The organism is Caulobacter sp. GW821-FHT11E10 (assembly GCF_058808375.1).
On sequence record NZ_JBXARP010000003.1, the window covers coordinates 518,511 to 573,851 of the forward strand.

Sequence of the window (55,341 nt, forward strand, 5' to 3'; positions counted from 1 at the left end):
GTCGGCGTGCCGCTGTACGTGGTCTATCCCAAGGGCGGCGGCGCGCCGGTGATCCTGCCTCAGCTGCTGACCGAGGGCCTGGTGATCGAGGCGATCGAAAAGGCTGGGGCCTAGGCCCTATTTCTTCTTGTCGAGACCGAACGGCAGCTTGGCCTTCACCTGGTCCAACGGGGTCTTGGTGACGACCACGGGCGGAGGCGCCACGATGGGGGCGGTCTTGAGCGGATAGGCGCGCCAGCCGGTCTGGATCAAGGCGCTGAAGCCCTGGCATTTGGGCAGGTAGCGGACCATGCCGGTGCGCGGCTTGGCGAACGGCGCGACCTGGTTGAACTCCTGGCGCTTGGGGTCGATGAATCGCCAGTCGGTCGGCAGGCCATAGCCCTTCTCACCGCCCAGCCGCACGGCCTGATAGGCGATGTTGGCCTGGAACGAGGGCACGCCGTACCTGACCATGGCCCGCAGGAAGATGGCGTCGGCCTCCTCGCGCTTGCCCGGCTCGCCGATCGTGTAGAGCCAGTCGTGGACGATGGCGGCCCGCGCGGTCGGACCCTGCGGGTCGACGAAGCCCTGGCCGTACCAGGGCACGCTGGCGAAGTCGGTGACGTACCAGCGCGGCACCACGATCAGCTTTCCGGTCTCGACGTCGCAATAGGGGAACTCGGCGTCCAGGGTGAACAGCTTGCGGCCGTCCTTGGTCTGGTTGAACAGCATGATCGGCTGCGGCGTCAGCGAGCTGGGCTGTACGGGCGCGACGACCGGCACGAACACGGTGGTGTTCGTCTCGGTGGCGCAGGCGGCGAGGATCAGGCCGAGACCGGCGAAAGCGGCGAGGTTCTTGAAGCGGGACATCGAGCCGAAGAGCGGGGGAGGGTGCGGCCGCTCTTCTGAGCGCCGAAGCGCAGTGGATCAAGCAAGAATGGCGAAGTTTCGGCGGATCGCGACGATCGGTCCTGCGACCGTTTCGCAAATCCGCGATCCGTGAGAAGGTCGTCGTCGGGGAGTTCGTAGCTGGAGAACCGACATGTCGATCACACGCCGTCTCGTGACCGCCGCTCTGCCGCTGACTATTCTCGTCCCGACCGCCGCCTCGGCCAAGCCCGCGCCCGACTTCACCGCCGTCGACATCGACGGCAAGACCCGCTCGCTGTCGGAGTTCCGGGGCAAGACCGTGGTTCTGGAGTGGGTCAACGAAGGCTGCCCCTATGTCCGCAAGCACTATTCGGGGAACATGCAGGGCCTGCAGCAGGCCGCCCGCGCCGATGGCGTGGTGTGGCTGACCATCGCCTCCTCGGCGCCGGGAAAGCAGGGCTATTTCCCGGACGGCGCGGCCGCCAAGAGCTGGATGGACGCCAAGGGCGCCAAGCCGACGACTCTGCTGCTCGACTCCGACAACAAGGTCGCCACGCTCTACAAGGCCAAGACCACGCCGCACATGTTCGTCATCGATAAGACGGGAGCGGTGGTTTACGAGGGCGCCATCGACGACAAGCCGACCAGCAAGGTCGAGGACCTCCAGACCGCCAAGAACCTTGTCGCCGCCGCCCTGGCCGACGTGAAGGCCGGTCGCAAGGTCGCGACGCCGTTCGCCACGCCTTACGGCTGCTCGGTGAAGTACAAAGACGCCTGAAGCGCAGTGCGTCCTTCGAGGCCCGCTCTGCGGGCGCCTCAGGATAAGGTGATCAGAAAACGGTCTTCATCCTGAGGTGTGAGCCGAAGGCGAGCCTCGAAGGACGCAGAGCCTTTAAGCCGCCGGTTGGGGCGGGGCGGTGATGACCTCGACGTTGTCGTTCAGCAGATAGACCATGTCGCGCAGGGCCATGTCCTGGGCCTTGATGGTCGTGGCCGCGCCGACGGCGGTCAGTTTCTCGGGCAGGTCCTGGCTGATGCCGCGCAGGATGCACTTGAGGTCGTCGACCGCGCCGCGTTCCTTCAGGGTGACGTGACCCTTCATGTCGAGGGCCGAGAGGTCGCCGATCTTGCTCGAGAAGACGTCGAAGCCTTTCAGCGTTGTCGCGGCGCCGGCCGGATCGGCCTTGGCCAGCTGGGCGCGGTAGGCCTCGGTCTGGCCCTTCAGTTGCCTGGCGCGCTTGACGATGTCGATGAACAGCGGCTCGCCGGCGACGGATCGCGGCACGGCGGGCGCCTGCATGACCAGCGGCGCCGGCTTGGCCTCGGCGGCTTGGCCAGGGCTGAACGAAGCCATCCAGAGCATGGCGGAAAAGGCGACGACGTCACACGACATGGGGCACTCCCGCAAAAAACGTCATTGGTCTGCCATGACGTGGCGGCCCGGCTTTGATAAGCCCGGCCGGGTAAACGCCGATTTACCACGTTCGAAATGAAGGACCGCCGCATGGCCGATCTCGACGCCGCCTGGACCCGCCTGGAAGACGCCGCCAAGGCCGCCGGCGAAAAGCGCATCGTCGAGTTCTTCGACAGCGAACCTGGAAGGCTCGAAGCGCTGACCCTGGATGTCGCCGGCCTGCACCTGGATCTGTCCAAGCAGGCCTGGGACGAGGCCGGCCTGGAAGCCGCGCTCGACCTGGCCCACGCCGCGGATGTCGAAGGCGCTCGGGCCCGGATGTTCGGCGGCGAGGCGATCAATTCGTCCGAGGGCAGGGCGGTGCTGCACACGGCCCTGCGCGCTCCGGCTGACGCCGACTTCAAGGCCGGTGGCCAGCCGGTCATGGCCGAGGTCGAGGGCGTCCGCGTCCGGATGAAGACCTTCGCCGAAGCCGTCCGTTCCGGAGAGATCAAGGGCGCGACCGGCAAGCCGTTCAAGGCCATCCTGCACATCGGCATCGGCGGCAGCGACCTGGGTCCCCGCCTGCTGTGGGACGCTCTGCGGCCGGTGAAACCGTCGATCGACCTGCGCTTCATCGCCAATGTCGACGGCGCCGAGTTCGCCCTGACCACGGCCGACATGGATCCGGAAGAGACCCTCGTCATCGTCGTCTCCAAGACCTTCACGACGCAGGAGACCCTGGCCAATGCCGGCGCCGCCCGCGCCTGGCTGGTCGCGGCCCTGGGCGAGAGCGGGGCGAACCAGCACCTGGCCGCCATCTCGACCGCGCTCGACAAGACCGCCGCCTTCGGGGTGCCGGATGAGCGGGTGTTCGGCTTCTGGGACTGGGTCGGCGGCCGTTATTCGCTGTGGTCGTCGGTCAGCCTGTCGGTGGCCATCGCGGCCGGCTGGGACGCCTTCCAGGGCTTCCTGGATGGCGGCGCGGCGATGGACGCGCACTTCCGCGCCGCCTCGCTGGAGAAGAACGCCCCGGTGCTGGTCGCCCTGGCCCAGATCTTCAACCGCAACGGCCTGGATCGCCGGGCCCGCTCGGTCGTGCCCTATTCGCACCGCCTGCGCCGCCTCGCCTCGTTCCTCCAGCAGCTGGAGATGGAGAGCAACGGCAAGTCGGTCGGTCCCGACGGCCAGCCCGTCAAGCGCGGCACGGCCACGGTGGTGTTCGGCGACGAGGGGACCAACGTCCAGCACGCCTATTTCCAATGCATGCACCAGGGGACCGACATCACGCCGATGGAGCTGATCGGCATCGCCACGTCGGACGAAGGCCCGGCCGGCATGCACGAGAAGCTGCTGTCGAACCTGCTGGCCCAGGCCGAGGCCTTCATGGTCGGCCGCTCGACCGAGGACGTGGTCGCCGAGCTGAAGGCCAAGGGCGTTTCGGACGCGGAGATCGCGACCCTGGCCCCGCAGCGCACCTTCGCCGGCAACCGGCCCTCGACCCTGGTGGTGCTGGACCGCCTGACGCCCCAGACCTTCGGCGCCCTGATCGCGCTCTATGAGCACAAGACCTTCGTCGAGGGCGTGATCTGGGGGATCAACAGCTTCGACCAGTGGGGCGTTGAGCTGGGCAAGGTGATGGCGGGTCGCATCCTGCCCGAACTCGAAAGCGGCGCGACGGGCCAGCATGACCCGTCGACCACGGCGCTGATCCAGCGGCTGCGCACGTAGCCGCTGGACCCGCCGCCTAGAACGTCTTCCGCACCCGCAGCGACACGAAGGTCCGGGGGTTGATCTCGCGGTCCTCGACGAAGCTGATCGCGCGGTTCGTGCGGTTGGCGAAGACGGTGCGGCGGATGGTGAAGTCGTCCCAGACGTTCAGCTGCGTGCGGATCGCCAGGGTCGGGGTCGGCTTGTACTCGACGAAGGCCTCGTAATAGTTCGAGCCGCGCCAGACGTTGGTCTGGTCGACGTCGTAGGTGCCCTGGCCCAGCAGCGGCAGCCAGTTGAAGCCCCACTGGGTCTTGTACTTCACGAGATCCTGCTGGAAGCCGATATTGGCCTGGGTCGGACGCACGCCCGAGATCGGACGGTCCTTGCCCGAGGTCGGGTCCTTCACGTGGGTCTCGTTCCAGTCGTTGCGGAACGTGAAGCGGCCGCCCTTGATGCCCAGCTTGTCGGTCGGCACGACGATGTTGACCGACAGGCGGTCCAGGGTCGCATCGCCGATATTGCCCGTGGCCGACAGGTTGTTCGGCAGCGGCAAGCGGTCGATGACGCCGATGATCTCGTCGTGGCGATAGCCGATCGAGACGATGCCCTCGCCCCAGAAGCGGCGCTCGTAGCTCAATTCCGAGATCCAGCGCTGCTCGGGCTTCAGATCGACATTGCCGCCGTAGACGGTGTTGTCGTCCAGGTCCGAGGAGGCCGCGAAGTCCTCGAAGTCCAGCTGGCCCAGCTCGCGCTCGAAGCGGAAGCGGACCTGATTGTTGGCCACCGGCGTCCAGGTCGCCAGGAAGCGGGGCTTGGCGTAGAAGAAGCTCTTCTCGTTGTCGGCGTCGCCCGACTGCTTGATCGTCGACTTCTCGACGCGCAGGCCGCCTTCCAGGGTCAGCTTCGGGTTCACGCGCCAGGTCGCCTTGGTGAAGGCCTCGCCGCGCAGCTCCTCGACCTTGACCGAAGCCGAGGGCAGGGGCACGGCCACGCCGCCGACCGAATAGGCCTGGTGGACGTCCAGCATGTTGTAGGCCACCTCGGCGCCGGCCTCGATGGTCAGGGCCTTGGAGTAGTCGTGGCGCACCAGGCCGCGGGCGATCGACTCCGAGCTGTCGCCGTCGGCCGCGAACCGCTGCTGGGCGCTCTTGACGCCGCTCAGGGTCTCGTCGCTGGTCGCGGCGTTGTCGAACTCCTCGAAGCTGTGGATGGCGCGGGCCTCGAGGCTCCATTTCGGGGCCAGCGGGCGGGTATAGGTCAGGCCGGCCTCGCCCGAGTGGCTCTCCTCGGCATAGTCGCTGCGGCGCAGGTCGCTGGTCGAGGTCAGGGTCTGCCACTGCTTCCAGTCATTGACGCCGAAGCGGGCGGTGCCTTCCAGCTTGCCGCCCTGGAACGGGGTGGAGAAGTTGCCCCGGATCGAGCGGCCGCCGCCCCAGCTGTCGTTCAGGAACTTCTCGTCGCGGATCAGCTTGCCCGTCCCGTCGTGGCGGACGTTCGTGCCCGGGCCGTTGCTGTCGCTGGACGAGGTGCCGTCGCTCAGCGTCACGCCCCAGCTCTTGTCGCCGTTGGTGGCGGTGAACTGGTAGCTGCCGCCGTAGATGTCGTGGCCGCCGTCGAAGAGCTGGGCGTTCCAGGTCGCGATCGACTGGCGGCTGGCGCCCTTCTTCAGGATCACGTTCACGATCACCGCGTAGCCCTGCATGTCGACGCCGGGAGCGCCGCCGCGGATCAGCTCGATGCGCTCGACGCGGTTGGCCGGGGTGCGCGACAGCACGTTCGAGCCGGTGTCGTTCTTGGAGGCCGGGCGGTCGCCGTTGATCAGCACATTGCCGACCGCGCCCTCGAAGCCGCGGCTGCCGGAGCCGTCGTTGATCGAGAAGCCCGGCACCCGGTTGACCATGTCCTGCGCGGTGTTGGGGCGCTGGGCGGCGAAGAATTCGGGCTGGAACACCAGCACGCCGCGCTGGGCCGTGTCGATCAGCGGGGCCTCGGTGGTCGGGCCGGTCGGGGCCGGCGCCTGGGCCGCTTCCTGGCCGGGGGCCGGAGCGGGCTTGTCGGCTTCGCCGGCGTGAGCCGCGCTGGCGATGGCGAAGACGGCCGCGGTGGCCAGAAGAATGGTCTTGGTCATACGGGTTCCCCTCAGTGAGGAGAGGTCTGACCGCCGAGCCCGTTCATCTCAAGTTACAAGGCCGAAATGTGGATTACATCTCGGTCAGCATTACACGCCGTTCATGTTCCTATACCGGCCGGTCTGTGGATAAATTCAAGCCCAGCCCCGGCCAAGACTTAACGAAATGTGTATAGCGGCCCCGATCCTTGTCGCTTCTCGCGGGTGGAAGGGTTCAAGCTCAGGCTTCGCTCGCGGGCTCGTCCGGGCCGTCGGGTGCGGGCGGGAGCTCGGCGAGCCGGCGCCGCAGCACCAGCAGATCCTCGTAAGCCTGCCGCCGCATGATTTCCGAACGGATCGCGATCTTGGCGGTCAGGATGGCCACGTGCGAGCTGTCGGCCGTGACGGGCCGCGCGATCGGGTTCTGGCCGGCCGTTTTCTGGTTTGGGGTCCGGTGCTTGGACATCGAAAGCTCCTTGCGGGGTTTGGCGCCGACGCGCGGCGGCGGTCTTCCGCCGGGAAGCCGGCGGGCTGGGGAGGCGGCGGAGCGTCCGGGCCGCGCCCGGAGGTGTGTGGGAGAGTACCGTTTCGACGTGACACGGGCGCTCCGCGCGGTCGTCGGTGCGAAAGCCCTCGGGGCGCGGGGTTTTAACCCGCTCCCGATGAGAGGCCTCCGGCGGGCGGAGGGAAAGCGACCCCTCCGGACCGCGCGGGCGATTTCAGCCCGCGCCTGTGGCGCTCGTCATGGCGTCGCGAGCATGGCTCCCGGCCCGACCACGCGGAGAGGAGCCGCCCCGTCCGGAGCTGTCGCCCTCCCGCGCGGCCCGCCGGGCCCCGCGACGCCGATCGGGACGCCGCCCGCTCGACCGCCCGCACCGCCCGTCAGGTCGCCAGCTGGACGGCCTCCCCAGCGGTGGGGCGAGAAGAAGTATGCGGGCGGTGTTGGGCGCGGATGATTGGCGAGGGCGTAAAAGTTGGAAGGGCTTGATTTTGCTGGGGTCTGGATCGCGAACTCCGAGGATAGAGCGCGGCCAACGCTCATAAATCCTCCCCCTGGCGGGGGAGGTGTCGGCTCGAAGAGACGACGGAGGGGGAAGAGGCGGGGCCGGCAAGCACTTCCCCCTCCGGCGCTTCGCGCCACCTCCCCCGCTAGGGGGAGGATCTAAGATCCCATGCCCCGCCACGCCCCGAACGCCCCCGAACCAACGTGCATCCCCACCTTAAGCGACCGTGGATTGTATGGTATCGTCCGCCCCTGGGTTGGGGGAAACGCCCATGCGACTCCGGTTCGTTCTGACCGCGCCCTTGATGGCTTCGAGCCTGCTCGTGCTGGCCGCCTGTGGGGCCGGGGCGCCGGCCGACAGCGGCGCGCAGCCCGGCGAGACCGCGCAGGTCGCCGCCGAGGACATGGTCTTCTGCCAGGAGGTCGGCGAGCGGCTGTCGCGCTGGGACTGCGACGACGCCCGCGCGGTGGCCTCGCGGGTCAAGGCCGGGGTCGGGGCGTTCAACGCGCCCGAGACCATGATGCGCGGCAAGCCGGTGACCATCGAGCTGGCCATCGGCGAGAAGGCCGAACCGCCGCCGCCGGCCCAGCCCGCGGAGGCGGCCACCGCCTCCCCCGATCCGACAGACGGCGCCAAACCCGACCCGGATCCTCCGGCCCAGCCCGATCCCACGCCGCATCCCGCGCCCACCCCGCCCGACCCGGCCGAGGCCGTGGCCGGCAACGAGGGCGTGGTCGTCCAGTACGCCCCGGTGATCGGCCGGCGCATGGCCGCCGACCTGGTCGGCGAGGGCTTCGAGATCAAGCCGATGTCCGACCGCATCCAGAACGTCTCGCCCTACGGCCTGACCACCTGGCAGTGGTCGGTGACCGCCAAGGAGGGCGGCCGCCACACCCTGACGATCAAGAGCGCGGTGGTGGTCAAGACCTCGCTGGGCCGCGAGCTCTCCCTGGTCTCGACCACCCGCACCAAGTCCGTCGACGTGAAGATCAGCCCCCTGGCCTATGCCTGGGACATGGTCCTCCAAGCCCCGACCTGGCTGAAGGCCATCGCCGCCGTGCTGGCCGGCCTGGGCGGAGTGTTCGCCGCCTGGCGCGGCATGATCGCGGCGGCGAAGGGCAAGAAGGATGACGGGGAGGGTTAGGTTTCCTTCTCCCCTTGCGGGAGAAGGTGTCGGCGCAGCCGACGGATGAGGGGTCGATAGTCCTGTCCGCCCGCGCAACCCCTCACCCGACCGCCTCCGGCGGCCACCCTCTCCCGCAAGGGGAGAGGGATTGCCCTGCCCAGTTGTTCCCGTTATGTTCCGCTTATGGTTGATCGCGCCCGTCAACTCGCCTTCGCGCGCCGTCTGCGTCGCGAACCGCCGGCCACCGAGCGCCTTCTCTGGGCCCTCCTCCGCGACCGTCGCTTGGACGGCCTGAAGTTCCGCCGCCAGCTCCCGCTGGGCCGCTACGTCGCCGACTTCGTCTGTTTGCGCCATCGCCTGGTCATCGAGGCCGACGGCCCACACCATCAGGACCGCGCCGCCGACGCGATCCGCGACGCCTGGCTGCGCGGCCAAGGCTTCCGTGTGCTGAGGTTTCTCAACGCCGAGATCCAGGGCCATCCCGACCGTGTCCTGGGCCTGATCCTAGAAGCCTGCGCCGCGCCCCCTTCTCTCCTTGCGGGAGAAGGTGTCGGCGAAGCCGACGGATGAGGGGTCGATAGTTCTGTCGGCTCGGTGAAACCCCTCGCCCGACCCGCTTCGCGGGCCACCCTCTCCCACAAGGGGAGAGGGGATCGGTTTCGCGCCGTTCGACCTCCCCAGGTCGGGCCAGGCCTTACATCTCACGGCGAGACGATCGCAGGGCGGATCAGGTCACTCCGCCGACATCGCCTCCGGCGACCGCGCGCGGCGGCCCGGAGGGCCGTCCTTGACTGACCTGATCCGCCCTGCACGCTGCAGCCTCCAAGAGATTTAAGGATCGCCCCGACCCGGGAGGTCGGGTGGCGAGGTGGGGGGCATCTCTCCTCCCCATCCGGGGGGAGGGGGACCGGCGAACGCCGGTGGAGGGGGCAACCGCCCACACAGCCCCGCCACCCACCGTCATTCCCGCCCTCGTGGCGGGAACCCCTGGTTCAGCTGACACGTGAGACGCCAGCGAACCGCCGGCGGTTCGCCCCTCCTGCACCGGCGGCGGACAGAGGGGTTCCCGCCACAAGGGCGGGAATGACGGAAAGTATTGTGGTGGTGGATGGTGGATGGCGAACCCGACCTGCCCAGCGGTCGCCTCGCCGTGAGACGTGGGGCGGTGGTCCAGCTTGGGCTTGTAAAGGGCGGCGGCGAATTTTCCTCAGTCTTCGTTAATCATAAGCGTTAAGGATTGGGTTGTCGGCTTTCTTGGGTGTCGTCTGAGTTGGACGATGAAACTATGTTCGTGCTATGTTCTTGTTCTGTGTGGCGCGGAAATCGAATCGCGAGAAGCGGCTGGGCACAAAATGAGAAGGCAATGAGGGTCCGTTCATGCCCCCACTGACCCAGGATCCTCAGTCGGTCGACGCGCGCGCCGTGGCGAATTTGCTTCTGGATAAAGCCGTGTCGCTGCAGATTCCGATAACGAACCTAGCACTTCAGAAACTTCTATACTTTGCTCACGGCCGCTTCCTTGTAAGTAAAGGTCGTCCGCTAGTTAATGGATTTTTTGAAGCCTGGAAATTCGGTCCTGTCCATCCGGTAGTTTATAGGTGTTTTAATGGAAATGGATACCGGCCTATATCTAACAGAGCAGTTCGAAAAGACCTTGTTTCTGGAATAAGTGTTCCGCTGGTCTCGCCGCGAGATCCAGAGATTCATGAAGTTATAGAGAGAATTCTATCTACAATGGGGCGTCTATCAGCGCCCCAACTGGTTGCGATTTCACACGCGCCAGATGGGCCTTGGGATGTGATTGCGAACGGACCGGGAACAAATCTTGGGCTCGGGCTGAGGATATGCGATAAGGTGACCGTGGATCGGTTTCGATTCCAGAAAGTCTCCGTAAGCGTTCCCCTCGACCTTGGAGATACCCTTGAAGAAGCACCGCCTTCCTGACACGGAACTGGCTCGTATTGCTCCCCTGTCGCCGGATGCCAGGCGCAAGGCGCTGTTGAAGTTCAAAAGCGGGTTCCCAGAATTTTCCTACGAACCTACGCGTCGACGACTTCCTGAAATAACAAATGCGCAGCCCTCGCTTCTATCACTTGGTGATACGGAGTGGACCAAGATCGAGGCATGCTTCAAGAAGTTGAAGAACGAAAAAGAGGCCGACTCCAATATAGAGGTCGGAAAACTATTATACGACTTCATTCGCGAGGAAAAATATCTCGCTGTAGTGGAGTCGTTTGGGAAGTTGCCGCTTGGTGCTGGGGTCTCGATATCCTACTGGGCGGATGCGATATTTTGGGGGCCGGATGGGCCAACGATCTTTGGTTTTGATTTCCGACGAGCTGGTGGTTTCAACGAAGCTGCCCGCCGCTTCGCCTTCTCCGCGCAGCACGAGCACATTCGGCAGCGGGGCGATGACTATGCAACCGCAAAACTAGGCCTCCTGCAATTTCCGCCATTGCGGAATGGAACGCGAAAAGTACGACCAGAATTTGCTAATGAGATGGAGCTCATCCCCTACGAAGCGCTCATTCAAATGGCTCGCGAAACTTACAGCGTTTGGTTCGAGATACTGGAAGAGCGGGAAGACGAGGCGCGTAGAACTGGCACTGGCGGCTCTTGGTGGGACGGTGACGAGTAATTGAAGAGCGCCCATTTTCTGGCTCAATGAGAGTGGCGGGGTCGCGCCTGGTTTCTCCCACTCTCTCCTGTGGGCCCCGGGACGCGTTCCCACCCCCTTCCCCTCTCCCCCCTCATCCGCTACACCCCCGCCCGATGACCCGCGCGCCGCACCATCACGGCCACCACCACCATCCGACCTCGCCTCGCGGGATCGGCCGGGTCCGCTCGCTCTAGAGCAACCCTGCCTGAGCCCCGCCTAGCGGATGGGGCTTACGCGCAAGCGCCATCCGTCGACGCCTTGAAGACTAAGGACCGACGATGACGACCCCCGACACCGACACGCCCGACACGACCCCCGAAGAGACCTTCCGTCCGGAAGCCCGCGCCCCGCGCGGCTTCGCCGACAAGCGCGCCCGTGACCTGCGGGCCGAGCGGGCGATCCTGGAGGCGGTGTCGGCGGTCTATGAGCGCTACGGCTTCGAGGCCCTGGACACCGGGGCGTTCGAATATGCCGACGCCCTGGGCAAGTTCCTGCCCGACAGCGACCGGCCCAACGAGGGCGTGTTCGCGCTGCAGGACGATGACGACCAGTGGATGGCGCTGCGCTACGACCTGACCGCGCCGCTGGCGCGGTTCGCGGCGCAGAACTGGGAGACCCTGCCCAAGCCGTTCCGCCGCTACGCCTTCGGGCCGGTGTGGCGCAACGAGAAGCCGGGGCCGGGGCGCTTCCGCCAGTTCATCCAGTGCGACGCCGACACCGTGGGCTCGGCCCGTCCGGAGGCCGACGCCGAGATCATCGCCATGGCGGTCGAGGGGTTGGAAGCCGCCGGCCTGCCGCGCGGGGCGGCGGTGCTGAAGATCAACAATCGCAAGCTGCTCAATGGGCTGCTGACCTCGGCCGGGGCCGAGAACGCCGGCCAGAAGCTGGCCGTGCTGCGCGCGGTCGACAAGCTGGACCGCCTGGGCGTCGAGGGCGTGCGCCTGCTGCTGGGCGAGGGGCGCCTGGACGAGAGCGGCGACTTCACCAAGGGCGCGGGCCTGAAGGGCAAGGCGATCGACTCGGTGCTGGACTTCGTGTCGGCCGGCGCCGGCGGGCGTTCGGCGACCCTGGACAACATCGCCAAGGTCATCGGCGGCTCGGCCGAGGGCGACGAGGGCCTGTTGGAGCTGTCGCGGATCGACGCGGCCCTGACCAGCCTGGGGATCGCCGACGACCAGGCCTTCATCGATCCGTCGATCGTTCGGGGTCTGGAATACTACACCGGCGCGGTGTTCGAGGCCGAGCTGCTGCTGCAGACCACGGACGAGAAGGGGAACAAGGTCTCGTTCGGCTCGATCGGCGGCGGCGGGCGCTATGACGACCTTGTGGCGCGGTTCACCGGCACGGCGACGCCGGCCACCGGCTTCTCGTTCGGCGTCACCCGCCTGGCGGCGGCGCTGCGGGCGGCCGGACGCGAGCCGGGCGGCGCGGCGCGCGGGCCGGTGGTGGTGATCACCTTCGACCAGGCCCACATGGGCGAGTACTTCTCCGTGGTCGGACAGCTGCGCGCGGCGGGCATCCCGGCCGAGGTGTATCTCGGGACCTCGGGCATGAAGCCGCAGATGAAATACGCCGACCGCCGCAATGCGCCGGCCGTGGTCATGCTGGGCGGGGACGAGATCGCCGCCGGCACGGTGACCATCAAGGATCTCGACGCCGGCCGCATGGCCGCCCAGGGCCTGGCCGACAACGCCGCCTGGAAGGCCGAGCGGCCCGGCCAGCAGACCATTCCGCGCGGCGATCTGGTCGCCGCCGTCCAGAAGATCATCGGGGGCTGATCGCGTGAGGCTCGAGCGTTCCATTCCGGCGGAGGCGCTCGACGCCATCCGCGCTCCCCTGCTGGCGGCCGGCGCCGCGCCGACCGACGCGCCGGTGCTGCAGCCCCTGGGCCTGCTGCTGGACCTGACCGGCGAGGCCATGCGCTCGCGGCTGTTCGTCGTCTCCGGCGACGGCGGCGAGGAGGCCTGCCTGCGTCCCGACTTCACCGTCGCGGTCGCGCGCGAGCACTTCGCGGCCCAAAGCAAGAATGGGGGCGCTGAAGCCGGCCGCTACCGCTACGAGGGCAAGGCCTTCCGCGTCGCCCCGCGCGGCTCGGACCGGGCCGAGGAGTTCCTGCAGCTGGGCGTCGAGGCTTTCGAGGCCGGCGACCCCGTGGCCGCCGACGCCGAGATCGCCGCCTTGGCCTGGGCGTCTTCCGCCGCCGGCGGACGATCGGACCTGTCGCTGGTGCTGGGCGACGTGTCGCTGTTCGCCGCCTTCATCGACAGCCTGGACCTGGCCGCGCCCCTGGCCGCCCGCCTCAAGCGCGCCTTCGCCAAGCCGCGCCAGCTGAAGGCCGAGCTGGACGGCGACGCGGCGGCGCCGACCGCCGAGGAGAGCCGCATCGCGTCGCTGCTGGCCGGTCTGCCCGAGGCCGAAGCCTCCGCCGTGCTGCAGGAGCTGTGGTCCCTGGCCGGCATCGAGCCCGTCGGCGGCCGCCGCCCGGCCGAGATCGCCCATCGCCTGGTCGAACGGGCCGAGGCCGCCAAGGCCGGTCGCCTCGATGCGGCTCAAGCCGACAAGGTCCGCGCCTTCCTGGCCGTCTCGGATCGTCCGGACGCGGCGCTCGCGGCGATCGCGGCCCTGGCGGGTCCGAACGACGGGGCGCTGAAAGCCGCCATCGCCGGCTGGGAGGCCCGCCTGTCCGGCATGGCCGCGCGCGGCGTCCCGCTGGAGCGCGCCACCCTGGCCGCCGCCTTCGGCCGGGCCTTCGGCTATTACGACGGCTTCCTGTTCGAGGTGCGCTCGGCCGCGCTCGGCGACGAGCGGCCCGTGGCCGCCGGCGGTCGCTACGACGGCCTGCCCGCCAGGCTGGGCGTCTCCACCCACACCGGCGCGGTGGGCTGCATGGTCCGTCCCGCGCGCGCCTATGCGGGAGGCGGCGAATGAGCCCCCGAGAAAACAAAGACCCGATGATCTTCGCGATCCCCTCGAAGGGCCGCCTGAAGGACCAGGTCGAGGCCTGGCTGGCCGACTGCGGCTTCAAGCTGGAAATGACGGGCGGCGCGCGCGGCTACTCCGCGGAGCTCGCGGGCCTGCCCGGCGTCTCGGTGCGCCTGCTGTCGGCGGGCGACATCGCCGCCGGCCTCGACAGCGGCGACCTGCACCTGGGCGTCACGGGCGAGGACCTGCTGCGCGAGCGCGGCGACGACATGGACAGTCGGGTCATGCTGCTGCGGGCCCTGGGCTTCGGCCGCGCCGACCTGGTGGTGACCGCGCCCAAGAGCTGGCTGGACGTCGACACCATGGCCGATGTCGACGAGGTCGGACACGCCCATCTCGCCAAGACCGGCCGCCGCCTGCGGGTGGCGACCAAGTACGTCACCCAGACCCGCGCCTTCTTCGCCCGCCACGGCGTCGCCGACTACCGGATCGTCGAGAGCAGCGGCGCGACCGAGGGGGCTCCGGCCGCCGGCGCCGCCGAGTTGGTCGTCGACATCACCACCACGGGCGCGACCCTGGCGGCCAACGGCCTGAAGATCCTGTCGGACGGCGTGATCCTGAAGAGCCAGGCCCAGCTGACCGCCTCGCTGATCGCCGACTGGTCGGCCGAGCAGCTGGAAAGCCTGAAGCGCCTGCTGTCGGTGGTCGAGGCCAAGGGCCGGGCCGGCAAGCTGGCCACCCTGGTCTGGCCGGCCGAGCAGGACGCGGCGGGGCAGGCGGCCGTGGCGGCCTTTGTCGCCCAGGGCGGCTCGCGCCGCGCCAACGGGGCCCTGCTGGCCACGGGCGACCTGTTCGACGCGGCCGCCGCCCTGGCCGCCGCCGGGGTCGAGCCGGTCACCGTCTCGCGTCCGGACTATGTGTTCGAGTCGCGTTCGGCCGTGCTGGACCGCTTCGCCCAGACCCTGGGGACGGCCCTGCAAAAGTAAGTTTTGACATTCGAGTCAAAAATGGACGTGGAATCCGGCGTATCTTCGACTTCCACGTCCAAACTACGGCCGCCGCGTCAAAAATTCGGCCAACCCTTTGCGAAAAAGGCGTTTGGCGCGTTGACACCGTCACGAATTTGACGTTTCTACAGCTTGCAAGGACGAAACGAGCCCAACAGAGAGCTCCCGTTCTTCGGCGTTTCGGGGAGGAAACGCCCGCCTAGATCGAATGATCGAGAAAATAGCCAGCCCGTCGCGATTATCCCCCGCGGCGGGTTTGGTGTATCTGGGCTACGGCTAAGCTTTTTGACGCTTCAGTCAAAAGCGGGATTTGCTCTTCAGCTTCATCATACTCGCGCCAGAACCCGCTCTCTAAGAGAGGATTTGGACATCGGCGATGGGTGGATTGCAGATGGTCGCTGCGCCCTTCGAGGCTCGCCTTCTGTTCACGCCTCAGGATGAGGATCTCATTGCACTGACCACCTCATCCTGAGGTGCGCGCTCCGGAGCGCGCCTCGAAGGACGCAGTGAGCAACGCCCGCCAAGGATCGCTAGCGGTCGTAGCAGAATGGCGGGCCGAGCCGCTCGGCCGAGATCGTTCTGTCCACCGTCACCTTCGAACGCCACAGTCCCAGGTGGCCCGCGCCGCTAAATGGCCGGTGCGTCCTGCGACCGACAAAGGTGACCAGGATCGGCTGCACCGTATGGCAGTTTCCGTTTACCCGGCCCTCTTCCATGAGGGCTTCCAAACGCGGCTGACCGGTCCACTCCAGCCAGTCCGACTCTTCGGGGGCCGGGCGCCTTTTCGGTATCTCGGTTGCGCCTTCGATGAAGGTCGACGCTTCGAACGCATAGAGCCAGACGCCGGAAAACTGTCGGGTGTGGCCGTTGAAGTACCCGTCCGAGCACGACGAAAGCGCGAGGCCAAGTGCGACTAGGATGATCCATCTGAAAATCATGGCTAAGCTAACCACTTTTCCGGATGTCCGCTGAGGGTGGGAGTCGGATGTTCAGTGCGTCCTTCGAGGCTCGCCTGCGGCTCACGCCTCAGGATGAGGATCTCCTTGCACTGACCACCTCATCCTGAGGTGCGCGCTCCTGAGCGCGCCTCGAAGGACGCAGTGAGCCAATGCCCGACTAGGGTCGTTTGCGGACATTGAGTTTGGCCGTCTGGCGCACCGAGATCCCTCTCACTTTGAGGGAACGGGCCTAGTTCAACGCCCTTCCAGCGCCGCGAGTACGGGCGGCTGGATCCGCGCCAGTTCCACCAGGCGCTCGACGAGGGCCTCGCGGCTGTCCAGGGCCAGGCCGTCGCGCAGGCGGGCCATGCGGTCGCGGACCTTGGCGAGGTCGCCGGTATTGGCCGCCGTCACCACGGCCGCCTGGTGTTTGCAGGCCCCGAACTTCTCGAAGCCGGGACAGGTGCACGAGCCCTCGCCGGCCGGGGCCCGCAGTTCCACGACATAGAGGTCGCCGACGCTGCCGGTGACGTGGGCGGTGACCTTCTCGTCCTCGATCGAAACCAGGTCGACGGCGCCGGCCTCGGCCATGGCCGCGCCGGTGTCGAACCAGCGCTCGTCCATGCGCTCGCGCCAGGAATCCGTGTCGAAAAGGCTCATTCCTCGTCCTCGATGCGGTGGATGTCGTCGTCCGACAGGCCGAAGTGGTGGCCGACCTCGTGGACCAGCACGTGGGTGATCAGGTCGCCGAGGCTGACGTCGCCCCGCTCGGCCCACTCATCGAGGATCGGACGACGGTAGAGAAAGACCCGAGACGGCTCGGTTCCGTAGTCCAGCACCGAGCGGCGGCCCAGGTCCACGCCCTGGTAGAGACCGGTCAGCTCGAAGGGGTCCTCGATGCCCAGGCTGTCCAGAACCTCCTCGGACGGGAAGTCGTCGACCCGGATCACCACCTCGCCGGAGAGCTTGCGGAAGTCGTCGGGCAGGCCGTCGAAGGCCTGCCGGGCCAGCGCGGCGAAGTCGTCGAGCGATGGGGCGAGGCGGTCGGACCAGGTCATGAGCTTCCAAATAGAGCGATTGCGGCGGGGCGCCATAGCCAACATCCGATCTTCCCAGCCTTCATCGCGTTCTGGTCACGGTCGGACTAATCTGGAATTCTGATTCGAGGACCCGCTGGGGTAAGCGACGCGCTTGATGACTTCGTACGATCTGATCCTCGCGGCCGCGGCCGGCGCGGTTTGCTTGGCCATTTGCGTCACCTTGTGGTCGCTGGGCCAGCGCCGTGGCTTCGAGGCCCGCATCGCGGCGCTGAAAACCCGCCTGGTCCAGCAGGACGGCGGCAGCATCGACGCGCCCGCCTGGGTCGACGCCTTCGACACCGCGATCGTCGCCATCGAGGGGCCGCGCACCAGCCTGGTCGCGGGCGGCGAGAGCCTGTCGGCGTGCGCCCAGACCCTGGGCGTCACGGCCGAGGTCGAGGCGGTGGTCGCCGCCCTGCGCGAGACCGATCCGGATCACGCCCAGAAGCTCACCGCCCTGATCGAACGCGGCGAGCCCTGTGTCTTCGAGGCGCGCGGCGCCAACGGATCGGTCTCGGTCGAGGGCCGCGCCGCCGGGGCGCTGGCCTGGCTGCGGCTCGCGGCGGTCAGCGGCGACGACTCGGGCCTGCCGTCGGCGGCGCGCTTCGCCGCCTTCGTCGACAGCGTGGTCGAGCCGTGCTGGGTCGCCGGGCCCGACGGCCAGTCGGTCTGGGGCAACACCGCCTTCATCCGCGCCGTGGGCGCGACCTCGAGCTCGGCTGGCGCCCTGGCCGGCAAGAGCTTCGACCGCGCCGCCGACGCCCTCGTCGTCGAGGCCGTCGAGACGGGCGAGCGCCGCGAGGCCCTGCGCTGGATCAATCTGGAAGGCCGCCGCCGCGCGTTCCGCCTGTCGGCCCAGCCGCTGGAAGGCGGCGGGGTGGGCGTGTTCTGCGCCGACGTCACCGAGATCGAGGACGTCCGCGACGCCTTCAAGAAGCACGTCGAGGCCCACGACGAGACCCTGAACCACATCGCCGAGGCCGTGGCGATCTTCAGCCAGACGCGGCGCCTGTCGTACCACAACACCGCCTTCGCCGAGCTGTGGGGCCTGGAACGGGCCTGGCTGGACGAGCGGCCGACCCATGGCGAGGTGCTGGACCGCCTGCGCCAGCGCCGCCGCCTGCCCGAGACCATCGACTATGCCGGCTGGAAGGCCGCCGAGCTGGCGCGCTACGAGGACCTGGGCCCCCAGGCCGACGACCTCTGGCACCTGCCCGACGCCCGGACCCTGAAGGTCGTGCGCCAGCCCCACCCGCTGGGCGGCATGCTGCTGATCTATTCCGACATCACCGGCGAGCTGCGGCTGAAGGCCCAGTACAACGCCCTGATCCAGGTGCAGCAGGCCACGCTGGACAAGCTGAACGACGCCGTCGCCGTGTTCGGCTCCGACGGTCGCCTGCGCCTGCACAACGAGGCCTTCGAGACCTTCTGGAACGTCACGCCCCATGCCCTGGAGGCGGCCGGCGACTTCGAGGGCGTGGTCGAGCTGTGCGTGCCGCGCCTGCACGACCTGGCCTTCTGGCGCGAGCTGAAGGGCCGGGTGGCCGATCCCGATCCGCAGATGCGCGCCCCGACCTCGGGCGAGGTCAAGACCTCCGACGACCGCATCGTCGTCTATCAGAGCCGGCCGCTGCCCGACGGCGCGACCCTGATCGCCTTCGCCGACGTCACCGACACCCGCGACCTGCAGAACGCGCTGAGCGATCGCTCCGCCGCCCTGGCCGAGGCCGAGCGGCTGAAGCGCGACTTCGTCGGCAACGTCTCCTACGAGCTGCGCACCCCGCTGACCACGATCATCGGCTATTCGGAGCTGCTGGAGCGCGCCGACGGCATTTCCGAGCGCGGCCGCAACCATGTGGCCGCCGTCCGCGCCGCCGCCACCCAGCTGGCCCGCTCGATCGACGACGTGCTGGACATGGCCCAGATCGACGCCGGCGAAATGGCGCTGGAGATCGAGGACATCCGCGTCTCGGACCTGCTGCTCAACGCGCAGGAGCGCGCCCTGAAGGACGCCCAGCTGGGCGCGGTGACCCTGGCGGTCGAGTGCGAGGAAGAGGTCGGGCTGATCCGAGGCGACGCCAAGCGCCTGGCCCAGACCCTGGATCACCTGGTCGAGAACGCCCTGCGCCAGACCCCGCCCGGCGGTCGTGTCACCCTGCAGGCCCGACGGGCCCTGGGCGAGGTGCGGCTGGACGTGTCCGACACCGGCCGAGGCGTGCCGTTCCACGTCCAGGCCCACATCTTCGACCGCTTCGTCGGCCGCGATCGCGGCGGTCCCGGCCTGGGCCTGGCCCTGGTCAAGGCGCTGGTCGAGCTGCACGGCGGCTGGGTGGCGCTGGAGAGCGAGCCGGGCGCCGGCTCGACCTTCACCTGCCACCTGCCCGAGACCCAGCAGCCCGGGGCCATGCAGCCCGAGCTCGGGTTCTAGGTTCCTGAGGTTCTGATCAGAAGCCCTGCTTGGGCGGCTTGCGCCAGTGGGCGACGACGGAGCCGCCGCGCGTGACCTCGACGCGATCGATGCGCGCGGTGATGAAGCACTGACGGTCGGTGACCAGGAACGGCGTGTAGCCCGTGATGTCCTTGGCCGTCATCATGCCGCGATAGTCGCCGCAGAAGACTTCGGGCTTCAGCCCCATGTCGGTGATCTGTCCTTCGAAGACGACGTTCATCTCCTTGGCCCAGCGCACCGCTTGGCGCTCGGGTCGCGCGAGTTGGCTATACACCAGGGGTTTGTAGCCTTCGGGCAGGCCCGAGGGGCCGTTGGCCTGGTAGGGAATGGCCAGGCCGAAACTGGCGGCGCGGGTCCTTTTTCCCAGTTCATGGACCACGCCCCGGCCCGGCGCCTGCCGGCTGAACGGCATGTCGGTGGAGCTGGATTCGATGTCGAAATAGAGCGTCTGCAACGGGGGCAAGGCGCTCAGCCGGTTCTCTTGGAAGGCGTCGAAATTCTGGCTGGTGATCTCGCCCAGGCCGATCGAGGTGATCAGAAGCTTCTTGCGGCTGTCGTAGTCCCACCGCGCGGACTGCTTGAACGCCCGGTATTTGAGGGCGCGCTTGTCCGTGAAGGGAACGACGATCCGGAATTGGCGACCGATCAACGGCCTGGCGTCCTGGGTCTCGGCGGCGGTCTCCATCGCCCGGCGCAGTTCCGCGCCGTCCAGCGGCTTGGCGTCGGGCTGGGCCAGCAGGGCGGCCATGAGGATGCCCAGCATCGAAGCGGCCCTAGAACCCGTTCTTCGGCGGATTGCGCCAGGCGGTGACCACGGCGGCGCGGCGCATGACCTCGACGCGGTCGATGCGGGCGGTGACGAAGCACTGCTTGTCCTGCACCACCATCTTGGTGTCGCCGGTGACGTCCTTGGAGGTCATGAAGCCTCGATAGGCGCCGCAGAACACCTCGGGCTTCTGGCCCAGGTTGGTGATCTCGCCCTCGAAGACCACGGACATGGAATTGGCGAAGCGCTTGGCCTGGTCGCTGGAGCCCTTCAGCTGATTGACCACCAGCGGCTTGAACCCGTCCGGCAAGGCCGAGCGGCCGCCCTCCTGATACGGGATGGCCAGGCCATAGCTCGCGGCGCGGGTGGAAGAGCCGGTGTAGTAGCTGACGTCGTCGATCGACGACGGCTTGGTGAACACCATCGGCTGGCTCTGGGCGTCGACGTCGAAATACAGCGACTGCAGCGGCGGCAGGCTCTCGAGCTTGCTGGTCTTGAACTTGTCGAAGTTCCGATCGGTGATCTCGCCCAGGCCGATCGTGGTCGTCAGCAGCTTCTTGCGGCTGTCGTAGTCCCAGCGGGCCGACTGCTTGAAGGCCTTGTACTTGCGCTCGCGCTGGTCCGTGAACGGCACGACGACGCGGAAGCGGCGGCCGGTCAGGGCGCTGGCGTCGCCGGAGGCCGCGGCGGCCTCCATCGCCTGGCGCAGTTCGGTCGCGTCCAACGGCTTCATGTCGGCTTGAAGAAGGAGTGCGAAGGCGAGCGTGCTTAACATTGAGCGTCTCCTTGAGCTGTCGCATTACGCGAGCCGTCGCCGTTCATGTCAAGTTGCCGTGCGGACAGGGGAATGGCCTTATGACGCAAGGGTTCGCGACAGCGGGAGGAACTTGATGCGCGGCGTGTTGGCGAGCTGGTCGGCGGGGGTGCTGTGCGCCGCCTTGGCGGTCTGCGCGCCGGCCCGGGCGTCGGACGCCGACACGGAATTCAAGGACTGGTGGGTCGCCTGCGACAATGTCCGCGTCTGCACGGCCTATGGCTTTCCGCCGGACGAGGGCGGGTCGCTGATCCTGCGCGTCCGGCGCGAGGCCGAGGCCAGCGCCGCGCCCCAGCTCGACCTCGCCATCGCCGCCGAGGAGAGCAAGGGCGTGGCCGGGCCGCTGACCCTGGTGGTCGATGGCAAGGCCGTGACGCGCACGGGCGCGCCGCAAGGGGCGGACGACGATTTCCGGACCTGGGCCGTGCCGGAGGGCTCGGTCGCGACCTTGCTGGCCGCGATCGCGCGGGGCGACATGGTCGAGCTGAGGGCCGGCGACCGGATTGTCGGAACCGTCTCGCTGTCGGGCGCTTCGGCGGCCCTGCGCTGGATGGACGATCGCCAGAGGCGGGCCGGCGGGGTCACCGCCCTGTTCGCCAAGGGGCCGGCCGCCGCCGTGCCGCCGCCACCGCCCCTGCCGGTGGTCCGCGCCGCCAGGCCCGTCGACCAGAAGGGCCTGACCGATACGCCGCCGCCCGCCGTGCTGGCGCGGTTGAAGTCGTTCGATTGCGAAGCCAAGCCGCCGGAAGAGCCGGTCTCCAGCCGTCTGGCGCCGGGCGTGGTGCTGTGGGTGATCCCATGCTGGGTCGGGGCCTACCAGATCAGCTCCGCCCTGGTGCTGGCGGACGAGAGGGGCGGCCACGCGCGCCTGGCCGATCTGGGCGGCGGAGGCGATGCGGACTCCCGCGCCATGGCCACCAACGCCGCCTACGACGCCGAGCATCAGAAGCTCTATAGTTTCGCCAAGGGACGCGGGATCGCCGACTGCGGCGTCGCCGAGACCCATGCCTGGACGGGCAAGGGCTTCGTCCTGGCCGAGCGCAGCGAACTGTCCGCTTGCCGGGGTCTGCCGGAGGAATTCTGGGTCGAGACGTTCCGTAGCCAATAGGGCGGAACGCCTCGGACATAAGGATATCTTTATGCGTTAATTGCTCGGAAGGGCTCGAGCCTGTATAAGCCGCGCCCAAGACTTCCAATTCCCACGACATCACCGATCGCAGGAGCCGACCGTGGCCGACTACATCGTCAAGGATATCTCGCTCGCCGATTACGGCCGCAAGGAACTCGCCATCGCCGAGACCGAAATGCCGGGTCTGATGGCCACGCGCGCCGAATACGGTCCGCAGCAGATTCTGAAGGGCGCCCGTATCGCCGGCAGCCTGCACATGACCATCCAGACCGGCGTGCTCATCGAGACGCTGACGGCCCTGGGCGCCGAAGTCCGCTGGGCCTCGTGCAACATCTTCTCGACCCAGGATCACGCCGCGGCCGCCATCGCCGCCGCCGGCATTCCGGTCTTCGCCTTCAAGGGCGAGAACCTGGTCGAGTACTGGGAATACGCCCACAAGATCTTCGAGTGGCACGACGGCGGCTACCCGAACCTGATCCTCGACGACGGCGGCGACGCCACCCTGCTCTGCGTGCTGGGCCCCAAGGCCGAGAAGGATCCGTCGATCCTGAACAATCCGCAGAACGAGGAAGAAGAAGCCCTCTACGCCGTGATGAAGAAGTACCTGGCCGAAAAGCCGGGCTTCTACTCGGCCATCCGCGCCGCCATCACCGGCGTCTCGGAAGAAACCACCACGGGCGTCCACCGTCTGTACCAGATGGCCGCCAAGGGCGAGCTGCCGTTCCCGGCCATCAACGTCAACGACAGCGTCACCAAGAGCAAGTTCGACAACCTCTATGGCTGCCGTGAATCGCTGGTCGACGCGATCCGTCGCGGCACCGACGTCATGCTGTCGGGCAAGGTCGCGGTGGTCTGCGGCTACGGCGACGTGGGCAAGGGCTCGGCCGCCAGCTTGCGCCAAGGCGGCGCCCGCGTGATCGTCACCGAAGTCGACCCGATCTGCGCCCTGCAGGCGGCCATGGAAGGCTACGAGGTCCAGACCCTCGCCGACGTCGCCGACCGGGCCGACATCTTCGTGACGGCCACGGGCAACAAGGACGTCATCACGGTCGACGACATGCGCCGGATGAAGAACAACGCCATCGTCTGCAACATCGGTCACTTCGACTCGGAAATTCAGGTCGCCGGCCTGAAGAACTTCAAGTGGGACGAGATCAAGCCGCAGGTCCACCACGTGGAATTCCCGGACGGCAAGAAGCTGATCCTGCTGTCGGAAGGCCGCCTGGTGAACCTGGGCAACGCGACGGGTCACCCCTCGTTCGTGATGTCGGCCTCGTTCACCAACCAGACCCTGGCCCAGATCGAACTGTGGACCAACAAGGCCAAGTACGAGAACCAGGTCTACACCCTGCCCAAGCACCTGGACGAGAAGGTCGCCTTCCTGCACCTGGCGAAGCTGGGCGCGAAGCTGACCACCCTGCGCAAGGACCAGGCCGACTATATCGGCGTGCCGGAAGCCGGTCCGTTCAAGCCGGACCACTACCGCTACTAGGCCTGACTACATGACATCGAGCCCGTCCCGACTCTCGGGGCGGGCTTTTTGCTGCCTAGGCGCGGGCGTTCGTGATGTGGCGGGCGAGGGCTTCGAACTCGGCGGCGAGCGCTGCTTCGTTCAGTGCACGCCACCCCTCCGCCAGGATCAGGCAGAAGTCCGCGCGGTCGCGGGCGACGATGGACTCGTCGCGAACAGCCTGAACCAGCGACGGTGCGCCAACTTCCGGTCGGCCCAGACGGGTGTCCAGCGCGCCCTGGACGGCGGCAGTGATCCTTCGCGCCGGAAAGTCGGTGGCGGGCAGAGGGGCAAGCATTTCGGCTGACGCCAAGCGATCAGCCCCACCGGCCTTGAGCGAAAACCAGATCAGGTTGGCGCGCAGCAGGATCTCGATCTCGGCGATCGTCCAAGGCCGTGGCTGGGGCGGGCCCCAGAATTCCAGTTGCTCATAGCGCTCCAGCGCGGCGACAGGGCCGTGCGCGCGGTCAACGCAATGCAGTAGATTGCACAGCAGCCAAGCGTCGCCGGGTTTCTCGGCCAGCAAGGCCGCATAGAGGTCGGCCGCCGCCTCGTAGCGGCCCAGGCGCGCCTCGATCGAGGCTTGATGAAGTTGTCGGTCTGAAGGCGCGAGCGGTGGGTGGCGCTTGAAGGCTTCGAGGATTTGCGCGCCGTCCGACCCGGTGGCTTCGCCATCGACCACCAACTGATGGGCCAGCAAGTTGGCAACGGCCATTAGCCCGTTGTTCCAGGCGAGGCCCAGGCAAGCGGCCGACAAGGGAAGACCAGCAGGGCCTTGCTCATCCATCAGCGACGGCAGGCTGGCGAAGACCAGCATGGCCAGCAGATTGGCTATCGGCCCCGCCGCCGCGATCAGCGCGGTGGCGCTGTAATCGCCCGGACGGCGCGAAACAAACCGCGTCACTCCGCCGAAGAACGGATAGCGCTTCAGCTCAATCGGCAATCCTAGAACACGGATTAGTCGCCGGCGCGGCCCTAGGCCGAGGCCGATAGACAACACTCGGCGGCCGATGATTTTCGCCGCCACAGCGTGCCCCAGTTCATGGAGCAAGGTGCTGAAGGGCGAAGCCAGCACCAACGCCGCGACCAGCGCCAATCCCTCCTGCGGCGTGCCGAAGTCCATGACATACCGAAAAGCGAAGCCAGCCGAGACGAGAGCCCCCGCGAGTAAGCCGGCGAATGCCCGGCGAAGCGGGGCGGCGGGCCGAAACGGCGCACAGCCTCGGCAGATCCAGGCCCGGCGATCCAGTAGGCCGACCTTCTCGCGGCGAAAGAATTCCCCGTTCTCAGACCGGTAGCCGCAGGTGTCGCAACAGAAGATCATGCGTCGGCCATAGCGCGCCGACATCGCGCCGTCGATCTGGTCGCGAAGGTTCGACGCTTTGCCACCTCCAGCGCCCTATTCAAGTCCGCATTGCTCGGCTAATCGCATTGACCATGCCATTAGCCTTGATCCTTTCCAGCCATGTCGCGGGCAGCCAGGTGGGCGCGACGGCCCAGGCCGCCGCGCTGGCCCAGTTCAAGATCGACACGATGGTCGTGCCGACGGTGCTGTTCGGCCGCCATCCCGGCTGGGGCATCCCCGGCGGCGCGCCCGTGCCGATCGAGGTGTTCGAGGGCATGCTGGACGGTATCGAGGCCAACGGCCTGTTCGGGCTCGTCGACCTGGTGATCACCGGCTATTTCGCCACCGCCACCCAGGTCCGCGCGGCCGCCCGCGTGATCGACGCCGTGCGCGATGCGCCTCGCCAGGGCGCGGCGACGCGCAAGCCTGTGGTCGTGGTCGACCCGACCATGGGCGACGCCGGCAAGGGGCTCTACATCCCGGCCGAGACCGCCGACGCGATCATCGCCGACCTGATCCCGCGCGCCGACGTCGTGGCCTGCAACGCCTGGGAGCTGCAGAAGCTGACCGGCATGGACGCCCGCGACCCGCTGTCGGCCATGCGCGCCGCGCGCCTGCTGGGCAAGACGACCCTGGTGTCCTCGGTCCATCGCGGGGCCGAGATCGGCGCCGTGCTCGCCGACCGGAAAGAGGCCTGGCTGGCCGCCCACGCCAGGGCCGAGCGCTCGCCCAACGGCACCGGCGACCTGCTGACGGCGCTCTACGCCGCCTCGATCCTGGAAGGCCAGACCTTCTCGTACGGCCTGGCCCGCGCGGTCGGCGGCGTGGCCGAGACCGTCACCTCCGCCAATATCTGGAACGCGCCCGAGCTGCCGATCGTGGCCATGGGCGCGCGCATCAAGCAGACCTCGCCGACCGTGCGCATCGAGCGTCTGGCCTAGAGCCTGTCTGGTTTCGATGGAACCGTCTAAACCAGATAGACAGGCTCTCATTCTTACATTTAGAGCGCGTTCGGGCGGTTCAACCGCGCACACCTAAACCTAACGCGCTCTAGGAGCGGTTCGCCCATGACCGTCGACATCACCGGCCTCTGTCCCGACCGCTTCGCCCGCGTGCGCGAGGTTTTCGAGGCCAATTTCGAGAACAATGGCGAGCTGGGCGCGCGCTTCGCCTTCGCCATCGATGGGGAGATCGTCGTCGACCTGATGGGCGGCTACGCCGATCGCAAGCGCGAGGTTCCGTTCGGCCCCGACACCCTGACGGCCCTGTTCTCGACCACCAAGGCCGTGGCGGCCCTGCTGGTCGCCCGCCTGGTCGACGAGGGCCGCCTGGCCTACGATCAGCCGGTCGCCGACGTCTGGCCGGAGTTCGCCCAGAACGGCAAGCAGGACGTCACGGTCGAGCAGGCCCTGTCGCACCAGGCCGGCCTCTCGGGCTTTCCCGACGAGACCGATCCCGCCCTGTGGTTCGACTGGGACGCCACCTGCGCCAAGCTGGCGGCCATGGCCCCGCTGTTCCCGGTCGGCTCGGCCAGCGGCTATCATCCCGTGACCTACGGCTACCTCGCCGGCGAGATCTTCCGCCGGGTCGATGGGCGGACGATGGGAACCGCGCTGCGCCAGGACATCGCCGAACCCCTGGGTCTCGATATCTGGATCGGCCTGCCCGACAGCGAGCACGGCCGTGTCGCCGATCTGATGCGTCCGACGGCCATGCCCCAGTTCGGCGAGATCAACGCGGCGGTGACGGCCGCCTTCTTCAAGCCTTGGTCCTCGCCCGGCGGCAAGGGCGCGGCCGAGTGGCGGCGGGTCGAGATCCCCTCGGCCAATGGCCACGCCACCGCCCCGGCCCTGGCCCGCCTGATGGGCGCCCTGGCCAGCGGCGGCAGTCTGGATGGCCGCTCGATCCTGACCCCGGCCGGCATCAAGGCGGCCACGACCCAGCGCATCGTCGGCCAGGACCTGGTCCTGCCCTATGTGATCAGCTGGGGCGCGGGGTTCATGCGCAATGAGCCCAACATGTTCTACGGCCCGACGGCCGAGGCGTTCGGCCACTCGGGCTGGGGCGGCTCTTGCGCCTTCGCCGATCCGACACGCGGCGTGTCGGGGTCGTATGTAATGAACAAGCAGGGCGTGGCGCTGATCGGCGACCCGCGCGCCGTGCGCCTGATCGAAGCGGCCTATTCGTCCCTGTAGGGCGCGTCGCGCCGAGGTTCAGACGCGGGCCAAGAGGCTGGCCAGCCGTTCCTCCTGCCGGGTCAGCATAGAGCGGCCTTTGTTGACCTTCAGCGGCGCGGCCTGGCCGGTGGTCAGATAGGCCACGCCGCGCCCGGCCTTCGGGTCGACCCAGAGCCCGGAGGTGAGGCCATAGGCGTCGCCGGCGTGGCCGATCCAGCCGGCGCAGCCGTCGAAGACATTGTCGCCGGCCCCGCCCGCCAGGGTCTGGACGCCCAGCCCGTAGGCGGCGATCAGGCCGCCATAGCCTTCGCCGTTCGGCTGCTTGGGATCGAAGCGCCATTGGGGCGTGGTCATCAGGGCGAAGGTCGCGGGTTTCAGGATCGGCGCGCCCATGGTCAGCAGCGCCCGGCCGATCACCGCCAGGTCCAGGACCGAAGCCCGCAGGCCCCCTTGCGGGCCGAACACGAAGCCGTTCTCGCCGGGGCGGTAGCTGTCGAGGTTCCGCCCCGCCGCCTCGGGCGCTGTGCGCAGGGTGGGGTCGGGCGCGGGCGGGACGGCGGCGTCGAGCTGAGCGACCCAGGGGCCTCGCGCGTCCCAGGGCCCGTCGTCGGACGGGGCCTTGCGATAGAGGACGGCGCGCTGGTCGCGGACCGCCTGGGGAACGCCGCTCCAATTGTAGCCACAGGTCAGCCCAAGCGGTGCGAACACCACCCGCGCCATGAACCGGTCGAAGCGCTCGCCGCTGACGGCCTCGATGAGCTGGGCGACCAGGGCGTAGTTGACATCGGCATAGGCGAACCATTCGCCGACGGGCTCGGTCGCGGGGCCGAACCAGGCGCCGTCATCCCACTGGACCCCGCCGGGCGTCAGGGCCGCGCTCAAGGGGCGGCCGAAGGCCACGGGATAGCTGGGCCCATTGCGCAGGCCGCTGGTGTGAGAGAGCAGGCGCCGGGGTGTGATCCGGGCGTTCGGGAAGCCGGGGTGGCGAAGCGGAAAGCCGAGGATTTCGCCCGCGTCGTCGTCCAGCCCGACCTTGCCGGCCTCGACCAGGGTCATGAACCCCAGGGCCGCGACCAGCTTGGAGATCGAGGCGATCCGCGCGGGGGAGACGGTGGTCATGGCGCGGCCGGTCGCCAGGTCCGCCAGGCCTCGGGCGACGCCGAAGCGGTCGCCGAGCCTGTCGAAGGCGACGCCGGCGAGGGCGGGCAGGGCCGCGTTCGGATCGCCGTCGCCGCTCAGCAGGGCGTTGAAGGGATCCGGCGCGGCGGCCCCCAGAGGCGTGGTGAGCACGAGGGCGCCGCCGGCGGCGAGGACTGAGCGTCGGGTCGTCATGCGACGACCCTAGAGCGCGTCAGGCGAAAGTGTAGGCGGTTTCGCCGCCCCGACGCGCGCCAAACGAGGCGCGCCAACAAAGAAGGCGTCAGGCGGCCGGCGCCAGGGTCCGCGTTTTGCGCCAGGCGCCGTAGGCGAAGGTGGCCACGCCCAGCCAGATGAACACGAAGGACAGGGCCCGCAGAGGGGTGAAGGGCTCGCCGAACGCCACGCCGAGCAGGAACTGGATCGTCGGCGCGATGAACTGCAGGAAGCCGACGGCGCTGAGCGGCAGCCGGCGGGCCGACCAGGCGAACAGGGCCAGCGGCACGACCGTGGCCGGGCCGGCCAGGGCGAGCAGGGCGGTGACATTGGCGCCGCCGCCGAAGTGACCCTGGCCGGTCGATTGCAGGAACCAGACATAGGCCAGGCCCGGCAGGGCCAGATAGGCGCACTCGACGAAAAGGCCGGTCTGGGCGTCGGCCTTCACCTGCTTTCGCAGGATGGCGTAGGCGCAGAAGGTCAGGGCCAGGCCCAGCGAGACGATCGGCAGGTGTCCCAGGGCCAGGGTCTGGATGGCCACGCCGACGACGGCGAAGCCGATCGCGACCTTGCCCTCGGTCGACATCCGCTCGCGGAACAGCAGGGCGCCGGCCGCCATGTTCATCAGCGGGTTGATGTAATAGCCGAGGCTGGCCTCGATCACGTGGCCGGCGTTCACGGCGAAGACGTAGATCGTCCAGTTGCTGAAGATCGCCAGGGTCGAGAGGGCCAGGACGCCCAGGGTCTTGGGCTGGCGAAGCACCGCCGCCACCTGACCGCCTTGCTTGGCCAGCAGCACCAGACCTCCGGCCCACAGCACCGACCACAGCGAGCGGTGGGCGATCATCTCCCACGACGAGACGCCGAGGTTCGACAGCAGGTGGAAATAGAGGGGTAGGAAGCCCCACAGCAAATAGCAGCCGATACCGGCGGCGTAGGCCGAGCGACTTTCAGCCTGGGAACTGGGAGGCATCAAACCAAACCTTTCGGAGGGCTTCTCGCAGATAGGAGGCCCGCCGCCCGCCCGCATCTTGCGGAGGCTTGGGAAATTCTGGCCGCCGGGCCAGGAAATCCGTCGTCCCCGCCGCGAGCGCGACAGCCGAAAGTGGCGGCCGGTTTCGGCGCCTGTCGCGCTCCTCACAAGCAAGAGCCTGGTTTCAGATGTTCATCTGAAACCAGGGGGCCGAGGACGACGGGAAATCGTCTTAGGCCGGGAGCTTCTGCTTGATCAGGCCCTTGTCGTGCAGGAGCTGGGCGATCTGCACGGCGTTCAGCGCCGCGCCCTTGCGCAGATTGTCGGCCACGCACCAGAGCGCGATGCCGTTGTCGACGGTCGGGTCGGTGCGGATACGCGAGACATAGACCGGGAACTCGCCGGCGCTTTCCTTCGGCGTCATGTAGCCGCCGTCCTCGCGCTTATCGATGACTTCCACGCCCTCGGCGTCGCGCAGGATCTCGCGGACGTCTTCCTCGTCCAGCGGGGTTTCGAACTCGATGTTCACCGACTCGGCGTGGCCGACCATGACCGGCACGCGCACGCAGGTGGCGGTGAGCTTGATCGACGGATCCAGGATCTTCTTGGTCTCCGCCATCATCTTCCACTCTTCCTTGGTGAAGCCGTCTTCCATGAAGACGTCGATGTGCGGAATGACGTTGAAGGCGATCTGCTTGGTGAACTTCTTGGGCGGCGGGGCGCCCAGGACGAACACGCCCTTGGTCTGCTCCCACAGTTCGTCCATGCCTTCCTTGCCCGCGCCCGACACCGACTGGTAGGTCGAGACGACGACGCGCTTGATCTTGGCTTCGGCGTGCAGGGGGGCGAGGACCACCACCAGCTGCGCCGTGGAGCAGTTGGGGTTGGCGATGATGTTCTTCGGCAGCTTGTCGACCGCGTTCGGGTTCACCTCCGGCACGACCAGCGGCACGTCCGGGTCCATCCGGAAGTGGCTGGAATTGTCGATGACGATCGGACCGGCCGCGCCGATCTTCTCGCCCCACGCCTTGGAGATCGCGCCGCCCGCGCTCATCAGCACGATGTCGACGGTCGAGAAGTCGAACTGCTCGAGATCCTCGCAGCGCAGGATCTGAGCGCCGAACGAGACTTCCACGCCGATGGATTTGCGGCTGGCGATGGCGTGCATCTTGTCGACGGGGAATTTGACTTCCTCGAGGATGTTGAACATCTCGCGGCCCACATTGCCCGTGGCGCCGACCACGGCGACCCGGTAACCCATCGCGCTCTCCTGAAATACTGTCGTCCGCGTAGGGCGCGGAGCGTGGTTCCCGTACGCTTCATGCCCCCCGCGCGCAAGGCGAGGGTTTCTGGGGCGGCTGATAGGCTGCTGTCAGCAGGAGGCCAGAGAGGTTCCCCAGAGGGTTCCCGACGCACGCACGGCCCCCTATGTTGCCGCCATGACCGACGTCGCCGATCCCCCGCTGCCGCACGCTTCCGAACTGACCCAGGACGGTCCGGCCGTCCGGCTCTTCCTGGTCGACGGCTCGGCCTATCTGTTCCGCGCCTATCACGCGCTGCCGCCGCTGACCCGCAAGAGCGACGGCCTGCCGGTGGGCGCCGTCCAGGGCTTCTGCAACATGCTGTGGAAGCTGATGCGCGACATGCAGGGCGACACCCCCACGCACCTGGCCGTGATCTGGGATCACTCCGAGAAGACGTTCCGCAACACGCTCTACGACAAGTACAAGGCCCACCGTCCGCCGCCGCCCGAGGACCTGATCCCGCAGTTCCCGCTGGTGCGCGAGGCCACCCTGGCCTTCGGGGTGCCGGCCATCGAGCTGCCGGGCTACGAGGCCGACGACCTGATCGCGGCCTATGCCTGCAAGGCCCGCGACGTCGGCGGCGAGGCGATCATCGTCTCGTCCGACAAGGACCTGATGCAGCTGGTCGGCGACGGCGTCTCGATGTTCGACCCGATGAAGGGCCTGCGCATCGAGCGCGAGCAGGTGTTCGAGAAGTTCGGCGTCTATCCCGACAAGGTCGTCGATGTTCAGGCCCTGTGCGGCGACAGCGTCGACAACGTTCCGGGCGCGCCGGGGATCGGCATCAAGACGGCCGCCCAGCTGATCAACGAATACGGCGACCTCGATACGCTGCTGGCCCGGGCCGGCGAGATCAAGCAGCCCAAGCGTCGCGAGACCCTGATCGAGTTCGCCGACCAGATCCGCCTGTCGCGGGCCCTGGTGAAGCTGGATTGCGATACGCCTCTGCCCCAGCCGCTGGACGAGCTGAAGGTGCGCGAGCCCGACAAGGAGGTCCTGGCGGCCTTCCTCGAGCAGATGGAATTCCGCACCCTGGCCCGCCGGGTCGGCGACGGTTCGGCCGCGATGGCGCCGGGGTCGCTGGACCGTCCGGCGGGAGAGCGTGCGCCGCCACCGCCGAAGGCCCCCGTCACCAGCGTCTCGTATATGGGCGCGGCCGCCCGGGCCGCCGCCAAGCCGGTGGCCGAGCCGATCCAGATCGACCACGCGACCTATGTCTGCGTGCGAGATCTCCCGACCCTGCAGGCCTGGATCGCCAAGGCGACGGCGAAGGGCGTCATCGCCTTCGACACCGAGACCGACGCCCTGTCGTCGGCCACCGCCGGCCTCTGCGGGGTCTCGCTGGCCATCGCGCCGGGCGAGGCCTGCTACATCCCCGTCGGCCACTGCGAGAAGGCCGACGGCCTGGCTTTCGAGGCCCCCGCCGATATCGAGATGATCCCGCTGGCGGACGTGATCGCCGCCCTCAAGCCGCTGCTGGAAGATCCGGCGGTGCTGAAGGTGGCCCAGAACGCCAAGTACGACATGGCCGTTCTGGCCCGGCACGGCATCCAGGTCGGGCCCATCGAAGACACCATGCTGATCAGCTACGTGCTGGAGGCCGGTCTGCACGGCCACGGCATGGACGAGCTGTCGGAGCTGTGGCTGGGCCACAAGCCGATCCCGTTCAAGCAGGTCTGCGGCACGGGCAAGGGCCAGATCAGCTTCAAGCACGTGGCCCTGCCCGAGGCGACGGCCTACGCGGCCGAGGACGCCGACGTCACCCTGCGGCTCTACCTGGCCCTCAAGCCGCGCCTGGCGCGCGAGGGTCTGTCGACCGTCTACGAGACCCTGGAGCGTCCGTTGCCGGCGGTGCTGGCGATGATGGAGAACAACGGCGTCCGCGTGGACCCCGAGGCCCTGCGCCTGCTCTCCAACGAGTTCTCGCTGCGCATGGCCAAGTACGAGGAGCGCGCCCAGGAGCTGGTCGGTCGGCCCTTCAACCTGGGCAGCCCCAAGCAGATCGGCGACGTGCTGTTCGGCGAGATGCAGATGAAGGGCGGCAAGAAGACCGCTACCGGCCAGTGGTCAACCGACAGCGACGTGCTGGAGAGCCTGGCCCTGGAACACGAGCTGCCCCGCGTCCTGCTGGACTGGCGCCAGCTGAGCAAGCTGAAGGGCACCTACACCGAGAACCTGATCGCGGCGATCGCGCCCAGCACGGGCCGGGTGCACACCTCCTACGCCCTCGCCGCGACGACGACGGGCCGCCTGTCGTCGTCGGATCCCAACCTGCAGAACATCCCGGTCCGCACCGAGGAAGGCCGCAAGATCCGCAAGGCCTTCATCGCCGCCCCGGGCAATGTGCTGATCAGCGCCGACTACAGCCAGATCGAGCTGCGCCTGCTGGCCCATATCGGCGACATCCCCCAGCTGAAGAAGGCCTTCCAGGAAGGCCTCGACATTCACGCCATGACGGCCTCGGAAATGTTCGACACGCCGATCGAGGGCATGGACCCGATGATCCGCCGTCGGGCCAAGGCCATCAATTTCGGCATCGTCTACGGCATCAGCGCCTTCGGCCTCGCCAACCAGCTGGGCATCGGCCAGGGCGAGGCGGGGGCCTATATCAAGACCTATTTCGAGCGCTTCCCCGGCATCCAGGCCTATATGGACGTGACCAAGGCCTTCGTGCGGGAGCACGGCTACGTCACCACCATCTTCGGCCGCAAGATCAACATCCCCGATATCGAGGCCAAGTCGGCCGCGCACCGGCAGTTCGCCGAGCGCGCGGCGATCAACGCCCCGATCCAGGGCGCCGCCGCCGACGTCATGCGCCGGGCCATGATCCGCATGCCCGCCGCCCTGGAGGCCGCCGGCCTCGAGGCGCGGATGCTGCTGCAGGTGCACGACGAACTGGTCTTCGAGGCGCCCGAAGGCGAGGCCGATCGGGCGTGCGAGGTCATCAAGAGCGTCATGGAGAAGGCGGCCGAGCCCGCCGTGGCCCTGTCCGTGCCGCTCACGGTCGAGGCTCGGGCGGCGCTCAACTGGGATGAGGCCCACTGATCAAAATAGTGGCGGGATTGCCCAAAATGCGACCTTCCGCCACAGCACGGTTAATGCCTCGGCAATGGTTGGCGGCGCACTTGGTCTGTAACGCCCGCGAACCATATTCAGTCCAAATAGTAGCGTTATCTGAGGTTTAGCGGCCGCAACCCTTCAACGAGGAGCCGGCCAGTGTCCTTTGGCGACCTGAGAATCCCCCACAAGCTGATGGCGGTGTTCGCCGTCATGCTCGCCACGATCATGCTCATGGGCGTGGCGTTGTATGCGAACAAGGTGGGCCTCGCCCACTCCGTGGAGCGGACCGAACGCGCCTACGAGATGCTGCGCCAGGCCGACACGGCCGCCTTCCGCCTGACCCGCCAGGAAAACTCGCTGCGCGGGTTCCTGCTCTCCGGCGACCCCTACTACGTCAAGCGCCTGGAAGAGGCTCACAAGCCGAAGTTCCTGAAGGCCCTGGACGAGCTGAAGACCCTGGCCGCCGGCAATGAGCAGGACCTCGCCCGCATCGCCGCGGTCGACGCGGCCTATGCCGACTATCGCAAGCTGGCCATCGAGCCGGGCGAGACCCTGGGCGCCGATCCCGCGACCCGTCCGCAGGCGGTCGAGCTGGTCAAGCACGACGGCGTCGCCGACAAGGCCGTCGAGCCGGTCGAGGCCGCCATCGAGGCCATCACCACCAACGCCGAGGCCGAGCTGGCCACCGAAGCCGCCGCCCAGAAGAAGGCCTCGGTGGAGTCCACCCTGGCCCTGGCGATCGGCATCCTGATCACCGCCGGCATCGCCATCTGCGGCGGTCTGCTGCTGACCGGCGCGATCGCCAAGCCCGTCGCGGCCATGACCAGCGCCATGCGCCGCCTGGCCGCCGGCGATCATTCGATCGCCGTCCCGGCCCAGGGCCGCAAGGACGAGATCGGCGACATGGCTTCGGCCGTCGCCTACTTCAAGGACGCGGCGATCGAGAAGATCCGCATCGAGGAAAGCGCCGCCAGCCAGCGTACGGCGGCCGACCACGAGCGCGCGAGCAACGAGGCCGAAAAGGCCGAGGTCGCCCGCAACGACGCGGTCGCCATCTCGGCGCTCAACGAGGCCCTGGACCGCCTGGCCTCGGGTGACCTGACCCATCGGATCGACACGCCCTTCGCGCCCAAGGCCGAAAGCCTGCGCACCAACTTCAACGCCGCCGCCGATCGGATGCAGCAGGCGATCCAGGCGATCGGCGCGGCCACCGGCGGCGTCAACAGCGGCTCGGACGAGATCGCCGAGGCCTCCGACAACCTGTCGCGGCGCACCGAGCAACAGGCCGCCAGCCTCGAAGAGACCGCCGCCGCCCTGGACGAGATCACCGCGACGGTTCGCAAGACCGCCTCGGGCGCCAAGGAGGCCTCGCAGGTCGTGGCCACCGCCCGTTCGGACGCCGAGCGTTCGGGCCGCATCGTCAGCCAGGCCGTCTCGGCCATGACCGAGATCGAGACCTCCTCGACCCAGGTCAGCCAGATCATCGGCGTCATCGACGAGATCGCCTTCCAGACCAACCTTCTGGCCCTGAACGCCGGCGTCGAAGCCGCGCGTGCTGGCGAGGCCGGTCGTGGCTTCGCGGTCGTCGCTCAGGAAGTGCGGGCTCTCGCCCAGCGCTCGGCGGACGCCGCCAAGGAGATCAAGACCCTGATCTCGACCTCGACCGCCCAGGTCGAGACCGGCGTGGACCTGGTCGGCCAGACCGGCGAGGCGCTGAACCGCATCGTCGAGCAGATCGCCTCGATCGACGGCCTGGTGAAGGAAATCTCGGCCTCGGCCAGCGAGCAGGCCACCGGCCTGAACGAGGTCAATACGGCCGTCAACCAGATGGACCAGGTCGTCCAGCAGAACGCCGCCATGGTGGAAGAGGCCACGGCCGCCACGCACTCTCTGAAGAACGAAGCCAAGGCCCTGGCCGACATGGTCTCGCGCTTCCGGGTGGCCCAGGTCGCCCCGACCGCCGCGTCCGCGCCCACGGCGTCGCGTCCCAGCTATCGCCCGCCCGCGACCACCTCGCGTCCCGCCGCCCCGATCTCGCGTCCGACCTCGGCCGCGCGCCCGGGCCGTGGCTCGGCCGCCGTGGCGGTCAACGAGGACTGGGAAGAGTTCTGATCGCCTGACGATCGGCTGAAACTGAACGGGCTCCCTGGGTGACCAGGGAGCCCGTCTTCGTTTTGCCGTCCTTCATGGGAAAGACGGTGCGGTTCAAGTGGCCGAAATCAGAAGATCTCGAACAGACCCGCCGCGCCCCGTTGAGATCGCGAAGGCGATCTCAACCACTCTTCGTTGATGGGCGCCGTTGTCCGGCCTGATCGAAATCAGAAGATTTCGAACAGACCGGCGGCGCCCATGCCACCGCCGATGCACATGGTCACCACGCCTAGCTTGGCCTTGCGGCGCTTGCCTTCCAGCAGCAGGTGGCCGGCGCAGCGGGCGCCGGTCATGCCGAAGGGGTGGCCGATGGCGATCGAGCCGCCGTTGACGTTGTACTTCTCCGGATCGATGCCCAGCTTGTCGCGGCTGTAGAGGCACTGCGAGGCGAAGGCCTCGTTCAGTTCCCACAAGTCGATGTCGTCGACCTTCAGGCCGTGGCGTTCCAGCAGGCGCGGCACGGCGAAGACCGGGCCGATGCCCATCTCGTCGGGCTCGCAGCCGGCGATGGCGAAGCCCTTGAACAGGCCAAGGGGCTCAAGGTTGCGACGCGCGGCTTCCTTGGCGTCCATGATCACCACGGCGGCGGCGCCGTCCGACAGCTGGCTGGCGTTGCCGGCGGTGACGAAGTTGCCCGGACCCTTGACGGGCTCCAGCTTGGCCAGGCCTTCGAGGGTCGTTTCCGGACGATTGCACTCGTCCTTGGTGACGACATAGTCGACCAGGCTCTCTTCCTTGGTCTCCTTGTTGACCACCTTCATCTTGGTGGCCATCGGCACGATTTCGTTGTCGAACAGGCCGGCGGCCTGGGCGGCGGCGATGCGCTGCTGGCTGCGCAGCGAATATTCGTCCTGGTACTCGCGGCTGAGGCCATAGCGCTTGGCCACGATGTCGGCGGTGTCGATCATCGCCATCCACAGGGCCGGCTTTTCCTTCATCAGCTTGTCTTCGGTGATGTGGAAGCGGTTCATGTGGCCGCCGCCCTGCACCAGCGAGATCGACTCCACGCCGCCGCCGATGGCGACCGGAGCGCCGTCGTTGCGGACATAGTTGGCGGCCGTGGCGATCGCCTGCAGGCCCGAGGAGCAGAAGCGGTTGACGGTCTGGCCCGAGGTGGTGACCGGCAGGCCGGCCCAGATGGCGGCGTTGCGGGCCACGTTCATGCCGGTGGCGCCCTCGGGACCGCCGCAGCCCAGGACCACGTCCTCGACCTCGCCGCCTTCCAGGCCGGCGCGCTCGACCGCGTGCTTGATCGCGTGACCGGCCATCGCCGCGCCGTGGGTGTTGTTGAAGCCGCCCCGGTTGGACTTGGCCAGGCCGGTCCGGGCGTAAGAGACGATGACCGCTTCGCGCATAGAGGCGCACTCCCCGTTAAAACGTTAGTTTGAATTTGTCTCACCCTAGACCGGCTTTTCGCGGTGCGAAAGGTCACGCGCGCGTAAAGCAAAAACGCCCCCAAACCGCCCGAGCGTGACATTGTGATCACAGTGTCACCGGTGTCTAAACCGCTGATTCTAATCACCTTCGTTTCGCGTTGACTTTGCCCGATTCCGCGATGAACGCTGTAGTTGCGTCGGGAGTCCGACTCCAAGAACGCCAAAAACATACGGGAGGTATTCATGACCATCGCTACATCGCGCGCTCGCGCGCGCGTACTGCTGGGCGCCAGCGCGCTCGCCGCGGTCCTCGCTGTCCCCGCCTTCGCGGCGGCCCAGCAGGCCGATCAGAACGCCATCGACGAGATCATCGTCACCGCGACCAAGCGCGACGCGACGATCCAGGACATCCCCTTCTCGATCAACGCCCAGACGGAGAAGGACATCCAGCGCTCGGGCGCCGTGACCCTCGAGGACCTGTCGCGCAACGTGGCCGGCCTGAACATCCAGAACCTCGGCCCGGGCCAGAGCCAGGTGTCGGTGCGCGGCGTCTCCGCCGGCCAGGTGGTCCGCGACCAGCCCGGCGTGAAGGAGCAGGTCGGGGTCTATCTCGACGAGTCGGTGATCTCCCTGTCGCTGTTCACCCCGGACATCGACCTGTTCGACCTGAACCGCGTCGAGACCCTGCGCGGTCCGCAAGGCACGCTGTTCGGCTCGGGCTCGGTGGGCGGCACCATCCGCTACATCACCAACCAGCCGAAGCTGGGCGTCCAGGAAGGCACGTTCGAAGCCAACGCCAACCTGGTCGGTGGCGGCGACTTCGGCGGGCACGTGAAGGGCGCGGTCAACATCCCGCTCTCGGACAAGATCGCCATGCGCGCGGTCGGCTACCTGACCCAGTACGGCGGCTTCATCGACGCCCGCAAGGAAGGCGGCAAGGTGGACAAGAACGTCAATGACGGCACCCGCCGCGGCGGCCGTCTCGCCTTCTACATCGAGCCGAACGAGCAGGTGAACTTCACCCCGCGCGTGGTCTATCAGGAGATCCGGGCCGGCGGCTTCAATCGCCAGGAGGTGTTCAACCTCTTCGCCAACAACAACACCACGACCCGTCCGAAGGTGACCCTGGGCGAGCGCGAGCAGTACCTGCTGCTGGACGAAAGCTTCGCCGACAACACGATGGTGGCCGACCTCACGGCCAACTTCAATTTCGACGGCGCGACCCTGACCAGCGTCACCAGCCTGATCAATCGCGACATCACCGTGAACCGCGACGCCAGCGCCCTGACCGGCAGCGTCTCGGTCGACCTGGGCTTCCCGGCGGCGGCGGTGACCCTGCCATCCAAACTGGTCGACACCACCGACCTGGAGCAGGTCACCCAGGAACTGCGCCTGGCCTCGACGGGCGAGGGGCCGTTCCAGTGGGTGATCGGCGGCTTCTATTCGAAGGTCGATCGCGTCTACAACCAGCGCCTACCGACCCCGGGCTACGACGCCTACACCAACGCCGTGCTGGGCGCCGGCACGGCCGCCGCCGTGGCCAACGGCTTTGAGCTGAACTCGCCCTACAACGCCTACCTGCCCTACGACATCAAGCAGAAGGCCCTGTTCGGTGAAGTGAACTACACGATGGGCAAGCTGACCGCGACGGCGGGCGGCCGCTACTACGACTTCAGCGAAACCCGCCAGTTCAAGTCGGGCGGCCTGTTCGCCAACGGCGACAACCGCACCGACACGACCTCGTCGGACGGCTTCACGCCGCGCTTCCTGCTGAGCTACGAGGCGTCGAACACCGTCACCTTCAACGCCCAGGCCTCGAAGGGCTTCCGTCTCGGCGGCGTCAACGACCCGCTGAACATCCCGCTCTGCTCGGCCCAGGACAAAGCGATCTTCGGCGGCTACCAGAACTATGACGACGAGACGCTGTGGAACTACGAAGGCGGGATGAAGTCGCGGTTCGGCCGCGTCACCCTGAACGCCGCGGCCTTCTACACCGACATCAAGGACCTGCAGACGACCCTGGACGCCGGCTCGTGCTCGTCGCGCGTGGTGTTCAACGTGGCCAAGGCCCACACCAAGGGCGTCGAGGCCGAGCTGACCGCGCGTCTGGCCTCCGGCCTCGACATCGGCTTCTCGGGCAGCCTGCTGGAAGCCGAGTTCGACTCGACCGTGAAGGACGGGACGGGCGCGGTGATCGGCGGCATCCGCGACGGCAATCGCCTGCCGTCGGTGCCGAAGTTCCAGGTCTCGTTCGACATGACCTACAGCCACGAGGTCCGCGAGGGCGTGAACAGCTACGTGAAGGCCTCGATCCAGCACGTCGGCAGCCGCTTCACCCAGGCCAGCGACCAGGAGAACAACCCGCGCTCCTTCGTCTCGGGCCTGCCGTTCGGCGGCGCGACCGGCGCGGTGCCGACGATCGTCAATCTCAAGCTGCCCAGCTACGAGATCGTCAATTTCAGCGCCGGCCTGGAGTTCCAGGACGGGGTCGACCTGACCCTCTACGTCAACAACCTGTTCGACGAGAACGCCCTGCTGTCGTTCGACCGCGAACGCGGCGGGCGCGCTCGTCTCGGCTACACTGTCGGCCAGCCGCGCACCGTGGGCGTGACGGTCCGCAAGTCGTTCTAGGGCTTACCAATCCAGGACTAGGGGGCGGTCGCTTCGGCGGCCGCCCTTTTTCATGCGGCCGAGGTTCTAGCTGGACTTGGCCTCGGCCAGCGGGTCGGCGTGGCGGTGGACCAGTTTCCAGGCCCCGTCCTCGCGCCGGAACAGCTCGGTGATCCGCAGGTGCATCTCGACCGGCTCTTCGTGGCCGGCCAGCCGTACGGTCGCGTGCTGCAGGCCGGTCCAGTAGGCGAGGTCGCCCGCGGCGTCGCTGTGCAGGATCTCCAGCGTGGTCTCACCGCCTTGAGAGAAGGCGCCGGCGTCGTGCGCGTAGAGGCTGGACACCCAGTCGGCGCCCTCTTCGCGTCCGCCGCGCGGCGGAAAGAAGCTCGCCGGACAGGCCAAGGCCACCAGTTGATCCAGCGGGCCGGCGTTGCCATTGACATAGGCCTGGGCCGCCTGGCGGCGGATCTCGAGAAAGTCGTCGAAATCGGACATGGCGAACTCCCGGAAGCCTCGCTTCAGGAAGCGCGCGAGCCCGCTTTCGTATCCGTCTTCGGTCCCATTGGGGCCCGAGGCCTATCGCCGGAAGAGGGCGTTCAGGCCTTCCTCCATCGACAGCTCGACCAGACCGGACATCAGCGTTTCGGCAGGATAGTCAGGCTGTCGGGCAGCTCATTGCGGTCGTCGCCGCGCGGCGGGACGTGGGCGGCGAGGATCGCGCCGGTACGGGCCACGGCGGCGACGAAGCCGTCGGCGATCGCGCCGCGCTTGAGGCCGCCGATCAGGTCGGCCACGACCTCGTCCCAGACCGCGTTGGGCGCGGCCTTGTAGATTCCCTCGTCGGCGATGACCTCGACCCGGTGCTCGGCCAGGGCGGCGAAGATCAGGACGCCGGTGCGGTCGCGGGTGACGTGCAGGCCGTGGCTGAGGAACTGCTCCATGGCCGCGCGCTTGACCCGGGCGGCCTTCAGCGAGCCGGGGGTCAGGGCGCGGCGGACCGGCGGGATCGAGACGACCAGGGCCGCGACGACGAACACCGCCAGCTGCAGAGCCACATAGGTCGACAGCGCCGACAGGATCGCGCCGTCCAGGGCGGCCTGGTGGCCGACGCTCCAGCCGCCGAACAGACGGGTCAGCATCTCGGGCCGGAAGCCGGCGAACAGGGCCGCGGCGGGCAGCACCAGCGCCGTGGCCGCCGCCCAGACCAGCGGCGTCTCGCGATAGTCCGACACCTCCGGCGTCAGGACGCAGAAGATCTCGCCGGCGGTGGTCCTCTCGGCCTCGGCCACCGCGCCGGCGATGCGGTCGAGGTCCTGTGGGGTCATGCGTGTCGCCATCTCACCAGCTCCCCGAACTGCCGCCGCCGCCGAACGACCCGCCGCCGCCGGAGAATCCGCCGCCGCCGCCGCCTCCGCCGCCCCAGCTTCCGCCGCCGCTCCAGCCGCCGCCTCGGCCGCCGTTGTTCAAGGCGCCCAGGATGATCCAGGGCAGGGCCGAGCCCAGGCCGCCACGACGGCGACGTCCCCGGAACAGGTTGGAGAACACGAACAGGATGAAGAGGAAGATCAGGAAGCCGACGATCGGCGAGCCCTTGGCCTTGTGCCGCTCGGGCTGGCTGGCGTCGAGGATGCGGACCTTGGCCTCGCCGGCGGGCGCGGCCAGCTGATTGATGATGGCGTCGGTCCCGGCGACCACGCCGCCCTCCATGTCGCCGTCGCGGAACTTCGGCAGGACGGCGCTCTGGATGATGACGCTGGAGAGGGCGTCGGTCAGCACGGGCTCCAGGCCATAGCCGACCTCGATCCGCACCTTCCGGTCATTGGGCGCGACCAGCAGGATCGCGCCGGTGTTCTTGTCCTTCTCGCCGATGCCCCAGGTCCGGCCCAGTTGATAGCCGTAGTCCTCGATCGGATAGCCCTGCAGGCTGGGCACGGTCGCCACGACCAGCTGGCGGCCGGTCGTGGTCTCGAGGGTCTCCAGCTTGCCCGTGAGATCGCGCTCGACGTCGGGCGACAGGATCTGGGCCTCGTCGACCACCCGCCCGGTCAGGGGCGGGAACTTCGGCTCGGCGAAGGCGGGGAGGGCGAAGAGGATTGCCGCCAGCGCCAGGAGGCATGTCCTCAGCCACGCGGCTGGAGAGGCCTCCCCCGCGCGACGGGGGATGGCGAGGGCGGTCATCTTCACAGTCCTACTGAACCTTCGGCGGCGCGGCCGTGGGCGGGGCCGAGAAGTCCACGGTCGGGGCGCTCTGCGCTGCCGCTGACGCCTGGAACAGCTGGGCCGGCTTCTGGCCGCTGTACATCGTCTTGGCCCAGAACACGCTGGGGAAGGTGCGCAGGGTGGTGTTGTACTTCTGGGCGGTCGAATTGTAGTCGCGGCGGGCGATCGTGATGCGGTTCTCGGTGCCCTCCAGCTGGCTCTGCAGGGCCATGAAGTTCTGGTTCGACTTCAGGTCCGGATACTGCTCCTGGATCACCATCAGGCGGCCGAGCACGCCCGACAGCTGGTCCTGGGCGGCGGCGTATTTCTCGAAGGCGGCCGGGTCGGTGATGGTCGAGGCGTCGACCTTGACCTGGGTGGCGCTGGCGCGGGCCTGGGTGACGGCGACCAGCACGTCCTTCTCCTGGGCCGCGTAGCCCTTCACCGTCGCGACCAGGTTCGGCACCAGGTCGGCGCGGCGCTGGTACTGGTTCTGCACCTCGGCCCAGGCGGCCTTGGTCGCCTCGTCCTGGGTGGGGATGGTGTTGATCCCGCAGCCGGCGAGCGTGGCCGGAATGGCGACGATCAGGGCGACACGCGCGGCGTTACGAGCCAGACGGTTCATCAAAGTCCCTCCAAGAGCCTGCCTGCCTCGAAGAGGGGGATCAGCAGGCTCGCCCAGTCAGAGCGCGAACATGTATGCTCGCGTACCGACGTTAGATAGCGCGCCGATGACACTACGTCAGGTCGCGGCGGATTAAACCTTGGACATGTGGAATGGCTCCACGCGTCCTTCGAGGCCCGCTCGGGAACGGGCGCCTCAGGATGAGGAATTCAGCGCGGACCACACAGCTCCCCTCATCCTGAGGTGCGAGGCGCAGCCGAGCCTCGAAGGACGCAGGGTCTAACCGCCCGCAAATGCGGCTTTGCGCGGACCCATGTAGCCGAACAGCCAGGCGGCGACCTTGCGCATCTGGATCTCCTCGGAGCCCTCGGTGATCCGGTAGCGGCGGTGGTGGCGGTAGATGTGCTCGAACGGCTTGTGGCGCGAATAGCCGATGCCGCCGTGGATCTGCATCGCCCGGTCGGCGGCCTCGCAGCAGAGGCGGTTGGCCCAGTAGTTACACATCGAGACCTTGTCGGAGAGCCGCTTCTCGACCTCGACCTTGCTCATCTGGTCCATCTCCCAGGCGGTCTTGCGGATCAGCAGGCGCAGCATCTCGACCTGGGTCGACAGCTCGACGATCGGGAACTGGATGGCCTGGTTCTCGGCCAGGGCCTTGCCGAACGGCTTGCGCGCGCGCGCGTACCTTATGCTCTCCTCGATGCAGTAGGCGGCCGCGCCCAGGCTGGAGGCGGCCTGGCGGATGCGGTTCTCGTGCACGAAGTGCTGGGCCAGGGCCAGGCCGCCGCCCTCGGGTCCGAACATCGCGCTCTCGGGGACCCAGACATTGGTGAAGCTGACCCGCGGATGGTCCGTCGGCATGTTGAAGGTCCAGAGATACTCCTCGATCTTCACGCCGGGCGCGTGGGCCGGGACCAGCAGGGCGGTGATGCCGCGTGCGTCGCCGTCCTCGCCGCTGGTGCGGGCGAACAGGCAGCAGTGGGTGGCCGCGTGCATGCCGGTGGTCCACATCTTCTGGCCGTTGATCCGCCAGCCGGCCTCGCCGTGATGCTCATCGCGGACGGCGCGGGTCTCCATGAAGGTGGCGTCCGAGCCATGCTCGGGCTCCGTGAGGCCGAACGTCGGGCGGAAGGCGCCCTTGTCCAGCATGTCGGTGATCAGGTGCTGCTGGTCGGGCCGGCCGAAGTCGCGGATCATCAGCACGAACGGATTGTTGCCGACGATCGAGTGCTCGTTCTGCAGGTCGTTGAATAGGCCAAGGCCCTTGGCGGCCAGGTGCTCGCGGATCACCGCCATCCAGAGGTTGGAGCCGTCCTGGCCGCCGTACGCTTTCGGCAGGGCGAAGCGGTAGTGGCCGGCCTGGTCGGCCAGCTTGCGGGCCTTGGCCAGCAGCTCCTCCCAGTCGTGCTTGGGCAGGCCGCCGCCATCCCAGTCAGTGCGGGCCCATTCGCGGCGGTGGTCGAAGAAGCGTTCGTTGTCGTCGCGCGCCTGCAGGGGCGCGATCTCTTTCTCGATGAAGGCGTCGAGCTCGGCCAGATAGGCCGTGAGGTCCGGTGACAGCTGGAAGTCCATGGCGAAGCCTCCCTCATGCACGTCTTTGGGCGCATCTTCTGGTTATGGCGGCCAGTTAAGCGCGACGAGTGGTCGCGGCCAACCGTGCCCTTGGGGAACAAGACCTTAACCCGCTCTTGACCGCGCCGGCCGCAGGGTTTCCGCCATGATCACCATGGCCGCCTTCGCGATCCTTGGCGCCGCGCTCGGACTTTTCGTCAGGCCGCGCCTGTTGGGCGTTGTTCTTCCGGTCCTGATCGCCGCCGTCGTCGAGGGCGGCGTCTACTGGATGGTCGAGGTGATGCGGGACCAGCCCAACCGCGAGCTGCTGATCGCCCGCCTGCAGTCGATCTTCGGCGAAGGCTGGATCGGTGCGATCGGTCCGGTCGTCGCCGCCCTGATCGGCGCGCTGATGGCCGCCTTGATGGGCGCCTTCAGTGACCCCAAGAAGTCGCTCGTCCTGAGCGCCGATGGCATCCGGCGCCGCGTCGGTAAGGACGGCCGCTACGCCCGCGCCGAGGGCATGGTCGAGGACCGCGCCATCCACGCCAAGGCCGAGAGCCGGATCGACTCGATCCTGGGGCTGTAGGGGAGGGCCCTTGAGCCCCCTCGCTTCAAGAAAATTCGCCCTCCTAGGCTTCATGCCTAGGACCCATCGTTCAGCTTTCGCCGCGTTGGCCTGAACGCGTCCACCCTCGCGGCGCCCACGGATCATCGCCGAACCTGGCCGCGCCATGAGTCCTCGCCACACGGGCGAGGAAGGCGGTGGTTGGATGGCGTAGACCGGAAACACGCCCTCACGCCCTCGCCGTTTCCGCGCGCGCCTGGCCGCGTTCCAATCGAAACCGCTGTTTTCCGAAAAATCGATGCGCATGCGAAATTCCGCTTGCGCTATTTCTGATCACTGATATCTAAGCGATGCTTAGTTCGGATCCGAAGCACCGGTGGGGATACCGGCGCTACCATCCCCGGGTCCGGGCGGCCAGTACAGCTTATCACCGATCAACGATCTGACCGCAACTTCCCCAAACCCGGAGGGCTTTCCCATGAAGCTCCGTTCCCTGACGGCTGTCGCCGCCATCTCCTTTTCCATGTTCGCCGGCTCGGCCTTCGCCGACGGCCGCATCGCCGCCGCGCTCGACGCGCCGGTCGCCGCCAAGACCAAGGTCGTGGCCGGCGGGGCCGTCTTCGTCTGCGAAGGCGCCGAGTGCGTGTCGAGCCAAGCCCCCTCGCGGGCTCTCACCGCGGTGGCCTGCAAGGCCCTCGCCAAGGAAGTGGGCCGCGTCGCGGCTTTCGGCGGCGAAACCAAGTCGCTGGACGCCGATGACCTGACCCGCTGCAACGCCTCGGCCAAGGGCGGTTCGGCCCTGGCCTCGGCTAAGTAAGAACACGTATGCGCCTTATCTGAGTACCGGACGCTTTTGGGGTCGTCGTTTCTCCGACCCTGTCTGGCTGTTTCCTCGAGCATTCGCCTGAACGGGGCGGCGGGATCTTTCCGCCGCCTCTTTTCTTTTCCGGCGAGAGGACTAGTTGAGAACCATGGACATCAGCCTCTCCGCCCAGCTGGAATCCGTTCTGCGCAAGGCCGCAGGCGAGGGGACGGCCTTGGCGTCGATGACCGTCGACTACGGACCCGAGGGTGAGGCCGCCGGCCTGGAGCCCAAGGCCTGGGTCGAGCGCGCTACCCGCAGCCTCGTGTTCGCCCAGGGCGAACTGCGTCGCGCGGACGGCGCTCTGGCGGCCTCGGCCTCGGCTGTGTTCCGCCGCGCCGGGGGCTGAACAACCAAGCGGTCGCGCCGGCTTGGTTGCGACTGCGAAAGGCCCGTGTTATCAGGCGCGCGGCTTCGGACGGGGCGGCGCGGCAGCGCCGGCCGTCCATGTGCTTTTTTCAAGCGCGCTCAAGCCTTTAAGCCGTGATGAGAGCTAACCTTCTTATCGGCGGCCATTGCAACGCACCGGGCGGATACCAAGTGGCGGACGAAACCAAGGCGACGGATGCGGGTCAGCGCTATGCGCAGTCCCTCTTCGAACTGACGATCGAGAACGGCTCCCTGCAGAAGGTCGAAGCCGATCTGAAAAGCCTGAAGGCGATGGTGGCCGACAGCGCCGACCTGCGCCGCCTGATCGCCTCGCCCGCCTTCTCAGCCGAAGATAAGAGCAAGGGCCTGGGCGCCGTCGCCAAGAAGGCCGGCTTCCAGCCGCTGACCACCAAGTTCCTGGGCCTCGTCGCCGCCAACGGTCGCGCCGGCGATCTGCTGGGCGCGATCACCGCCTTCGCCGAACTCTCGGCCAAGCACCGCGGCGTCGTGACGGCGGAAGTCGTCTCGGCCGCCGCCCTGTCGCCCGCTCAGCTGAAGGGCGTGCAAGCCGCCCTCGCCGAAGCCCTGGGCAAGACCCCCGAAGTTTCCACGCGCGTCGATCCGTCCCTGCTGGGCGGTCTGAAGGTGCGCGTCGGTTCGCGTCTCTTCGACGCTTCGCTCCGTTCGAAGCTCGATTCCCTGAAATTCGCCCTGAAGCGCGCTTAAGCCTTTAATTAAGCGCCTCGAAAAAAATTAGATCGCAGAGAGCCCAGAAGACCATGGACATCCGCGCCGCCGAGATTTCGGCCATCCTCAAGTCGCAGATCGCCAACTTCGGCGAAGAAGCCGCCGTCTCGGACGTCGGCCAAGTGCTGTCCGTTGGTGACGGCATCGCCCGCATCTACGGCCTGGACAACGTCCAAGCCGGCGAAATGCTGGAATTCCCGAAGGCCGGCGTGAAGGGCATGGCCCTGAACCTCGAGCGCGACAATGTCGGCGCCGTGATCTTCGGCCAGGACCAGGCCATCAAGGAAGGCGACGAAGTCCGTCGCCTCGGCGAGATCGTCGACGTTCCGGTCGGCCGTGGCCTGCTGGGCCGCGTCGTCAACCCGCTGGGCGAGCCGATCGACGGCAAGGGCCCGATCCAATACACCGAGCGTCGCCGCGTCGACGTCAAGGCTCCGGGCATCATCCCGCGCAAGTCGGTGCACGAGCCCGTACAGACCGGCCTGAAGTCGATCGACACCCTGATCCCGGTCGGCCGTGGCCAGCGCGAGCTGATCATCGGTGACCGTCAGACCGGCAAGACCGCCGTCGCCATCGACACCATCCTGAACCAGAAGGCCGTCAACGCCGGCAAGGACGAGAGCGCAAAGCTCTATTGCGTCTATGTCGCCATCGGCCAGAAGCGCTCGACCGTCGCCCAGATCGTCAAGACCCTGGAAGAGCACGGCGCCCTGGAATACACGATCGTCGTCGTCGCCTCGGCCTCGGAGCCGGCCCCGCTGCAGTACATCGCGCCGTTCTCGGGCTGCGCCATGGGCGAGTGGTTCCGCGACAACGGCCTGCACGGCCTGATCATCTATGACGATCTGTCCAAGCAAGCCGTCGCCTACCGCCAGATGTCGCTGCTGCTGCGCCGCCCGCCGGGCCGCGAAGCCTATCCGGGCGACGTGTTCTATCTGCACTCGCGCCTGCTGGAACGCGCCGCGAAGCTGAATGAAGACAATGGTTCGGGCTCGCTGACGGCTCTGCCGATCATCGAAACCCAGGCCAACGACGTGTCGGCCTACATCCCGACCAACGTGATCTCGATCACCGACGGCCAGATCTTCCTGGAAACCGACCTGTTCTATCAGGGCATCCGCCCCGCCGTGAACGTCGGCATCTCGGTGTCGCGCGTCGGCTCGTCGGCCCAGATCAAGGCGATGAAGCAAGTCGCCGGCCCGATTAAGGGCGAGCTGGCCCAGTACCGTGAAATGGCCGCCTTCGCGAAGTTCGGCTCGGACCTGGACGCCTCGACCCAGAAGATGCTGGCTCGCGGCGAGCGCCTGACCGAGCTGCTGAAGCAGCCCCAGTACGCCCCGCAGTCGGTCGAAGAGCAGGTCTGCGTGATCTACGCCGGCACGCGCGGCTACCTGGACAAGATCCCGACCTCGTCGGTTCGCCGTTTCGAGACCGAGCTCCTGGCCCGTCTGCACAGCGCCCACAAGGATCTGCTGGACGGCATCCGCACCAAGAAGGCCCTCGACAAGGACCTGGAGAACACGCTGAAGAGCGCGCTCGACAGCTTCTCGGCGACCTTCGCCTAAGCCCCCTCGGAACGCTCGGAGAGAGTAGCGCCGAATGGCCAGCTTGAAGGAAATGCGCAATCGGATCTCGAGCGTCAAAGCGACGCAAAAGATCACGAAAGCGATGCAGATGGTGGCGGCGGCGAAGCTGCGCCGGAGCCAGGACGCCGCCGAAGCGGCGCGTCCTTACGCTCGGCGCCTGGCTTCGGTGATCGCCAACCTGGCGGCCGGCGTGTCCGGCGACGGGGCTCCGGCCCTGCTGACCGGCACGGGTCGCGATGATCGTCACCTGATCATCGTCGCGGCCGCCGATCGCGGTCTGGCCGGCGGCTTCACCTCGTCGATCGTGCGCGCCGCGCGCGAACGGATCGACACGCTGATCCGCGAAGGCAAGGACGTGAAGATCGTCTGCGTCGGCAAGAAGGCGACGGTCCAACTGCGCCGCCTGTACGCCGAACGCATCGTCGAGAATTTCGACCTGTCGGCCTATCGCCAGTTCACCCTGTCGGTGGCTCAGCCGATCGCCGACGTCGTCACGCGCCTCTACGAGGCCGGCGACATCGATGTGGTCACGCTGTTCTACAGCCGCTTCAAGTCGGTGGTCACCCAGACCCCGACGGCGCTGCAGCTGATCCCGGCGACGGTCGAGGGCGCTTCGGCTCCCGCGACGGGCGCCAGCGCGGCCTACGAGTATGAGCCCTCGGAAGAGGCCATTCTCGAGACCCTGCTGCCGCGCAACCTGACGGTCCAGATCCTGTCGGCCCTGCTCGACAACATGGCCGGCTTCTACGCCAGCCAGATGACGGCGATGGACAACGCCACGCGCAACGCCGGCGACATGATCAAGCGCTACACCCTCGAATATAACCGTTCCCGCCAGGCCCAGATCACCAAGGAGCTGATCGAGATCATCTCCGGCGCCGAAGCCGTCTGATCAAAAGCCTAACGTAAAAAACGCACGCACGAGCACGCACGAAAGACCCGCACGCCATGGCCAAGACCCCCGCTAAGGCTCCCGCCGCCGCCGCCAAGCCGGCAGCCGTGAAGACCCCCGCCGCTCCGAAGGCTGCCGCCCCCAAGGCCGCCGCCGCCAAGGCTCCGGCCAAGGCCGCCGCCTCGAAGACCGCCGCTCCGAAGGCCGCCACCATCGGCGCCGCCACCGGCAAGCTGGTTCAGGTCATCGGCGCCGTCGTCGACGTCGAGTTCACCGGCGAACTGCCGGCGATCCTGAACGCCCTCGAAACCGTCAACGTCGCCTCGGGCCAGCGCCTGGTGTTCGAAGTCGCCCAGCACCTGGGTCAGAACACCGTCCGCGCCATCGCCATGGACGCCACCGAAGGTCTCGTTCGCGGCCAGGCCGTGCGCGACACCGGCGAGTCGATCCGCGTTCCGGTCGGTCCCGGCACCCTGGGGCGCATCATGAACGTCATCGGCGAGCCGATCGACGAGCAGGGCCCGATCAAGTCGGACATCTTCCGCACCATCCACCGCGACGCCCCGAGCTTCGCCGAGCAAACCAACACGGCTGAAGTCCTGGTCACGGGCATCAAGGTCATCGACCTGATGTGCCCCTACACCAAGGGCGGCAAGATCGGCCTGTTCGGCGGCGCCGGCGTCGGCAAGACCGTGACGATGCAGGAACTGATCAACAACATCGCCAAGGCTTACGGCGGTTACTCGGTTCTGGCCGGCGTGGGTGAACGCACCCGCGAAGGCAACGACCTCTATCACGAGATGATCGAGTCCAACGTCAACACCGACCCGAAGGCCAACAACGGCTCGACGGAAGGCTCGCGTTGCGCCCTGGTCTACGGCCAGATGAACGAACCCCCGGGCGCCCGCGCCCGCGTCGCCCTGACCGGCCTGTCGATCGCGGAGTACTTCCGTGACGAAGAAGGCAAGGACGTGCTGCTGTTCGTCGACAACATTTTCCGCTTCACCCAAGCCGGCGCCGAAGTGTCGGCTCTGCTGGGCCGCATCCCCTCGGCCGTGGGCTATCAGCCCACCCTGGCCACCGAGATGGGTAACCTGCAGGAGCGCATCACCTCGACGAACAAGGGTTCGATCACCTCGGTCCAGGCCATCTACGTGCCCGCCGACGACCTGACCGACCCGGCGCCCGCCGCCTCGTTCGCCCACTTGGACGCCACCACCGTTCTGTCGCGTGACATCGCCGCCCAGGCCATCTTCCCCGCCGTCGATCCGCTGGACTCGACCTCGCGGATCATGGACCCGCTGGTCATCGGCGAGGAGCACTACAACGTGGCCCGCTCGGTCCAGGAAGTGCTGCAGCAGTACAAGGCCCTGAAGGACATCATCGCCATCCTGGGCATGGACGAGCTGTCGGAAGAGGACAAGCTGATCGTGGCGCGGGCGCGCAAGATCCAGCGCTTCCTCTCGCAGCCGTTCCACGTCGCCGAGCAGTTCACCAACACGCCGGGCGCCTTCGTCCAGCTGAAGGACACGATCCGCTCGTTCAAGGGCATCGTCGACGGCGAGTACGACCACCTGCCGGAAGGCGCCTTCTACATGGTCGGCGCCATCGAGGAAGCCGTGGCCAAGGCCGAGAAGATGGCGGCGGAAGCCTAATGAGCGAAGAAACGGAACTGGCCGGTTTCTGCTGCGAAGAGCTGGCGGAAGCGGTGTCCCCGGACACCAGCGCCGGGCTCATCGAGCACGACAGCGGCCTGATCCTGCTGAATCTCGGCGAGCGGGAAGAAGAGGGCGAGACCGGCTTGATGCTGACCACGATCCACTTCTGCCCGTTCTGCGGAACCGAGATCCAGACCGATGAGGACATCGAAGCCGCGCTTGGCGGCGTCGAGGAGACTTTCAACTGATGGCCAAGCTGCACTTCTCCCTCGTGGCCCCGGAACGGGAGCTCTTTTCCGGCGACGTGGACCTGGTCCAGGCCCCGGGTACGGAAGGCGACTTCGGCGTCCTGGCCGGCCACGCCCCGTTCATGACCACCCTGCGCGAAGGCAAGGTGACCGTGAAGGACGGCGCGACGACCAAGGTGTTCGATATCCAGGGCGGCTTCGCCGACGTCGGTCCTGACGGCCTGACGATCCTGGCCGAACACGCCGTCGAAGCGGCTTAGTTCGAGCCTGCCATGTGCTTTGGAAACGCCCTCGATCCGCCTGGATCGAGGGTGTTTTCGTATCCAGAGCGACCATCCGCCGCGCCACAAGTAAGAAAATTACATTTGTGGCCCAATCTTGGTCCCAATCGGTAGCCATAAGGGTTGCGAGGGACTGTCTGTCGGTTTTAATGCCGACCTCTTGTCTTGTTGGGGATATCCAGCCTATGCGCCTTGCGCTCGCCAGCCTGATCGCCCTTGGCGCGGTCTCGACCACCGCCATCGCTCAGGAGCAAACCACCGCTCCGGCGCCTGCCGCGGCGCCCGCTCCGGCCCCGGCTCCGGCCGCCCAGACCTCGCCCGCGCCGACCGATCAAGCCGCTCCGGCTCAAACCGCTCCGGCCGCTCCGGCCGACCAAGCCGCGCCGCCCGTCGCCGCCGCCCCGGCCGGCGCGCCGGCCGAAACCTATACGGCGCCGGTCCGTGGTGCGCGCACCACCGACCCGCTGTCGGTGCGCCTGATGGACGTGCTGGACCGCATCTGCAAGCCCTCGGTGGCCGGCGGCGACCTGCCCGCCCTGGCCAAGGAATACGGCTTCAAGAAGAAGAAGGAACAGTGGGTCCTGGCGCTCGAGAAGCCGTACAACGTCACCCTGGACAACCCGGGTTCGAACAAGAACGTCTGCACGATCACCATCGACTACGCGCAGACCCCCGAGCAGGCCCAGGAACTGGCCAACGCCTTGCACGACTGGGCGACGTGGGAAAACAGCCCGCAGCTGCGCCTGATCCGCAACGACCAGACGGTCGGCAGCGACTTCCGCCGCTTCACCGTGTCGTGGGACGACGCTTGGGCCAACGGCCGCGCCGGCCTGGTCTATATGCGCCTGAAGAAGCTGGACGAGACCTCGGTCGGCAAGAACTTCGAGCGCGCCCAGATCCTGTACAGCACGACCAGCCGCTAAGGCGCGATAGCCGAAAGTGGTCGCCGGTTTCGGCGGCCATCGCGCGCTATCCCAAGAGCCTGTTGTCTCGCCGTTTCGGCGGACCTATCTAGCGAAGGCGCGGGGACGACCCCGCGCCTTTTCTCTTTTGTCCGGGGACGACCCCGCCTTTTGAAAGAAAGGGCTCGTCGTGGCCTGGATCATTCTCCTCATCGCCGGTGTGTTCGAAATCGGCTGGGCCGTGGGCCTGAAGTTCACCGAAGGCTTCACCAGGCCCGTGCCGATCGTCCTGACGGCGGTCAGCCTGGTGCTGTCCATGGGGCTGCTGGGCTGGGCCGTGAAGACCCTGCCGCTGGGCACGGCCTACGCCGTCTGGACCGGCGTGGGCGCGGTCGGCACGGCCATCGTCGGCATCGTGCTGTTCAAGGAACCCGCGACGGCCGCGCGGCTGGTGTGCCTCGGCCTGATCGTGGCCGGGATCCTGGGGCTGAAGGTGTTTTCGCCGGCGGCCTAGGCCGCCGCCCTGTCCTCGGCCGCGATGAACGCCAGGCAGCGCTCCGCCACGGCTTCCCAACCAGGCTCTCCGGGCAGCCAATGGCTCATCTCGGGATAGACCTCGACCGTTCCGCCCAGGCGCGCGGCCGTCTGGCGGACCGTGGCCGGCGGATGGATGACGTCCTGGCCGCCCGCGATCGCCAGAACCGGGCAGGCCGGGGCGCTGACGCTGGTGGTCATGAAGGGGTCCAGCCACCAGTTCAGGGTTTCCCACAGCGCCCGGCCGCTCTCGGCCGTCATGCGGGCGAAGATCGCCTTGCGCTCGGGCCGGGCCAGCTTGTCGACGCTGTAGCGGCGCACGACGCCGTAGTCGGGCGCGATGGCCTGCAGCCAATAGGGGCCGAGGGAATAGAGGCTGACCGCCGAGACGGCCTCCTCCAGGCTCGCGCCCGATACGCCCCAAGGGGCGGAGGGCGCCAGCAGGATCAGCTTGGAGACCTTGGCGCGGCTGGCGGCCATCTGAGCGACCAGGCCGCCCATCGAATGGCCGATCAGGATCGGTGGTGTCTCGCAGCTGTCGACCAGGCGCGCGATCTGGCGAGCATAGTCGGTCATCGAGACGCCGGCGGCGCTGCTCGCGCCGTCGTGGCCGATCAGGTCGGGCGTCAGCACCCTATGACCCGCCGCCTCGAAAGGCGCGCGGAACGCGTCGAAGGTCCAGCCGCCACAGAAGGCGCCGTGGACCATGATCACCGGTGCGCGCATGAACGCCCTAAGGAACCCCGCCGGCGAAGCAGCCGGCGGGATCAGCCTACGCCTATTTCTTCGGCTTGGCAGAGGTTTTGGCGGGCGCCTTTGTCGCAGGCTTCGCGGCGGCCTTCGCGGCGGCCTTCGGGGCTGCCTTCGGAGCGGCCTTCGGGGCGGCCTTGGGCGCCGCCGGAGCGGACGCGGCCTTGGCGGGCGCCTTAGGCTTCGCGGCCGGAGCCGCCTTCGCCGCGGGCGCGGCCTTCACCGCCGGAGCAGCCTTGGCCGGAGCAGCCTTGGCAGGAGCGGCCTTGGCCTTCGCGCCGGGCGCGGGCTTGGCGGCTGGAGCCGCCTTGGGCTTCGGCGCGGCCTTGGCGGCAGGCGCGGGCTTGGCCGCGGCCGGAGCTGCCTTGGCCGGAGCCTTCGCGGCCGCCTTCGGCGCGGCGACCTTCTCGGCGGCGGCCTTCGGCTTGGCCGGAGCCTTGGCGGCCGGGGCCTTCGCGGCGGGCGTGGGCTTGGCGGCCGGGGCGGCCTTGGCCTTGGGAGCGGCCTTCGGCGCGGCGGTCTTGGCTTCCGTCTTCGGCTTGGCGGGCGCCTTGGCCGCCGGCGCGGTCTTCGGCGCGGGAGCCGGGGCCGGGGCGGCGGCGACGGGCGCGGCGGCGACCGGGGCTGGTTCGGCCGCCTTCACGGGCGCCGGCTCGGGCGCTTTCACGGGCGCGGCCTTGGGCGCTTCGGCGTGCGGCGTCGGCGCGGCCGGCGTCAGTTTCTTGCCCGTCAGCCAGGCGATCACGTCGTCGAGGATCTTCATCGTGTTTGGCTCATCTATCAAATAGTGGGCGTTGTTGGGGTATTCTCTGTAGTCGGCGTTCGCGTACTTCTTGCCGACCAGTCGGGCGTCGTCGGCGGGCGTGGTGCGGTCCAGCGCGCCGGCGAGAACGAGCACAGGCACGGTCACCTTGGCGGCGTCGACATGTGCGGTCTTGTTTGGGTCCTTGTCCGGCCAGGCGAGGTCCGCCAGGACCTGCCCACTGTCATAGACCAGCTTTCCGTAAAGGTCGTCATGCCGCGCGGCGGGCACGGCGTTCATCACGCCGAACTTGAAGCCCGTCTTCCACATCTTGCCCGCCTTGGTCTCGGGCTTTGACGACAGCGCCAGGTTCAGGAAGGTGAAGACCGGCGAGAGTTTCGGTTTGCCGCGAGCATCGGCGGGCGCCGCCGGAGCGAACAGGACGAGGCCCGCCGCGTGACCGGCCTCGGCGACCTTCTGGGCGATCAGCCCGCCCATCGAATGGCCGACGACCAGCGGCTTCTTGCCGGTCTCCTTGGCCAGGGTCTGAGCCAGGGCGCTCATCTCGGCGACGTAGTCGGCCAGGGTCAGACCCGCCAGGCCCGCTCTCGGGCCCTCGACCGTCCGCACCGCCGACCGGATGGTCGGGGCTTCCACGCGATAGCCTTCGGCCCGCAGCCGGGCGGCGACAGGACCCCAGACGTCCCCCGCGCAGCCATAGCCGTGGATCAAAAGTACTGTTTCGGCCATGCCGTTTTCCCCCGCGCGACGGACCAGGATCAGCCCCCGCGCGTGAACCCCTGGAACGCGGCGACCACCGTTTCGTAGACCCCGCGCTTGAAGGGTACGATCAGTTCGGGCGTTTCGTCGAGCCTGCCCCACTTCCAGGCGTCGAACTCGATGTGCTCGTCCGCTTCCAGATCGATTTCCGACTCCTGGCCGGTGAAGCGATAGGCGAACCAGACCTGCTTCTGGCCGAGCCAGCCGCGCGAGTGTTTCTTGTCGGCGAGGAT

The 55,341-nt window shown here is 67.8% G+C and carries 49 protein-coding genes and 5 pseudogenes (2 of these 54 running past the window's edge); 29 read left to right on the forward strand and 25 right to left on the reverse strand.

The features are described from left to right. On the forward strand, positions 1-114 hold the end of the coding sequence (locus AC1RRV_RS08520) for a protein-disulfide reductase DsbD family protein (RefSeq protein ID WP_492859163.1). The gene continues 2,031 nt to the left of window position 1, outside the view; 114 of the gene's 2,145 nt are visible here — the last part of the coding sequence; its start codon lies off the left edge, out of view; its stop codon occupies positions 112-114. 3 nt (positions 115-117) lie between these two features. Here the strand turns inward: AC1RRV_RS08520 and AC1RRV_RS08525 are convergent, their stop codons facing one another. Next, on the reverse strand, positions 118-849 hold the full coding sequence (locus AC1RRV_RS08525; RefSeq protein WP_492859164.1) for a DUF1353 domain-containing protein: 732 nt from the start codon (positions 847-849) through the stop codon (positions 118-120). Between the two features lie 172 nt (positions 850-1,021). Here AC1RRV_RS08525 and AC1RRV_RS08530 point away from each other — a divergent pair, with 172 nt between their 5' ends. Further along, positions 1,022-1,627, forward strand: coding sequence for a thioredoxin family protein (locus AC1RRV_RS08530; RefSeq protein WP_492859165.1), 606 nt, complete (start codon positions 1,022-1,024; stop codon positions 1,625-1,627). A 38-nt stretch (positions 1,628-1,665) separates the two neighbouring features. On the opposite strand, the pseudogene AC1RRV_RS08535 reads toward AC1RRV_RS08530, so the two are convergent. Then, positions 1,666-1,773: pseudogene (locus tag AC1RRV_RS08535) on the reverse strand (hypothetical protein); the annotation flags it as partial. Beyond that, positions 1,742-2,242 carry a hypothetical protein gene (locus AC1RRV_RS08540; protein WP_492859166.1) on the reverse strand — a complete coding sequence of 167 codons (501 nt, stop codon included), beginning with the start codon at positions 2,240-2,242 and terminating at the stop codon, positions 1,742-1,744. The pseudogene AC1RRV_RS08535 and the gene AC1RRV_RS08540, both read right to left, overlap by 32 nt. A gap of 111 nt (positions 2,243-2,353) precedes the next feature. Here AC1RRV_RS08540 and pgi point away from each other — a divergent pair, with 111 nt between their 5' ends. After that, positions 2,354-3,973, forward strand: a complete 1,620-nt coding sequence (gene pgi, locus AC1RRV_RS08545; protein ID WP_492859167.1) for a glucose-6-phosphate isomerase — start codon at positions 2,354-2,356, stop codon at positions 3,971-3,973. A gap of 16 nt (positions 3,974-3,989) precedes the next feature. Here the strand turns inward: pgi and AC1RRV_RS08550 are convergent, their stop codons facing one another. Together AC1RRV_RS08550 and AC1RRV_RS08555 are read right to left on the reverse strand one after the other, a co-directional pair. Beyond that, complete coding sequence (locus tag AC1RRV_RS08550; protein WP_492859168.1) at positions 3,990-6,083, reverse strand: TonB-dependent receptor plug domain-containing protein; 2,094 nt, start codon at positions 6,081-6,083, stop codon at positions 3,990-3,992. 220 nt (positions 6,084-6,303) lie between these two features. Then, positions 6,304-6,528, reverse strand: coding sequence for a hypothetical protein (locus AC1RRV_RS08555; protein ID WP_492859169.1), 225 nt, complete (start codon positions 6,526-6,528; stop codon positions 6,304-6,306). Between the two features lie 809 nt (positions 6,529-7,337). Here AC1RRV_RS08555 and AC1RRV_RS08560 point away from each other — a divergent pair. Together AC1RRV_RS08560 and AC1RRV_RS08565 are read left to right on the forward strand one after the other, a co-directional pair. Next, a complete protein-coding gene (locus AC1RRV_RS08560; protein WP_492859170.1) occupies positions 7,338-8,210 on the forward strand; it encodes a hypothetical protein in 873 nt (290 codons plus the stop codon). 144 nt (positions 8,211-8,354) lie between these two features. After that, positions 8,355-8,762, forward strand: a pseudogene (locus tag AC1RRV_RS08565) (endonuclease domain-containing protein); the annotation flags it as partial. 369 nt (positions 8,763-9,131) lie between these two features. On the opposite strand, the pseudogene AC1RRV_RS08570 reads toward AC1RRV_RS08565, so the two are convergent. Continuing rightward, positions 9,132-9,309 (reverse strand): annotated as a pseudogene (locus tag AC1RRV_RS08570) (hypothetical protein); the annotation flags it as partial. A 260-nt stretch (positions 9,310-9,569) separates the two neighbouring features. On the opposite strand from AC1RRV_RS08570, the gene socA reads away from it, so the two are divergent. The 5 genes from socA (at position 9,570) to hisG (ending at position 14,759) form a co-directional block, all read left to right on the forward strand. Continuing rightward, complete coding sequence (socA, locus tag AC1RRV_RS08575; protein WP_492859171.1) at positions 9,570-10,136, forward strand: type VI toxin-antitoxin system SocA family antitoxin; 567 nt, start codon at positions 9,570-9,572, stop codon at positions 10,134-10,136. After that, complete coding sequence (socB, locus tag AC1RRV_RS08580) at positions 10,114-10,830, forward strand: type VI toxin-antitoxin system SocB family DNA replication inhibitor toxin (protein ID WP_492859172.1); 717 nt, start codon at positions 10,114-10,116, stop codon at positions 10,828-10,830. Before socA ends, socB begins: the two co-directional genes overlap by 23 nt. 299 nt (positions 10,831-11,129) lie before the next feature. Beyond that, positions 11,130-12,629, forward strand: coding sequence for a histidine--tRNA ligase (gene hisS, locus AC1RRV_RS08585; RefSeq protein WP_492859173.1), 1,500 nt, complete (start codon positions 11,130-11,132; stop codon positions 12,627-12,629). Further along, a complete protein-coding gene (locus AC1RRV_RS08590) occupies positions 12,592-13,779 on the forward strand; it encodes an ATP phosphoribosyltransferase regulatory subunit (protein ID WP_492859243.1) in 1,188 nt (395 codons plus the stop codon). Before hisS ends, AC1RRV_RS08590 begins: the two co-directional genes overlap by 38 nt. Beyond that, positions 13,776-14,759: an ATP phosphoribosyltransferase gene (gene hisG / locus AC1RRV_RS08595; protein ID WP_492859174.1), complete on the forward strand. Its 984-nt coding sequence runs from the start codon at positions 13,776-13,778 to the stop codon at positions 14,757-14,759. The genes AC1RRV_RS08590 and hisG overlap by 4 nt, the downstream gene beginning before the upstream one ends. A 551-nt stretch (positions 14,760-15,310) precedes the next feature. Here the strand turns inward: hisG and AC1RRV_RS08600 are convergent. The 3 genes from AC1RRV_RS08600 to AC1RRV_RS08610 all read right to left on the reverse strand — a co-directional run bounded on the left by AC1RRV_RS08600 (position 15,311) and on the right by AC1RRV_RS08610 (position 16,776). Beyond that, the gene (locus tag AC1RRV_RS08600; RefSeq protein WP_492859175.1) at positions 15,311-15,718 is read right to left on the reverse strand and encodes a hypothetical protein; all 408 of its coding nucleotides are present in this window, start codon (positions 15,716-15,718) and stop codon (positions 15,311-15,313) included. A gap of 255 nt (positions 15,719-15,973) precedes the next feature. Further along, positions 15,974-16,378 carry an SWIM zinc finger family protein gene (locus AC1RRV_RS08605; RefSeq protein ID WP_492859176.1) on the reverse strand — a complete coding sequence of 135 codons (405 nt, stop codon included), beginning with the start codon at positions 16,376-16,378 and terminating at the stop codon, positions 15,974-15,976. Next, positions 16,375-16,776 carry a metallopeptidase family protein gene (locus AC1RRV_RS08610; protein WP_492859177.1) on the reverse strand — a complete coding sequence of 134 codons (402 nt, stop codon included), beginning with the start codon at positions 16,774-16,776 and terminating at the stop codon, positions 16,375-16,377. The genes AC1RRV_RS08605 and AC1RRV_RS08610 overlap by 4 nt, the downstream gene beginning before the upstream one ends. A 136-nt stretch (positions 16,777-16,912) precedes the next feature. On the opposite strand from AC1RRV_RS08610, the gene divL reads away from it, so the two are divergent. Continuing rightward, positions 16,913-19,225 carry a cell cycle protein kinase DivL gene (gene divL, locus AC1RRV_RS08615; RefSeq protein ID WP_492859178.1) on the forward strand — a complete coding sequence of 771 codons (2,313 nt, stop codon included), beginning with the start codon at positions 16,913-16,915 and terminating at the stop codon, positions 19,223-19,225. A 16-nt stretch (positions 19,226-19,241) separates the two neighbouring features. Here divL and AC1RRV_RS08620 read toward each other — a convergent pair whose 3' ends face one another. Beyond that, positions 19,242-20,009, reverse strand: a complete 768-nt coding sequence (locus AC1RRV_RS08620) for a hypothetical protein (RefSeq protein WP_492859179.1) — start codon at positions 20,007-20,009, stop codon at positions 19,242-19,244. A 10-nt stretch (positions 20,010-20,019) separates the two neighbouring features. Then, positions 20,020-20,787: a hypothetical protein gene (locus AC1RRV_RS08625; RefSeq protein ID WP_492859180.1), complete on the reverse strand. Its 768-nt coding sequence runs from the start codon at positions 20,785-20,787 to the stop codon at positions 20,020-20,022. A 115-nt stretch (positions 20,788-20,902) separates the two neighbouring features. Here AC1RRV_RS08625 and AC1RRV_RS08630 point away from each other — a divergent pair, with 115 nt between their 5' ends. Both AC1RRV_RS08630 and ahcY read left to right on the forward strand, forming a co-directional pair. After that, positions 20,903-21,934, forward strand: coding sequence for a DUF1176 domain-containing protein (locus AC1RRV_RS08630; protein ID WP_492859181.1), 1,032 nt, complete (start codon positions 20,903-20,905; stop codon positions 21,932-21,934). A gap of 121 nt (positions 21,935-22,055) precedes the next feature. Further along, entirely contained in the window at positions 22,056-23,447 is a 1,392-nt protein-coding gene (gene ahcY, locus AC1RRV_RS08635; protein ID WP_492859182.1) for an adenosylhomocysteinase, read from the forward strand. A 55-nt stretch (positions 23,448-23,502) separates the two neighbouring features. On the opposite strand, the gene AC1RRV_RS08640 is transcribed toward ahcY, so the two are convergent. Further along, positions 23,503-24,789, reverse strand: a complete 1,287-nt coding sequence (locus AC1RRV_RS08640; protein ID WP_492859183.1) for a metalloprotease — start codon at positions 24,787-24,789, stop codon at positions 23,503-23,505. A gap of 113 nt (positions 24,790-24,902) precedes the next feature. Here AC1RRV_RS08640 and AC1RRV_RS08645 point away from each other — a divergent pair, with 113 nt between their 5' ends. Then, entirely contained in the window at positions 24,903-25,751 is an 849-nt protein-coding gene (locus AC1RRV_RS08645; protein WP_492859244.1) for a pyridoxal kinase, read from the forward strand. Between the two features lie 126 nt (positions 25,752-25,877). After that, positions 25,878-27,005: a serine hydrolase domain-containing protein gene (locus AC1RRV_RS08650; RefSeq protein ID WP_492859184.1), complete on the forward strand. Its 1,128-nt coding sequence runs from the start codon at positions 25,878-25,880 to the stop codon at positions 27,003-27,005. Between the two features lie 18 nt (positions 27,006-27,023). Here the strand turns inward: AC1RRV_RS08650 and AC1RRV_RS08655 are convergent, their stop codons facing one another. From AC1RRV_RS08655 to AC1RRV_RS08665, 3 genes are all read right to left on the reverse strand, one after another. Next, on the reverse strand, positions 27,024-28,319 hold the full coding sequence (locus AC1RRV_RS08655; protein WP_492859185.1) for a serine hydrolase domain-containing protein: 1,296 nt from the start codon (positions 28,317-28,319) through the stop codon (positions 27,024-27,026). Positions 28,320-28,407: 88 nt separating this feature from the next. Next, a complete protein-coding gene (gene rarD / locus AC1RRV_RS08660; protein WP_492859186.1) occupies positions 28,408-29,313 on the reverse strand; it encodes an EamA family transporter RarD in 906 nt (301 codons plus the stop codon). Positions 29,314-29,545: 232 nt separating this feature from the next. Continuing rightward, positions 29,546-30,574, reverse strand: coding sequence for an aspartate-semialdehyde dehydrogenase (locus AC1RRV_RS08665; RefSeq protein WP_492859187.1), 1,029 nt, complete (start codon positions 30,572-30,574; stop codon positions 29,546-29,548). Between the two features lie 178 nt (positions 30,575-30,752). Between AC1RRV_RS08665 and polA the strand changes: the two genes are divergently transcribed. Together polA and AC1RRV_RS08675 are read left to right on the forward strand one after the other, a co-directional pair. Continuing rightward, a complete protein-coding gene (polA, locus tag AC1RRV_RS08670; protein ID WP_492859188.1) occupies positions 30,753-33,662 on the forward strand; it encodes a DNA polymerase I in 2,910 nt (969 codons plus the stop codon). Positions 33,663-33,833: 171 nt separating this feature from the next. Then, entirely contained in the window at positions 33,834-35,789 is a 1,956-nt protein-coding gene (locus tag AC1RRV_RS08675; RefSeq protein WP_492859189.1) for a methyl-accepting chemotaxis protein, read from the forward strand. 206 nt (positions 35,790-35,995) lie between these two features. Here the strand turns inward: AC1RRV_RS08675 and AC1RRV_RS08680 are convergent, their stop codons facing one another. Continuing rightward, positions 35,996-37,183: an acetyl-CoA C-acyltransferase gene (locus AC1RRV_RS08680; RefSeq protein WP_492859190.1), complete on the reverse strand. Its 1,188-nt coding sequence runs from the start codon at positions 37,181-37,183 to the stop codon at positions 35,996-35,998. Between the two features lie 264 nt (positions 37,184-37,447). On the opposite strand from AC1RRV_RS08680, the gene AC1RRV_RS08685 reads away from it, so the two are divergent. Further along, a complete protein-coding gene (locus AC1RRV_RS08685) occupies positions 37,448-39,835 on the forward strand; it encodes a TonB-dependent receptor (protein ID WP_492859191.1) in 2,388 nt (795 codons plus the stop codon). A 66-nt stretch (positions 39,836-39,901) separates the two neighbouring features. On the opposite strand, the gene AC1RRV_RS08690 is transcribed toward AC1RRV_RS08685, so the two are convergent. The 6 genes and pseudogenes from AC1RRV_RS08690 to AC1RRV_RS08715 all read right to left on the reverse strand — a co-directional run bounded on the left by AC1RRV_RS08690 (position 39,902) and on the right by AC1RRV_RS08715 (position 44,210). Continuing rightward, positions 39,902-40,309, reverse strand: coding sequence for a YybH family protein (locus tag AC1RRV_RS08690; protein ID WP_492859192.1), 408 nt, complete (start codon positions 40,307-40,309; stop codon positions 39,902-39,904). Positions 40,310-40,449: 140 nt separating this feature from the next. Continuing rightward, complete coding sequence (locus tag AC1RRV_RS08695) at positions 40,450-41,139, reverse strand: TPM domain-containing protein (protein WP_492859193.1); 690 nt, start codon at positions 41,137-41,139, stop codon at positions 40,450-40,452. 13 nt (positions 41,140-41,152) lie between these two features. Then, positions 41,153-41,992 carry a TPM domain-containing protein gene (locus AC1RRV_RS08700; RefSeq protein ID WP_492859194.1) on the reverse strand — a complete coding sequence of 280 codons (840 nt, stop codon included), beginning with the start codon at positions 41,990-41,992 and terminating at the stop codon, positions 41,153-41,155. 10 nt (positions 41,993-42,002) lie between these two features. Next, entirely contained in the window at positions 42,003-42,638 is a 636-nt protein-coding gene (locus tag AC1RRV_RS08705; RefSeq protein ID WP_492859195.1) for a LemA family protein, read from the reverse strand. Positions 42,639-42,799: 161 nt separating this feature from the next. Further along, positions 42,800-42,933 (reverse strand): annotated as a pseudogene (locus AC1RRV_RS08710) (hypothetical protein); the annotation flags it as partial. Further along, positions 42,918-44,210, reverse strand: coding sequence for an acyl-CoA dehydrogenase family protein (locus AC1RRV_RS08715; protein WP_492859196.1), 1,293 nt, complete (start codon positions 44,208-44,210; stop codon positions 42,918-42,920). The pseudogene AC1RRV_RS08710 and the gene AC1RRV_RS08715, both read right to left, overlap by 16 nt. A gap of 154 nt (positions 44,211-44,364) precedes the next feature. On the opposite strand from AC1RRV_RS08715, the gene AC1RRV_RS08720 reads away from it, so the two are divergent. The 11 genes from AC1RRV_RS08720 (at position 44,365) to sugE (ending at position 52,816) form a co-directional block, all read left to right on the forward strand. Beyond that, positions 44,365-44,778, forward strand: a complete 414-nt coding sequence (locus tag AC1RRV_RS08720; protein WP_492859245.1) for a hypothetical protein — start codon at positions 44,365-44,367, stop codon at positions 44,776-44,778. Positions 44,779-45,235: 457 nt separating this feature from the next. Beyond that, positions 45,236-45,574, forward strand: coding sequence for a DUF8200 family protein (locus AC1RRV_RS08725; protein ID WP_492859197.1), 339 nt, complete (start codon positions 45,236-45,238; stop codon positions 45,572-45,574). A gap of 154 nt (positions 45,575-45,728) precedes the next feature. Then, a complete protein-coding gene (locus tag AC1RRV_RS08730; protein ID WP_492859198.1) occupies positions 45,729-45,968 on the forward strand; it encodes a hotdog family protein in 240 nt (79 codons plus the stop codon). Positions 45,969-46,159: 191 nt separating this feature from the next. Continuing rightward, a complete protein-coding gene (locus tag AC1RRV_RS08735; protein ID WP_492859199.1) occupies positions 46,160-46,714 on the forward strand; it encodes a F0F1 ATP synthase subunit delta in 555 nt (184 codons plus the stop codon). Positions 46,715-46,767: 53 nt separating this feature from the next. After that, positions 46,768-48,300 (forward strand): F0F1 ATP synthase subunit alpha, encoded by a 1,533-nt coding sequence (atpA, locus tag AC1RRV_RS08740; RefSeq protein WP_492859200.1) that lies wholly within the window; start codon positions 46,768-46,770, stop codon positions 48,298-48,300. 34 nt (positions 48,301-48,334) lie between these two features. Beyond that, positions 48,335-49,213, forward strand: coding sequence for a F0F1 ATP synthase subunit gamma (locus tag AC1RRV_RS08745; RefSeq protein WP_492859201.1), 879 nt, complete (start codon positions 48,335-48,337; stop codon positions 49,211-49,213). Between the two features lie 56 nt (positions 49,214-49,269). Beyond that, positions 49,270-50,868 (forward strand): F0F1 ATP synthase subunit beta, encoded by a 1,599-nt coding sequence (gene atpD, locus AC1RRV_RS08750; protein WP_492859202.1) that lies wholly within the window; start codon positions 49,270-49,272, stop codon positions 50,866-50,868. Next, entirely contained in the window at positions 50,868-51,119 is a 252-nt protein-coding gene (locus AC1RRV_RS08755; RefSeq protein ID WP_492859203.1) for a hypothetical protein, read from the forward strand. The genes atpD and AC1RRV_RS08755 overlap by 1 nt, the downstream gene beginning before the upstream one ends. Continuing rightward, positions 51,119-51,379 carry an ATP synthase F1 subunit epsilon gene (locus tag AC1RRV_RS08760; protein ID WP_047412005.1) on the forward strand — a complete coding sequence of 87 codons (261 nt, stop codon included), beginning with the start codon at positions 51,119-51,121 and terminating at the stop codon, positions 51,377-51,379. Before AC1RRV_RS08755 ends, AC1RRV_RS08760 begins: the two co-directional genes overlap by 1 nt. A gap of 170 nt (positions 51,380-51,549) precedes the next feature. Next, a complete protein-coding gene (locus AC1RRV_RS08765; RefSeq protein WP_492859204.1) occupies positions 51,550-52,323 on the forward strand; it encodes a hypothetical protein in 774 nt (257 codons plus the stop codon). A gap of 169 nt (positions 52,324-52,492) precedes the next feature. Further along, positions 52,493-52,816: a quaternary ammonium compound efflux SMR transporter SugE gene (sugE, locus tag AC1RRV_RS08770; protein ID WP_492859205.1), complete on the forward strand. Its 324-nt coding sequence runs from the start codon at positions 52,493-52,495 to the stop codon at positions 52,814-52,816. On the opposite strand, the gene AC1RRV_RS08775 is transcribed toward sugE, so the two are convergent. The 3 genes and pseudogenes from AC1RRV_RS08775 to AC1RRV_RS08785 all read right to left on the reverse strand — a co-directional run. Then, positions 52,813-53,562, reverse strand: coding sequence for an alpha/beta fold hydrolase (locus AC1RRV_RS08775; RefSeq protein WP_492859206.1), 750 nt, complete (start codon positions 53,560-53,562; stop codon positions 52,813-52,815). The genes sugE and AC1RRV_RS08775 overlap by 4 nt on opposite strands. Before the next feature lie 52 nt (positions 53,563-53,614). Continuing rightward, the gene (locus AC1RRV_RS08780) at positions 53,615-55,078 is read right to left on the reverse strand and encodes an alpha/beta hydrolase (RefSeq protein ID WP_492859246.1); all 1,464 of its coding nucleotides are present in this window, start codon (positions 55,076-55,078) and stop codon (positions 53,615-53,617) included. Between the two features lie 3 nt (positions 55,079-55,081). Continuing rightward, a pseudogene (locus tag AC1RRV_RS08785) lies at positions 55,082-55,341 on the reverse strand (RNA pyrophosphohydrolase); its annotated part runs 255 nt beyond the window's last position; the annotation flags it as partial.

Excerpts from the sequence above, each read along its gene's own strand:
- AC1RRV_RS08525 (WP_492859164.1), bottom strand. The coding sequence starts at position 849 with ATGTCCCGCTTCAAGAACCTCGCCGCTTTCGCCGGTCTCGGCCTGATC.
- AC1RRV_RS08530 (WP_492859165.1), top strand. The coding sequence starts at position 1,022 with ATGTCGATCACACGCCGTCTCGTGACCGCCGCTCTGCCGCTGACTATT.
- AC1RRV_RS08540 (WP_492859166.1), bottom strand. The coding sequence starts at position 2,242 with ATGTCGTGTGACGTCGTCGCCTTTTCCGCCATGCTCTGGATGGCTTCG.
- pgi (WP_492859167.1), top strand. The coding sequence starts at position 2,354 with ATGGCCGATCTCGACGCCGCCTGGACCCGCCTGGAAGACGCCGCCAAG.
- AC1RRV_RS08550 (WP_492859168.1), bottom strand. The coding sequence starts at position 6,083 with ATGACCAAGACCATTCTTCTGGCCACCGCGGCCGTCTTCGCCATCGCC.
- AC1RRV_RS08555 (WP_492859169.1), bottom strand. The coding sequence starts at position 6,528 with ATGTCCAAGCACCGGACCCCAAACCAGAAAACGGCCGGCCAGAACCCG.
- AC1RRV_RS08560 (WP_492859170.1), top strand. The coding sequence starts at position 7,338 with ATGCGACTCCGGTTCGTTCTGACCGCGCCCTTGATGGCTTCGAGCCTG.
- socA (WP_492859171.1), top strand. The coding sequence starts at position 9,570 with ATGCCCCCACTGACCCAGGATCCTCAGTCGGTCGACGCGCGCGCCGTG.
- hisS (WP_492859173.1), top strand. The coding sequence starts at position 11,130 with ATGACGACCCCCGACACCGACACGCCCGACACGACCCCCGAAGAGACC.
- hisG (WP_492859174.1), top strand. The coding sequence starts at position 13,776 with ATGAGCCCCCGAGAAAACAAAGACCCGATGATCTTCGCGATCCCCTCG.
- AC1RRV_RS08600 (WP_492859175.1), bottom strand. The coding sequence starts at position 15,718 with ATGATTTTCAGATGGATCATCCTAGTCGCACTTGGCCTCGCGCTTTCG.
- AC1RRV_RS08605 (WP_492859176.1), bottom strand. The coding sequence starts at position 16,378 with ATGAGCCTTTTCGACACGGATTCCTGGCGCGAGCGCATGGACGAGCGC.
- AC1RRV_RS08610 (WP_492859177.1), bottom strand. The coding sequence starts at position 16,776 with ATGACCTGGTCCGACCGCCTCGCCCCATCGCTCGACGACTTCGCCGCG.
- divL (WP_492859178.1), top strand. The coding sequence starts at position 16,913 with ATGACTTCGTACGATCTGATCCTCGCGGCCGCGGCCGGCGCGGTTTGC.
- AC1RRV_RS08620 (WP_492859179.1), bottom strand. The coding sequence starts at position 20,009 with ATGCTGGGCATCCTCATGGCCGCCCTGCTGGCCCAGCCCGACGCCAAG.
- AC1RRV_RS08625 (WP_492859180.1), bottom strand. The coding sequence starts at position 20,787 with ATGTTAAGCACGCTCGCCTTCGCACTCCTTCTTCAAGCCGACATGAAG.
- AC1RRV_RS08630 (WP_492859181.1), top strand. The coding sequence starts at position 20,903 with ATGCGCGGCGTGTTGGCGAGCTGGTCGGCGGGGGTGCTGTGCGCCGCC.
- AC1RRV_RS08640 (WP_492859183.1), bottom strand. The coding sequence starts at position 24,789 with ATGATCTTCTGTTGCGACACCTGCGGCTACCGGTCTGAGAACGGGGAA.
- AC1RRV_RS08645 (WP_492859244.1), top strand. The coding sequence starts at position 24,903 with ATGCCATTAGCCTTGATCCTTTCCAGCCATGTCGCGGGCAGCCAGGTG.
- AC1RRV_RS08650 (WP_492859184.1), top strand. The coding sequence starts at position 25,878 with ATGACCGTCGACATCACCGGCCTCTGTCCCGACCGCTTCGCCCGCGTG.
- AC1RRV_RS08655 (WP_492859185.1), bottom strand. The coding sequence starts at position 28,319 with ATGACGACCCGACGCTCAGTCCTCGCCGCCGGCGGCGCCCTCGTGCTC.
- rarD (WP_492859186.1), bottom strand. The coding sequence starts at position 29,313 with ATGCCTCCCAGTTCCCAGGCTGAAAGTCGCTCGGCCTACGCCGCCGGT.
- AC1RRV_RS08665 (WP_492859187.1), bottom strand. The coding sequence starts at position 30,574 with ATGGGTTACCGGGTCGCCGTGGTCGGCGCCACGGGCAATGTGGGCCGC.
- polA (WP_492859188.1), top strand. The coding sequence starts at position 30,753 with ATGACCGACGTCGCCGATCCCCCGCTGCCGCACGCTTCCGAACTGACC.
- AC1RRV_RS08680 (WP_492859190.1), bottom strand. The coding sequence starts at position 37,183 with ATGCGCGAAGCGGTCATCGTCTCTTACGCCCGGACCGGCCTGGCCAAG.
- AC1RRV_RS08685 (WP_492859191.1), top strand. The coding sequence starts at position 37,448 with ATGACCATCGCTACATCGCGCGCTCGCGCGCGCGTACTGCTGGGCGCC.
- AC1RRV_RS08690 (WP_492859192.1), bottom strand. The coding sequence starts at position 40,309 with ATGTCCGATTTCGACGACTTTCTCGAGATCCGCCGCCAGGCGGCCCAG.
- AC1RRV_RS08695 (WP_492859193.1), bottom strand. The coding sequence starts at position 41,139 with ATGACCCCACAGGACCTCGACCGCATCGCCGGCGCGGTGGCCGAGGCC.
- AC1RRV_RS08700 (WP_492859194.1), bottom strand. The coding sequence starts at position 41,992 with ATGACCGCCCTCGCCATCCCCCGTCGCGCGGGGGAGGCCTCTCCAGCC.
- AC1RRV_RS08705 (WP_492859195.1), bottom strand. The coding sequence starts at position 42,638 with ATGAACCGTCTGGCTCGTAACGCCGCGCGTGTCGCCCTGATCGTCGCC.
- AC1RRV_RS08715 (WP_492859196.1), bottom strand. The coding sequence starts at position 44,210 with ATGGACTTCCAGCTGTCACCGGACCTCACGGCCTATCTGGCCGAGCTC.
- AC1RRV_RS08720 (WP_492859245.1), top strand. The coding sequence starts at position 44,365 with ATGGCCGCCTTCGCGATCCTTGGCGCCGCGCTCGGACTTTTCGTCAGG.
- AC1RRV_RS08725 (WP_492859197.1), top strand. The coding sequence starts at position 45,236 with ATGAAGCTCCGTTCCCTGACGGCTGTCGCCGCCATCTCCTTTTCCATG.
- AC1RRV_RS08730 (WP_492859198.1), top strand. The coding sequence starts at position 45,729 with ATGGACATCAGCCTCTCCGCCCAGCTGGAATCCGTTCTGCGCAAGGCC.
- atpA (WP_492859200.1), top strand. The coding sequence starts at position 46,768 with ATGGACATCCGCGCCGCCGAGATTTCGGCCATCCTCAAGTCGCAGATC.
- AC1RRV_RS08745 (WP_492859201.1), top strand. The coding sequence starts at position 48,335 with ATGGCCAGCTTGAAGGAAATGCGCAATCGGATCTCGAGCGTCAAAGCG.
- atpD (WP_492859202.1), top strand. The coding sequence starts at position 49,270 with ATGGCCAAGACCCCCGCTAAGGCTCCCGCCGCCGCCGCCAAGCCGGCA.
- AC1RRV_RS08755 (WP_492859203.1), top strand. The coding sequence starts at position 50,868 with ATGAGCGAAGAAACGGAACTGGCCGGTTTCTGCTGCGAAGAGCTGGCG.
- AC1RRV_RS08760 (WP_047412005.1), top strand. The coding sequence starts at position 51,119 with ATGGCCAAGCTGCACTTCTCCCTCGTGGCCCCGGAACGGGAGCTCTTT.
- AC1RRV_RS08765 (WP_492859204.1), top strand. The coding sequence starts at position 51,550 with ATGCCGACCTCTTGTCTTGTTGGGGATATCCAGCCTATGCGCCTTGCG.
- AC1RRV_RS08775 (WP_492859206.1), bottom strand. The coding sequence starts at position 53,562 with ATGCGCGCACCGGTGATCATGGTCCACGGCGCCTTCTGTGGCGGCTGG.
- AC1RRV_RS08780 (WP_492859246.1), bottom strand. The coding sequence starts at position 55,078 with ATGGCCGAAACAGTACTTTTGATCCACGGCTATGGCTGCGCGGGGGAC.